At 57.6% G+C, this 54,968-nt stretch carries 59 protein-coding genes and 1 pseudogene (2 of these 60 only partly in view); 34 read left to right on the top strand and 26 right to left on the bottom strand.

Annotated features, from left to right (window positions below; all coding sequences use genetic code 11):
• The 4 genes in view from livH to LOY56_RS05690 are tightly spaced (each overlapping or abutting the next) and all read left to right on the top strand, a layout consistent with a single transcriptional unit that may run on beyond the window.
• Positions 1–467, top strand: the 3' portion of a protein-coding gene (gene livH / locus LOY56_RS05705) for a high-affinity branched-chain amino acid ABC transporter permease LivH (protein WP_217856670.1). 457 nt of this gene lie to the left of the window's left edge; 467 of the gene's 924 nt are visible here — the last part of the coding sequence; the start codon falls outside the window, past its left edge; the stop codon is at positions 465–467.
• Complete coding sequence (locus LOY56_RS05700) at positions 464–1,720, top strand: high-affinity branched-chain amino acid ABC transporter permease LivM (protein WP_258620439.1); 1,257 nt, start codon at positions 464–466, stop codon at positions 1,718–1,720. The genes livH and LOY56_RS05700 overlap by 4 nt, the downstream gene beginning before the upstream one ends.
• The gene (gene livG, locus LOY56_RS05695) at positions 1,717–2,484 is read left to right on the top strand and encodes a high-affinity branched-chain amino acid ABC transporter ATP-binding protein LivG (protein WP_258620438.1); all 768 of its coding nucleotides are present in this window, start codon (positions 1,717–1,719) and stop codon (positions 2,482–2,484) included. The genes LOY56_RS05700 and livG overlap by 4 nt, the downstream gene beginning before the upstream one ends.
• Positions 2,485–3,186 carry an ABC transporter ATP-binding protein gene (locus LOY56_RS05690; RefSeq protein ID WP_007906649.1) on the top strand — a complete coding sequence of 234 codons (702 nt, stop codon included), beginning with the start codon at positions 2,485–2,487 and terminating at the stop codon, positions 3,184–3,186. It abuts the gene before it with no gap.
• 49 nt (positions 3,187–3,235) lie between these two features.
• Here the strand turns inward: LOY56_RS05690 and LOY56_RS05685 are convergent, their stop codons facing one another.
• Positions 3,236–4,441, bottom strand: coding sequence for an ISL3 family transposase (locus tag LOY56_RS05685; RefSeq protein WP_258614918.1), 1,206 nt, complete (start codon positions 4,439–4,441; stop codon positions 3,236–3,238).
• A 233-nt stretch (positions 4,442–4,674) separates the two neighbouring features.
• Here LOY56_RS05685 and LOY56_RS05680 point away from each other — a divergent pair, with 233 nt between their 5' ends.
• Positions 4,675–5,079, top strand: a complete 405-nt coding sequence (locus LOY56_RS05680; protein WP_258620437.1) for an antitoxin Xre-like helix-turn-helix domain-containing protein — start codon at positions 4,675–4,677, stop codon at positions 5,077–5,079.
• Entirely contained in the window at positions 5,073–5,765 is a 693-nt protein-coding gene (locus LOY56_RS05675) for an RES family NAD+ phosphorylase (RefSeq protein ID WP_258620436.1), read from the top strand. Before LOY56_RS05680 ends, LOY56_RS05675 begins: the two co-directional genes overlap by 7 nt.
• A gap of 128 nt (positions 5,766–5,893) precedes the next feature.
• Here the strand turns inward: LOY56_RS05675 and LOY56_RS05670 are convergent, their stop codons facing one another.
• Positions 5,894–6,808, bottom strand: a complete 915-nt coding sequence (locus LOY56_RS05670; protein ID WP_258620434.1) for a LysR family transcriptional regulator — start codon at positions 6,806–6,808, stop codon at positions 5,894–5,896.
• Positions 6,809–6,914: 106 nt separating this feature from the next.
• On the opposite strand from LOY56_RS05670, the gene LOY56_RS05665 reads away from it, so the two are divergent.
• The 3 genes from LOY56_RS05665 to LOY56_RS05655 all read left to right on the top strand — a co-directional run bounded on the left by LOY56_RS05665 (position 6,915) and on the right by LOY56_RS05655 (position 9,983).
• The gene (locus LOY56_RS05665; RefSeq protein ID WP_258620433.1) at positions 6,915–7,532 is read left to right on the top strand and encodes a short chain dehydrogenase; all 618 of its coding nucleotides are present in this window, start codon (positions 6,915–6,917) and stop codon (positions 7,530–7,532) included.
• A gap of 76 nt (positions 7,533–7,608) precedes the next feature.
• On the top strand, positions 7,609–8,274 hold the full coding sequence (locus tag LOY56_RS05660; protein WP_258620432.1) for a COG3650 family protein: 666 nt from the start codon (positions 7,609–7,611) through the stop codon (positions 8,272–8,274).
• 95 nt (positions 8,275–8,369) lie between these two features.
• A complete protein-coding gene (locus tag LOY56_RS05655; protein ID WP_258620431.1) occupies positions 8,370–9,983 on the top strand; it encodes an NAD(P)/FAD-dependent oxidoreductase in 1,614 nt (537 codons plus the stop codon).
• Between the two features lie 122 nt (positions 9,984–10,105).
• Here LOY56_RS05655 and LOY56_RS05650 read toward each other — a convergent pair whose 3' ends face one another.
• A complete protein-coding gene (locus tag LOY56_RS05650; protein WP_258622570.1) occupies positions 10,106–11,203 on the bottom strand; it encodes a PLP-dependent cysteine synthase family protein in 1,098 nt (365 codons plus the stop codon).
• Positions 11,204–11,451: 248 nt separating this feature from the next.
• Between LOY56_RS05650 and nhaA the strand changes: the two genes are divergently transcribed.
• The 5 genes from nhaA (at position 11,452) to LOY56_RS05625 (ending at position 15,386) form a co-directional block, all read left to right on the top strand.
• Positions 11,452–12,663: a Na+/H+ antiporter NhaA gene (gene nhaA / locus LOY56_RS05645; RefSeq protein ID WP_258620430.1), complete on the top strand. Its 1,212-nt coding sequence runs from the start codon at positions 11,452–11,454 to the stop codon at positions 12,661–12,663.
• 101 nt (positions 12,664–12,764) lie between these two features.
• On the top strand, positions 12,765–13,949 hold the full coding sequence (locus tag LOY56_RS05640) for a colicin E3/pyocin S6 family cytotoxin (RefSeq protein WP_258620429.1): 1,185 nt from the start codon (positions 12,765–12,767) through the stop codon (positions 13,947–13,949).
• A complete protein-coding gene (locus tag LOY56_RS05635) occupies positions 13,946–14,170 on the top strand; it encodes a hypothetical protein (protein WP_095632402.1) in 225 nt (74 codons plus the stop codon). Before LOY56_RS05640 ends, LOY56_RS05635 begins: the two co-directional genes overlap by 4 nt.
• A 640-nt stretch (positions 14,171–14,810) precedes the next feature.
• Positions 14,811–15,065, top strand: a complete 255-nt coding sequence (locus LOY56_RS05630; RefSeq protein ID WP_258620428.1) for a hypothetical protein — start codon at positions 14,811–14,813, stop codon at positions 15,063–15,065.
• A 3-nt stretch (positions 15,066–15,068) separates the two neighbouring features.
• Positions 15,069–15,386 carry a hypothetical protein gene (locus tag LOY56_RS05625; protein WP_258620427.1) on the top strand — a complete coding sequence of 106 codons (318 nt, stop codon included), beginning with the start codon at positions 15,069–15,071 and terminating at the stop codon, positions 15,384–15,386.
• Positions 15,387–15,442: 56 nt separating this feature from the next.
• Here LOY56_RS05625 and LOY56_RS05620 read toward each other — a convergent pair whose 3' ends face one another.
• Positions 15,443–15,658, bottom strand: coding sequence for a hypothetical protein (locus LOY56_RS05620; RefSeq protein ID WP_258620426.1), 216 nt, complete (start codon positions 15,656–15,658; stop codon positions 15,443–15,445).
• A gap of 513 nt (positions 15,659–16,171) precedes the next feature.
• Here LOY56_RS05620 and LOY56_RS05615 point away from each other — a divergent pair.
• On the top strand, positions 16,172–16,555 hold the full coding sequence (locus tag LOY56_RS05615; RefSeq protein ID WP_258620425.1) for a Rap1a/Tai family immunity protein: 384 nt from the start codon (positions 16,172–16,174) through the stop codon (positions 16,553–16,555).
• 348 nt (positions 16,556–16,903) lie between these two features.
• On the opposite strand, the gene LOY56_RS05610 is transcribed toward LOY56_RS05615, so the two are convergent.
• From LOY56_RS05610 to LOY56_RS05590, 5 genes are all read right to left on the bottom strand, one after another.
• Positions 16,904–17,122 (bottom strand): hypothetical protein, encoded by a 219-nt coding sequence (locus tag LOY56_RS05610; protein ID WP_258620424.1) that lies wholly within the window; start codon positions 17,120–17,122, stop codon positions 16,904–16,906.
• Positions 17,123–17,852: 730 nt separating this feature from the next.
• Positions 17,853–18,566: a recombinase family protein gene (locus tag LOY56_RS05605; RefSeq protein WP_258620423.1), complete on the bottom strand. Its 714-nt coding sequence runs from the start codon at positions 18,564–18,566 to the stop codon at positions 17,853–17,855.
• A 67-nt stretch (positions 18,567–18,633) separates the two neighbouring features.
• Complete coding sequence (locus tag LOY56_RS05600; RefSeq protein WP_258620422.1) at positions 18,634–18,849, bottom strand: hypothetical protein; 216 nt, start codon at positions 18,847–18,849, stop codon at positions 18,634–18,636.
• Positions 18,850–18,903: 54 nt separating this feature from the next.
• Positions 18,904–19,026: a hypothetical protein gene (locus tag LOY56_RS05595; protein ID WP_258620420.1), complete on the bottom strand. Its 123-nt coding sequence runs from the start codon at positions 19,024–19,026 to the stop codon at positions 18,904–18,906.
• A gap of 111 nt (positions 19,027–19,137) precedes the next feature.
• A complete protein-coding gene (locus LOY56_RS05590) occupies positions 19,138–19,386 on the bottom strand; it encodes a helix-turn-helix transcriptional regulator (protein ID WP_258620419.1) in 249 nt (82 codons plus the stop codon).
• Positions 19,387–19,885: 499 nt separating this feature from the next.
• On the opposite strand from LOY56_RS05590, the gene LOY56_RS05585 reads away from it, so the two are divergent.
• A complete protein-coding gene (locus LOY56_RS05585; RefSeq protein ID WP_258620417.1) occupies positions 19,886–20,305 on the top strand; it encodes a hypothetical protein in 420 nt (139 codons plus the stop codon).
• A gap of 501 nt (positions 20,306–20,806) precedes the next feature.
• On the opposite strand, the gene LOY56_RS05580 is transcribed toward LOY56_RS05585, so the two are convergent.
• The 4 genes from LOY56_RS05580 to LOY56_RS05565 all read right to left on the bottom strand — a co-directional run bounded on the left by LOY56_RS05580 (position 20,807) and on the right by LOY56_RS05565 (position 25,343).
• Complete coding sequence (locus LOY56_RS05580) at positions 20,807–21,616, bottom strand: hypothetical protein (RefSeq protein ID WP_258620415.1); 810 nt, start codon at positions 21,614–21,616, stop codon at positions 20,807–20,809.
• A gap of 646 nt (positions 21,617–22,262) precedes the next feature.
• Positions 22,263–22,586, bottom strand: coding sequence for a hypothetical protein (locus LOY56_RS05575; protein ID WP_258620413.1), 324 nt, complete (start codon positions 22,584–22,586; stop codon positions 22,263–22,265).
• A 626-nt stretch (positions 22,587–23,212) separates the two neighbouring features.
• Complete coding sequence (locus tag LOY56_RS05570) at positions 23,213–24,787, bottom strand: recombinase family protein (RefSeq protein WP_258620412.1); 1,575 nt, start codon at positions 24,785–24,787, stop codon at positions 23,213–23,215.
• A 91-nt stretch (positions 24,788–24,878) separates the two neighbouring features.
• A complete protein-coding gene (locus tag LOY56_RS05565; RefSeq protein ID WP_123719780.1) occupies positions 24,879–25,343 on the bottom strand; it encodes a glycine zipper 2TM domain-containing protein in 465 nt (154 codons plus the stop codon).
• Positions 25,344–25,512: 169 nt separating this feature from the next.
• On the opposite strand from LOY56_RS05565, the gene LOY56_RS05560 reads away from it, so the two are divergent.
• Entirely contained in the window at positions 25,513–25,749 is a 237-nt protein-coding gene (locus LOY56_RS05560) for a hypothetical protein (protein WP_258620411.1), read from the top strand.
• 5 nt (positions 25,750–25,754) lie between these two features.
• Here the strand turns inward: LOY56_RS05560 and pdxH are convergent, their stop codons facing one another.
• The 5 genes from pdxH to dinG form a co-directional block, all read right to left on the bottom strand.
• Entirely contained in the window at positions 25,755–26,402 is a 648-nt protein-coding gene (pdxH, locus tag LOY56_RS05555; protein WP_258620410.1) for a pyridoxamine 5'-phosphate oxidase, read from the bottom strand.
• A 24-nt stretch (positions 26,403–26,426) separates the two neighbouring features.
• Positions 26,427–27,524: an OmpA family protein gene (locus tag LOY56_RS05550; RefSeq protein ID WP_258620409.1), complete on the bottom strand. Its 1,098-nt coding sequence runs from the start codon at positions 27,522–27,524 to the stop codon at positions 26,427–26,429.
• Positions 27,525–27,636: 112 nt separating this feature from the next.
• Complete coding sequence (locus tag LOY56_RS05545) at positions 27,637–28,782, bottom strand: serine hydrolase domain-containing protein (RefSeq protein WP_258620408.1); 1,146 nt, start codon at positions 28,780–28,782, stop codon at positions 27,637–27,639.
• A gap of 226 nt (positions 28,783–29,008) precedes the next feature.
• Positions 29,009–31,438 (bottom strand): beta-galactosidase, encoded by a 2,430-nt coding sequence (locus tag LOY56_RS05540; RefSeq protein WP_258620407.1) that lies wholly within the window; start codon positions 31,436–31,438, stop codon positions 29,009–29,011.
• 96 nt (positions 31,439–31,534) lie between these two features.
• Entirely contained in the window at positions 31,535–33,679 is a 2,145-nt protein-coding gene (gene dinG / locus LOY56_RS05535; RefSeq protein ID WP_258620405.1) for an ATP-dependent DNA helicase DinG, read from the bottom strand.
• A gap of 99 nt (positions 33,680–33,778) precedes the next feature.
• On the opposite strand from dinG, the gene LOY56_RS05530 reads away from it, so the two are divergent.
• Positions 33,779–34,237 carry a CopD family protein gene (locus LOY56_RS05530; protein ID WP_258620403.1) on the top strand — a complete coding sequence of 153 codons (459 nt, stop codon included), beginning with the start codon at positions 33,779–33,781 and terminating at the stop codon, positions 34,235–34,237.
• Positions 34,238–34,276: 39 nt separating this feature from the next.
• Here the strand turns inward: LOY56_RS05530 and LOY56_RS05525 are convergent, their stop codons facing one another.
• From LOY56_RS05525 to LOY56_RS05510, 4 genes are all read right to left on the bottom strand, one after another.
• Positions 34,277–35,035 (bottom strand): collagen-like protein, encoded by a 759-nt coding sequence (locus LOY56_RS05525; RefSeq protein WP_258620401.1) that lies wholly within the window; start codon positions 35,033–35,035, stop codon positions 34,277–34,279.
• Positions 35,028–35,306 (bottom strand): DUF1145 domain-containing protein, encoded by a 279-nt coding sequence (locus tag LOY56_RS05520; RefSeq protein ID WP_258620399.1) that lies wholly within the window; start codon positions 35,304–35,306, stop codon positions 35,028–35,030. The genes LOY56_RS05525 and LOY56_RS05520 overlap by 8 nt, the downstream gene beginning before the upstream one ends.
• 149 nt (positions 35,307–35,455) lie before the next feature.
• Positions 35,456–36,169: an OmpA family protein gene (locus LOY56_RS05515; RefSeq protein ID WP_258620398.1), complete on the bottom strand. Its 714-nt coding sequence runs from the start codon at positions 36,167–36,169 to the stop codon at positions 35,456–35,458.
• A gap of 90 nt (positions 36,170–36,259) precedes the next feature.
• The gene (locus tag LOY56_RS05510) at positions 36,260–36,955 is read right to left on the bottom strand and encodes an OmpA family protein (RefSeq protein WP_258620397.1); all 696 of its coding nucleotides are present in this window, start codon (positions 36,953–36,955) and stop codon (positions 36,260–36,262) included.
• Positions 36,956–37,156: 201 nt separating this feature from the next.
• Between LOY56_RS05510 and LOY56_RS05505 the strand changes: the two genes are divergently transcribed.
• The 4 genes from LOY56_RS05505 to LOY56_RS05490 are packed head-to-tail and all read left to right on the top strand — an operon-like array spanning position 37,157 to position 38,869.
• A complete protein-coding gene (locus tag LOY56_RS05505) occupies positions 37,157–37,654 on the top strand; it encodes a DUF6231 family protein (protein WP_258620396.1) in 498 nt (165 codons plus the stop codon).
• Between the two features lie 4 nt (positions 37,655–37,658).
• Positions 37,659–38,135 (top strand): YchJ family protein, encoded by a 477-nt coding sequence (locus tag LOY56_RS05500; protein WP_030131297.1) that lies wholly within the window; start codon positions 37,659–37,661, stop codon positions 38,133–38,135.
• A 33-nt stretch (positions 38,136–38,168) separates the two neighbouring features.
• On the top strand, positions 38,169–38,660 hold the full coding sequence (locus tag LOY56_RS05495) for an LEA type 2 family protein (RefSeq protein WP_258620395.1): 492 nt from the start codon (positions 38,169–38,171) through the stop codon (positions 38,658–38,660).
• Positions 38,661–38,665: 5 nt separating this feature from the next.
• Positions 38,666–38,869, top strand: a complete 204-nt coding sequence (locus tag LOY56_RS05490; RefSeq protein ID WP_038979222.1) for an SEC-C metal-binding domain-containing protein — start codon at positions 38,666–38,668, stop codon at positions 38,867–38,869.
• Positions 38,870–39,003: 134 nt separating this feature from the next.
• Here LOY56_RS05490 and LOY56_RS05485 read toward each other — a convergent pair whose 3' ends face one another.
• A complete protein-coding gene (locus LOY56_RS05485; protein ID WP_258620394.1) occupies positions 39,004–39,552 on the bottom strand; it encodes a cysteine hydrolase family protein in 549 nt (182 codons plus the stop codon).
• Between the two features lie 380 nt (positions 39,553–39,932).
• Between LOY56_RS05485 and LOY56_RS05480 the strand changes: the two genes are divergently transcribed.
• The 8 genes from LOY56_RS05480 (at position 39,933) to LOY56_RS05445 (ending at position 49,684) form a co-directional block, all read left to right on the top strand.
• Positions 39,933–42,383: a penicillin acylase family protein gene (locus LOY56_RS05480; RefSeq protein ID WP_258620393.1), complete on the top strand. Its 2,451-nt coding sequence runs from the start codon at positions 39,933–39,935 to the stop codon at positions 42,381–42,383.
• 166 nt (positions 42,384–42,549) lie between these two features.
• The gene (locus tag LOY56_RS05475) at positions 42,550–43,581 is read left to right on the top strand and encodes a ligase-associated DNA damage response exonuclease (protein ID WP_258620392.1); all 1,032 of its coding nucleotides are present in this window, start codon (positions 42,550–42,552) and stop codon (positions 43,579–43,581) included.
• On the top strand, positions 43,578–45,266 hold the full coding sequence (locus LOY56_RS05470; protein ID WP_258620391.1) for an ATP-dependent DNA ligase: 1,689 nt from the start codon (positions 43,578–43,580) through the stop codon (positions 45,264–45,266). The genes LOY56_RS05475 and LOY56_RS05470 overlap by 4 nt, the downstream gene beginning before the upstream one ends.
• Positions 45,267–45,500: 234 nt before the next feature.
• On the top strand, positions 45,501–46,283 hold the full coding sequence (locus LOY56_RS05465) for a transporter substrate-binding domain-containing protein (RefSeq protein ID WP_258620390.1): 783 nt from the start codon (positions 45,501–45,503) through the stop codon (positions 46,281–46,283).
• Between the two features lie 56 nt (positions 46,284–46,339).
• Entirely contained in the window at positions 46,340–47,068 is a 729-nt protein-coding gene (locus LOY56_RS05460) for an ABC transporter permease (RefSeq protein WP_258620389.1), read from the top strand.
• Positions 47,065–47,775, top strand: a complete 711-nt coding sequence (locus LOY56_RS05455) for an ABC transporter permease (RefSeq protein WP_258620388.1) — start codon at positions 47,065–47,067, stop codon at positions 47,773–47,775. Before LOY56_RS05460 ends, LOY56_RS05455 begins: the two co-directional genes overlap by 4 nt.
• Before the next feature lie 12 nt (positions 47,776–47,787).
• Positions 47,788–48,906 carry a succinylglutamate desuccinylase/aspartoacylase family protein gene (locus tag LOY56_RS05450; RefSeq protein WP_258620387.1) on the top strand — a complete coding sequence of 373 codons (1,119 nt, stop codon included), beginning with the start codon at positions 47,788–47,790 and terminating at the stop codon, positions 48,904–48,906.
• 13 nt (positions 48,907–48,919) lie between these two features.
• Positions 48,920–49,684, top strand: a complete 765-nt coding sequence (locus tag LOY56_RS05445; RefSeq protein WP_258620386.1) for an ABC transporter ATP-binding protein — start codon at positions 48,920–48,922, stop codon at positions 49,682–49,684.
• 159 nt (positions 49,685–49,843) lie between these two features.
• Here LOY56_RS05445 and LOY56_RS05440 read toward each other — a convergent pair whose 3' ends face one another.
• Positions 49,844–50,053 (bottom strand): hypothetical protein, encoded by a 210-nt coding sequence (locus tag LOY56_RS05440; RefSeq protein ID WP_008060697.1) that lies wholly within the window; start codon positions 50,051–50,053, stop codon positions 49,844–49,846.
• 107 nt (positions 50,054–50,160) lie between these two features.
• Positions 50,161–50,729, bottom strand: a pseudogene (dcd, locus tag LOY56_RS05435) (dCTP deaminase).
• A gap of 356 nt (positions 50,730–51,085) precedes the next feature.
• Here dcd and LOY56_RS05430 point away from each other — a divergent pair.
• Entirely contained in the window at positions 51,086–51,295 is a 210-nt protein-coding gene (locus LOY56_RS05430; RefSeq protein ID WP_002554837.1) for a cold-shock protein, read from the top strand.
• A gap of 133 nt (positions 51,296–51,428) precedes the next feature.
• Here LOY56_RS05430 and LOY56_RS05425 read toward each other — a convergent pair whose 3' ends face one another.
• Positions 51,429–52,436, bottom strand: coding sequence for a DUF481 domain-containing protein (locus LOY56_RS05425; RefSeq protein WP_258620384.1), 1,008 nt, complete (start codon positions 52,434–52,436; stop codon positions 51,429–51,431).
• A 168-nt stretch (positions 52,437–52,604) separates the two neighbouring features.
• Here LOY56_RS05425 and LOY56_RS05420 point away from each other — a divergent pair, with 168 nt between their 5' ends.
• The 3 genes from LOY56_RS05420 to LOY56_RS05410 all read left to right on the top strand — a co-directional run.
• A complete protein-coding gene (locus LOY56_RS05420; protein ID WP_258620383.1) occupies positions 52,605–52,958 on the top strand; it encodes an MGMT family protein in 354 nt (117 codons plus the stop codon).
• Positions 52,959–53,002: 44 nt separating this feature from the next.
• The gene (locus LOY56_RS05415; protein WP_217856699.1) at positions 53,003–54,562 is read left to right on the top strand and encodes an AmpG family muropeptide MFS transporter; all 1,560 of its coding nucleotides are present in this window, start codon (positions 53,003–53,005) and stop codon (positions 54,560–54,562) included.
• Between the two features lie 142 nt (positions 54,563–54,704).
• Positions 54,705–54,968: the start of a proline--tRNA ligase gene (locus tag LOY56_RS05410; protein ID WP_258620380.1), read on the top strand. The gene runs 1,452 nt beyond the window's last position; the window shows 264 of its 1,716 coding nt (coding positions 1–264); the start codon lies at positions 54,705–54,707; the stop codon falls past the right edge of the window.

The raw sequence follows: 54,968 nt of genomic DNA, 5'->3' as shown, positions 1-54,968 counted from the left end.
CCTACATGCAAATCGTGGTGTTCGTGGTGACCCTGGTCGCCATGCTCGGCCTGACGCTGTTCATCTCCCGTTCTCGTCTGGGTCGCGCCTGCCGCGCCTGTGCCGAAGACATCAAGATGGCCAACCTCTTGGGTATCAATACCAACAACATCATCGCCCTGACCTTCGTCATCGGTGCGGCACTGGCGGCCATCGCGGCCGTGCTGCTGAGCATGCAATACGGCGTGATCAACCCTAACGCCGGTTTCCTGGTCGGCCTCAAGGCCTTCACCGCCGCCGTATTGGGCGGTATCGGCAGCATCCCCGGCGCGATGCTCGGCGGGCTGGTGCTGGGGGTGGCGGAAGCCTTTGGTGCCGATATCTTCGGCGACCAGTACAAGGACGTCGTGGCGTTCGGTCTATTGGTTCTGGTGTTGTTGTTCCGGCCAACCGGCCTGTTGGGCCGTCCGGAGGTTGAAAAAGTATGACTAGGAATCTTAAACAGGCGTTGTTCAGCGCCTTGCTGGTGTGGGCTGTTGCCTACCCGGTACTGGGTCTGAAACTGACCATTGTCGGCATCAACCTCGAAGTCCATGGCACCAGCACTGCAACGCTGATCACCATCGCCGTGTGCTCGGTGCTGATGTTCCTGCGGGTGCTGTTCGACCAGCAAATCAGCTCGGCCTGGAAAGCCTCGCCCAACCTGCCGGTGATGCCGGCCAAGGCCAGTACCTTCCTGAACCTGCCGACCACCCAGCGCTGGATCATCATCGCGTTGATCATCGGTTCGCTGGTCTGGCCGTTCTTCGGCTCCCGCGGGGCGGTGGACATCGCCACCCTGGTGCTGATCTACGTGATGCTCGGTCTGGGCCTGAACATCGTGGTCGGCCTGGCCGGCCTGCTCGACCTCGGTTACGTCGGCTTCTACGCCGTGGGCGCCTACAGCTACGCGCTGCTGTCGCACTACTATGGCCTGAGCTTCTGGATCTGCCTGCCGATCGCCGGGATGATGGCGGCCACGTTTGGCTTCCTGCTCGGTTTCCCGGTACTGCGTTTGCGCGGCGACTACCTGGCCATCGTGACCCTGGGCTTCGGTGAAATCATCCGTCTGTTCCTCCGTAACCTGACCGACCTCACCGGCGGCCCGAACGGCATCAGCAACATTCCCAAGCCAACGCTTTTCGGACTGACCTTCGATAGAACTGCCGCAGACGGACTGCAGACCTTCCACGAGTACTTCGGCCTGACCTACAACCCGGTAAACAAGGTGATCTTCCTTTACCTGATCGCGGTGTTGTTGTCGCTGTTCGCCCTGTTCGTCATCAACCGTCTGCTGCGCATGCCCCTGGGCCGTGCGTGGGAAGCGCTGCGTGAAGACGAAATTGCCTGCCGTGCGCTGGGTCTCAATCCTACGGTCATCAAGCTGTCGGCCTTCACCCTCGGTGCTGCGTTCGCCGGTTTCGCCGGTAGCTTCTTCGCCGCGCGCCAAGGCCTGGTGACACCGGAGTCCTTCACCTTCATCGAATCGGCGACCATCCTCGCCATCGTGGTGCTGGGCGGCATGGGCTCGCAACTGGGCGTTGTGCTCGCCGCTACGGTGATGATCCTGTTACCGGAAATGATGCGTGAGTTCAGTGAATACCGCATGTTGATGTTCGGCGCCTTGATGGTGCTGATGATGATCTGGCGTCCTCAAGGTCTGCTGCCAATGCAACGCCCTCACATGGAGCTGCGCAAATGAGCCGCGAGATCCTGAAAGTAACGGACCTGAGCATGCGCTTCGGCGGCCTGTTGGCGGTCAACAGCGTGGCCCTGACCGTCAAAGAGAAACAAGTGGTATCGATGATCGGCCCCAACGGTGCCGGCAAGACCACTGTGTTCAACTGCCTGACCGGTTTCTACCAGCCAACCGCCGGCAGCATCGTGCTGAACGGCGAGCCGATCCAGGGCCTGCCGGGCCACAAGATTGCTCTCAAAGGCGTGGTGCGGACGTTCCAGAACGTGCGCCTGTTCAAGGAAATGACAGCGGTCGAGAACCTCTTGATCGCGCAACACCGTCACCTGAACACCAATTTCCTGGCCGGCCTGTTCAAGACCCCCGCGTTCCGCAGAAGCGAACGCGAGGCCATGGAATACGCCGAGTACTGGCTGGAAAAGGTCAACCTCAAGGAGTTCGCCAACCGTCCGGCCGGCACCCTGGCCTACGGTCAGCAACGTCGTCTGGAAATCGCTCGCTGCATGATGACCCGTCCGCGGATCCTTATGCTCGACGAACCGGCCGCCGGCCTCAACCCGCGGGAAACCGAAGACCTCAAGGCACTGATCGGCACCTTGCGCGAAGAGCATGATGTGACCGTGCTGCTGATCGAACACGACATGAAACTGGTCATGAGCATCTCCGACCACATCTTCGTGATCAATCAGGGCACACCGCTGGCCAACGGCACGCCGGAGCAGATCCGCGACAATCCTGAAGTGATCAAAGCCTATCTGGGGGAAGCGTAAATGCTGCAGTTCGAAAACGTTTCCACCTTCTACGGCAAGATCCAGGCGCTGCACAGCGTCAACGTCGAAGTCCGCCAGGGCGAGATCGTGACCCTGATCGGCGCCAACGGTGCCGGCAAGTCGACCCTGCTGATGACCCTCTGCGGTTCGCCGCAAGCCCACAGCGGCAGCATCCGCTACATGGGCGAAGAGCTCGTCGGCCAGGACTCGTCGCACATCATGCGTAAAAGCATCGCGGTAGTGCCGGAAGGTCGTCGGGTGTTTGCCCGTCTGACCGTGGAAGAGAACCTCGCCATGGGCGGATTCTTCACCGACAAGGGCGATTATCAGGAACAGATGGACAAGGTCCTCGGACTTTTCCCACGCCTGAAAGAACGCTTCGCCCAACGCGGCGGCACCATGTCAGGCGGCGAACAGCAAATGCTCGCCATCGGCCGTGCGCTGATGAGCAAGCCCAAGCTGTTGCTGCTCGACGAGCCATCGCTGGGCCTGGCACCGATCATCATCCAGCAGATCTTCGACATCATCGAACAACTGCGCAAGGATGGCGTGACGGTGTTTCTGGTTGAGCAGAACGCCAACCAGGCACTGAAAATTGCCGACCGTGCCTACGTGCTGGAAAACGGCCGGGTGGTGATGACTGGGACAGGTGAAGCGCTGTTGACCGACCCGAAAGTGCGTGAAGCGTACCTCGGTGGTTGAGCGATTGCGGTAAACAAAAAACGGCCTTCGGGCCGTTTTTTATGGTTCTTCACGGATTACCGGGAAAGACGCTCTTGATCTTCATGAAAAAGAATTCGCTGTCCCGGTAACCGTACGCCATCCGCTTAATGACCTTTATTCGATTGTTTATGCCTTCCAGCTGACCCGTGTGCATCGGCCAGCGAACCCGGCTGACGATGCCCCGCCAGTAACCCTTTAGTCGCTTTGCAAACTGGATCAGAGCCGGTATTTCACTTTCTTGAGCATGGCGCAGCCATTGCTTCCAGGCTGATCGCCAGCCCCAAGCGGTGCTCGGCGTCCAAAGCGTTTTGAGTTCAGCCTTCATCAAGTAGACCGTCATCAACGCTTGGTTGGCCGCCAGCAGATCCTCCAAACGGACCTGTTGCTCCGGCGTTTTCAGGTTCTGCGGATTACGCAGAAGCAGCCATCGCGCTTGCTTGATGACCTTGCGCGCAGGCTTGTCGTGACGTAGCCGATTAGCTTCGTCGACGCGGACTCGATCAATGACCTCTCGGCCATATTTGGCCACCACATGAAAGAGGTCGTAGATCACTCGCGCGTTCGGACATTGCTGGCGAACCTCCAGGTCAAACGCGGTGTTCATGTCCATCGCCACCGCTTCTATGCGAGCGCAACCCTGCGGTCCGAGCTCTTCGAAAAATGGCCTGACCGCCGCTCGGCTGCGGCCTTCGCCGATCCACAGCACTCGTCGTGTATCCGCATCCAGCACAACGCTGGCGTAGCGATGACCTTTGAACAGGGCGAATTCGTCCATCACCAGGCGCCGTGGCTGCGCCTTCGGCAAAACACTCAGCGCCGCTTGCAAGGCCCGACGCTCCAGCAACCGCACGGTGTCCCAATGCAGCCCAAACATCTGAGCCACGTGCAGCGTGGGCAGACGCTCGCAGGCTTGAATGACGGCCTCAGACAGGCGGCGCGTCATGCGGGCATAGCGATCCAGCCAACTGACGGCTTCCATGCGTTTGCCGCAATCACGGCAGCCAACACGTCTGAGCAACACGCTGAGACGCACCGCACGGCCGAGGATGGGCAAATCACGAACGGTTCGCTCGCAATACTCATGAGTGGTTGAACAGGGCTTTTGGCACCCGCCACAAGATGGGAACCGGGTGGCGTGAGGGGTTAGATCGATTTGTAGGGTATCGCCATCAGGCTTGATGGTGACAACAGAAAAGCCCTCCCAAAAAGGAAGGAAAGTATTAATATCGCGCATAAGAACGCCGGTTTGTTAGATGTGTTTGCTCGCACGAACATCATCAATCAAATCGGCGTTCTTGTTTCTGTGTTTCCCGGGATTCCGTGAAGAACCTTTTTTATGCCTGGCACAAACTTCACAACAACAAAGATCCCCCGTAGGAGCTGTGTATTTTTCCAGCATAAACGAGCTTGCCCCCTAGATACATTACTCATATATTTGTATCTACAGACCAATCTCAAGTGATCATCATGACAGCTCTCCCCCTGGCACAAGCATTCACCAAAGACCAGTGCGTGACTGGCCTGCGAGCCGCTGTAGGCATACTCGAAAAGTGGCAGGCGTCGGGCGATCAGGCCTGTCGGATCCTGCGTATTTCCCGCAGTACGTACTCCCGGGCAAAGCAGCGCGATCCCGATTGGTCCGTCAGTCTGGATTCAGACCAGATGCAGCGCATCAGTTTTATTCTCAACATCCACGCCACGCTGCGCCTTGTCTTTGATAACCCTGAAAACGTCTATGGTTTTCCGGCGATGGCGAACGAAAACGAGTTCTTCAACGGGCGTACCCCGCTCGAAATCATGTCTCAGGGGGATATGATTTCCCTGTACGAGACGTTTCGGCGAATCGACGTGCTGCGAGGCGCACAATGGTGATGGTGAGCCAGTTGGCGGCATTGCCCGGTGAGCAATTGCAGGCCTATCGATTGGTCAATTCAAAGTTCCCCCCCATTGCGTTGTTTGACGACGTGGCGGACGCGGACGAATTTGATGTGTTGTATCAGATACAAGCCCTCACCAATCCGAGACTGCAAAATGAGCTAGGTCGGCTTGAGCTGATACTGCGTGCGCAGATTCCCTTTGGCATCCCTGGATGCTCTTACGCAACAGCGCCTTTCACCCACATCAACCCAGCGGGTTCGCGTTTCAGCGATGGCAGTTTCGGCGTGTTGTATTTGGCGGCCTCGATGGAAACCGCGCTGGCTGAAGTGCAGCATCACCAGAATCAGTATTGGTCGAAAGTTCAGGGCCTCAATTACGAGAGGTTCGTTTTCCGGGGTTTATCCTGCACGTTCGTTGACGAAGCCATGAGGGATGCCGTCTCCATTCCGATGAACGATCCGATCTACGATCCCGTCGATTACACGCACTCCCATCGCTTGGGAAAGGCAATCAAGGAGGCTGGATGGCGGGGTCTGCGGTACAACTCCGTGCGTATGCCTGGCAACTACTGCTGGGCGCTGATGACTCCGAAACCCGTCTGCTCAGTCATTCAAGCAGCCCACTACGAGATGATCTGGAATGGCCAGATCACCAGCGTCAATAAAGTCAGCGTAGCCTGACCGACTTACGGGTGCGGTAGATCCCAGTTGGTAATACGCCCCTCGTAGGAGCTGCCGATCGTCATGAGTCGATCCAATTGTATCCATCGCCGTTACCGCTACGGCCGATCCAATTACACAAGTTCCAGTCACCGCCGAAGCCGATCCAACGCCTCGCCGCTGCGCTTGAACCAACCGATCAAATAATCCGCCAGCACGTGGGTGCGTTTCGGCAAACCGCCCTGATACGGGTGCACCAGGTACATCGGCATACTGCGAGTCTGATAATCGCGCAGGAGCCAGCGCAAACGCCCGTCAGCCAATTCCTCTTGCAGCAGGTACGACGGCAAACGCGCAATGCCCGCATCCGCCAGCGCGGCCTTCTTCAAGAGGTTGTAGTGGTTGCTGGCAAACGGTCCCGACACTCGCACCCGCAGCAACTCGTGCTGTTGGTGATAAAGCCATTCTTCGCGACCGCTGTAATGGCTGTTGAGCAGGCAGCGATGTTCCGCCAGGGCCTGAGGCGTCAGCGGTTCACCGAATCGCTCAAGGTACGCGGGGCTGGCGCAGGTCATCTCGTGCCAGGCCAGTAGCGGTCGGGCGACCAAGCGTTCATCGTTGGCCACTTCCGAACGGATCGCCAGGTCGAACCCGTCCCGGGACAGGTCGCGGTAGTTATTGTTGAGCTCCAGCTCGATCTGCACCTCGGGATACTGCCGGGAAAACTCCAGCAGTGCTCCGTCGAAGAACGTTTCCCCCAGTGAGACCGGAACCGTCATCCGCACCGGGCCGGCCATGTCATCTTTCAACCGCGCCAAAGCCTGACGCGCACGCTCCACCTGCACCACCAGCGCCTGAGCTTGCGGCAACAGCGCCGCGCCCGCCGCCGTCAGGCTCAAGCGGCGTGTGGTGCGTTGCAGCAACACCACGCAAAACCGTGTTTCCAGCAGGCTGATGCGCTTGGAGAGTTGTCCCTTGCTGCAACCCAGCTGTTGAGCGGCCAGGGTGAAACTGCCCGCCTCGATCAACACCGCGAATGCCGCCAGGTCATCCATTTCGCTCATGGGATTGTTTCCATTTGAAAACCAAAGGTTGCCTATTAGCCCGCTTATCAATGGAAAAAACCACTCTAAACTTAAATTTAAATCCAACCCATTCAGGTACAGAACGATGAAAATTCTTTTGATTGGCGCCTCTGGCACCGTCGGTTCGGCCATTGATCATGAACTGTCCCAACGCCACGAAATCATCCGTATCGGCCGTAAAAGCGGTGAGTTTCAGGTCGACATCAGTGACAGCGCCTCGATCCGCAAATTGTTCCAACAAACCGGCAACTTCGATGCGCTGATCTGCGCCGCCGGCAGCGTCAACTTCGTGCCGCTGGCCACCATGACCGAACAAGACTTCGAGCTCGGCTTGCGGGACAAGCTGATGGGCCAGGTCAACCTGCTGCTGATCGGCCGGGAATTCGCCAATGACGGTGCATCATTCACCTTCACCACCGGCATCCTCAGCCACGATCCGATTCGTACCGGCAGCTCGGCCTCGCTGGTCAATGGCGCTCTGGACAGCTTCGTCCGTGCAGCGGCGATCGAACTGCCGCGCGGTTTGCGCATCAACTCGGTCAGCCCGAACGTGCTGGTCGAAGCCATGGGCAGCTACGCCCCGTACTTCCGCGGTTTCAAACCGGTTCCCGCCGCCGAAGTAGCGCTGGCCTACGCCAAAAGCGTGGAAGGCTTACAGACCGGCCAGACTTACCGCGTCGGCGAAACCAAACGCGACCCGTAGAAAAGCGAGGACATTGCAGGGTTGTGATGAGCGGTCAGGCTAAGTAACGTGGCGGCACTTGTCAGGAGACTCAAAGATGCGTGTTGCCCGTTCCTTAGTGCTTGTTGCCCTGCTTCCGCTGTTCGCTGCCTGCCAGTTGCTTGATGGCCCGCGCGAAAGTGCTTCCCATGTGGGCCAGACCCGCATGCAGGGCCAGTTGACGGCGGTCGACGGCAAGTTGCTGTTCCAGCCATGCAATGAGCAGCGCAGTTATGTGGTCAACGACACCGGCGGCACCAGTGTCCTGCAAGAGGCCGCAACCCTGGCCGATGATCAGGGCAAGTTGTTTGCTGACGTGCGAGGCCGGATCGTTGCCAATGGTGCCGATAGCCGGCTCGATCTGGAACAGCTCTACCGCGTCGAGCGCTCAGGTACGGCGTGCGACGATCCCAATTTCAAACTGCTGATCCTGCGCGCCGCCGGCCATGGCCCTGAATGGAACGTCAAAGTCAGCGGCAAAGGCATGGTCATCGACCGCGCCGGTCAGCCCCCCCTGGCCCTGCCGTATGTTGAAGAGCAGCTGGGCGATGGCCGCTTCAACCTCAGCACCGAAGCCAATAATCAGCGCATCGAGCTCTGGGTCGCGCCGCAACGTTGCGTCGACAGCAGCACCGGCAGCGTGCAGCACATGAGCGCCGAGCTGCGCATCGATGGCCAGGTGCAACGCGGCTGTGGGTATTTCGGCGGATCGCGTAACGACTGATCGTTTTTGCCTCACGGGAATCATCCTTTGAGGCTTATAATCGCCGGCTTCAAACGCCTTGGCGCAGTTGTGCGCCCCGCGAACCGGATCCCGTCATGTTACGAATCACTGAACTCAAGCTGCCGATCGACCATCCCGAAGAAGACCTGCGCCCTGCCATCGTGCAGCGCCTGGGCATCGCCAGTGATGACCTGCTCGATTTCACCTTGTTCAAGCGCAGCTACGATGCGCGCAAAAAGTCCTCCGAACTGTGCTTCATCTACACCATCGACCTCAATGTTCGCGATGAGGCGTCGGTGCTGCACACATTCGCCGATGACCGTAACGTCAACGTGGCGCCGGATGTCAGCTACAAAGTGGTCGGCCAGGCGCCAGCCGATCTTGAGCAACGTCCTGTCGTGGTGGGTTTCGGCCCGTGCGGAATCTTCGCCGGGCTGCTGCTGGCGCAAATGGGCTTCAAGCCGATCATTCTCGAACGTGGCACTGAAGTGCGTCAGCGCACCAAAGACACTTGGGGCCTGTGGCGCAAAAGCGTGCTCAACCCCGAGTCCAACGTGCAATTCGGTGAAGGCGGCGCGGGTACGTTCTCCGACGGCAAGCTCTACAGCCAGATCAAGGACCCGAAATTCATCGGTCGCAAAGTCTTGCACGAGTTCGTCAAGGCCGGCGCGCCGGAAGAAATCCTCTACGTCAGCAAACCGCACATCGGTACGTTCCGTCTGACCGGTGTAGTGGAAAACATGCGTGAGCAGATTCGCGCCATGGGCGGCGAAGTGCGCTTCCAGCAGCGCGTCACCGATGTGTTGATCGAGGACGGCCAATTGGTCGGCGTCGAGCTCAATGGCGGTGAGCAGATTCATTCGAAACACGTGATTCTGGCTCTCGGCCACAGTGCCCGAGACACCTTCCGCATGCTTCACGGCCGTGGCGTATACATGGAAGCCAAGCCGTTCTCGGTGGGTTTCCGTATCGAGCACCCACAATCGCTGATCGACCGCGCGCGCCTGGGCAAATACGCCGGGCACCCGAAACTCGGTGCCGCCGACTACAAACTGGTGCACCACGCCAAGAACGGTCGTTCGGTCTACAGCTTCTGCATGTGCCCGGGCGGCACCGTGGTGGCGGCGACTTCCGAGCCGAACCGCGTGGTCACCAACGGCATGAGCCAGTACTCGCGTAACGAACGCAACGCCAACTCCGGGATCGTCGTCGGGATTACTCCGGAAGTCGATTACCCGGGCGGCCCGCTGGCCGGCATCGAGTTGCAGGAACGCCTGGAATCCCACGCCTTTGTGCTGGGCGGCAGCAATTACGAAGCGCCAGCACAATTGGTTGGCGACTTCATCGCAGGCAAGCCATCCACTGAATTGGGCAGTGTTGAGCCGTCCTACAAGCCGGGCGTTGCCTTGGGCGATTTGGCCCTGGCTTTGCCGGCGTTCGCCATCGAAGCGATTCGCGAAGCCTTGCCGGCGTTCGAGAAGCAGATTCGTGGCTACTCGTTGCATGACGCGGTGTTGACCGGGATCGAGACGCGCACGTCATCGCCACTGCGGATTACCCGTAACGAGTCGATGCAGAGCCTGAACGTGAAGGGCTTGTTCCCCGCCGGTGAAGGCGCGGGTTATGCGGGCGGGATTCTGTCGGCGGGCGTTGACGGGATTCGGATTGCTGAAGCGGTGGCCCGAGACATTCTTGGCCTCGAGGCCTGAAACCGAGATGATCATTCCCACGCGCAGCAAAGGAATGCAGCCAGGGACGCTCCGCGTCCCAAAAGCGGACGCAGAGCGTCCGGTGAGGCATTCCCACGCAGAGTGTAGGAACGATCATCACGTCAGATATTGGCGCGCAACACGCTGGCCGGCAGCGGCTCGCCGCGCTCGACACTCGCCGCCACGGCATCCAGCAAACCACTCAACTCATACCCCTGGACCTTGAGCCAGGCCTGATCGTAATAGGTGGTGGCATAGCGCTCGCCGCCATCGCACAGAATCGCCACGATCGACCCCGATTCCCCCGCCGCCACCATCTGCTGGGCGGCCATCAAAGCGCCGATCAGGTTGGTCCCGCTCGATCCGCCGACCCGTCGCCCCAAACGCTGCGCCAGGTAATGCATGGCCGCCAGCGACAACGCATCCGGCACTTTGACCATCGCATCGATCACCTTGGGCAGGAACGACGCTTCCACCCGTGGCCGACCAATGCCTTCAATCCGTGACCCGCAATCCAGACGCAGGCTGGCATCACCGGTCTGGTAATAATCGAAGAACACCGAACGCTCGGCATCAGCGCACAGCACGCGGGTGCAATGCTGGCGATAGCGCACGTAACGGCCCAGCGTCGCGGTAGTGCCGCCGGTGCCGGAGCTGGAAATCAGCCAGCTCGGCTCCGGGTGCTGCTCGAAGCGCATCTGCTGGAAGATCGATTCGGCGATGTTGTTGTTCGCCCGCCAGTCGGTGGCGCGCTCGGCGTAAGTGAACTGATCGATGAAGTGCCCGTCGTGTTCGCGAGCCAGGCGTTCGGACTCGGCGTATATCTGCGTCGGATCGTCCACCAGATGGCTCTTGCCACCGTAGAAAGCGATCTGCGCGATCTTTTCCTTGGACGTGGTCGCGGGCATCACCGCAATGAACGGCAATCCCAGCAACCGGGCGAAGTACGCCTCGGAAATCGCCGTCGAGCCGCTGGAGGCTTCGATCACCGGCGCACCGGGTTTGAGCCAGCCGTTACACAGGGCGTAGAGGAACAACGAGCGCGCCAGCCGATGTTTCAGGCTACCGGTGGGATGGCTCGACTCATCCTTGAAGTACAACTCGATGCCCGGCAACCCCGGCAGCGGCAAGGGGATCAGGTGGGTATCGGCGCTGCGCTGGAAGTCGGCTTCGATGATCCGGATGGCTTCGCGGGCCCACTGTCGGTTGTCGCTCATGATGGTTTTCTCGTTGAATCAGGCAAAGAGTCGGCCTTGTCGCAAGGCTCAGCCCACAAGCTTAGGAAAGAACCTACATCATGCACAGATACAGCTGAGGTCCAATACGTCCGGCAACTGCTAGGCTCAGGCCTTTGCTGACCGTCCGCGTTGTAACGGCATATAACAAAAAAGAATATAACTTTTGTTTTAACAACTAACGGTACGGGTTAGGGTGTGCCACCTTTTGAATTCATCGATGGAGAGCGACCTTGCCTCTGCGTAGCACGTTCACGCGTTTCTTTCAGTTGGAAGCTGCCAGCGGTCTGTTATTGATCGCCGCGGCTGCCCTCGCCCTGATCATCAACAACTCATCGCTGTCGTGGCTCTATAGCGGGCTGCTGGACACCCCGGTGGTGGCTCAGATCGGCGCGCTGAAAATCGCCAAGCCGCTGCTGCTGTGGATCAACGATGGCCTGATGGCCCTGTTCTTCCTGCTGATCGGGCTGGAAGTGAAGCGCGAAGTCCTCGACGGCCAACTGTCGAAACCGTCGCAGATCGTCCTGCCCGGCGCGGCGGCGATTGGCGGCATGGTGGTGCCGGCGCTGATCTACTGGTTCCTCAATCGAGATAACCCGCCAGCCTTGAGTGGCTGGGCCATCCCGACCGCCACCGACATCGCCTTCGCCCTCGGCGTACTGGCCCTGTTGGGTAAACGCGTGCCGGTGTCGCTGAAACTGTTCCTCATGACTCTCGCGATCATCGACGACCTGGGCGCGATCATCATCATCATCGCGATCTTCTATTCCGGCGCACTGTCGACCTTGTCCCTGGCGTTGGCTGCGGCCTGCATCGCGGCCTTGATCGGGATGAATCGACTCGGCGTGGTGAAGCTCGGGCCATACATGATCATCGGGCTGATCCTCTGGGTCTGCGTACTCAAGAGCGGTGTGCACGCCACGCTGGCCGGCGTGACGCTGGCCTTCTGCATTCCACTGCGCACGAAAAACGCTGAGCCTTCGCCGCTGCTGACCCTGGAACATGCCCTGCACCCGTGGGTGGCCTACGGCATCCTGCCGCTGTTTGCCTTCGCCAACGCCGGCCTGTCACTGAGTGGCGTGACCGTCGAAAGCTTCACCCACGACGTGCCGATGGGCATCGCCGTCGGCCTGCTACTGGGCAAGACCGTCGGTGTCTTCGGCCTGACCTGGCTGGCGGTAAAAATCGGCATCGCTGCCCTGCCCCAAGGCGCCAACTGGGGTCAGGTGCTGGGCGTGGCGATCCTCTGCGGCATCGGTTTCACCATGAGCCTGTTCGTCGGCTCCCTGGCCTTCGTGCCCGGCAGCAGTGAATACGCCGGGATGGATCGAATGGGGATTCTGACCGGCTCGATACTGGCGGCATTGATCGGTTATGCGGTGACGGCGGCGGCGAGTCGCAAGAGCTCTGCACCTGTTTTCCTGAGCGAAAAAGAACACTCTTAACGACATTCAGGATTCGTCCTACAGCCACGATTAACCACGTTCGTTAACGTCGCGCAGCCCCTCTTTCCGGGGTTGCCGATGGACGAGCGAAAGGACAATCAGTGGCTGGCAACAAGGACATTCCCCGGGTTCAAAACCCACCGTCAGGCGACGGGCATCACATCACCCACCGCTACATGACGGCCACCGAACTGGCGGAGCGGGACGCCAGGCAAAACGCCTACGACGCCATGCTGGCGAGGCAGCAGGCCTTCGAAGACAGCCTTCAGGTCACGGCAAAAAAGGACGACGTTGTCCGCGCCGGATGCGTGTTCGCCAAGTCCTGCAAGCTGCCCGACGCCATCATCGACTACACGAATCCCTCCGGCGTTGTTCCGACTGACAGCCTGAAAGATTACGGCGAACTGGTTCTGCTTGGTGCTCGTGAGGCCGATGAAAGCGGTGTCGTGCCGCTCAAGAAAATCAGTAGCACTGCGATTCCAGCAGGTTTCGGCAGCTTTGCTTTGACCGGCTCAGCGTTCGCCGCACTGCCCGCAGTCGCCGCCAGCACCGCTGCGGCCACCTTGGCAGGCTTGGTGGCCCTGATCATACCGTCGAGCCTTGGCGACAGCTCGCTCTACACCGAAGATCAACTGCGCGCCCTTAAACAGGCCCGTACTCGCGTTCGCCTGCAAGTCGAACAACAGGCTGACGGCAGTCTCAAGGGATACGGGTTCTACACCGGCAAAAACCGTGACTGGGAGATGGTCGATGTCGCGCAATTCACCTTGCGTGGCAGTCAGCAAGTGGCTGAGCTTGGGGATGGTATCGAGCTGATCTGGACACCGGCCGAGGACGGTTCAAACATCCTTGGCATCCCAGCTTTGGAAGCCGCACCGCAAGCACCGCACATCTGGGTTTATCCGCCGACGAAGGCGGCTGACAGCATCATCGTGAACCCGGTGTATCCGCCTGAGTACAAGGATTTCATTCTTGTGTTTCCGGCGGATTCGGGGGTGTTGCCGGTTTATATTGTGGTGAGCAGGCCTCAGCTTAACTACCATCAAAAACCTGACTCTCTCCCAGCTTTTCCAGGCGCTAAATGGGCTACCCCAAAAACCCCAATCAAAGGTGGCGGAGGGTTGCGCCCACGCTGGAAGGATAGAAGCGGAACGATTTACGAGTGGGACTTCCAGCATGGAGCCGTTGAAAAGTACAACAAGCGTGGAAAACACTTGGGCGAGTTCAACCATGAAACTGGCACTCAGAACAAACCAGCAGATCCAACAAGGAAGGTAGAACCATGAAGCATTTAATTATGGGGGTTCCGAAAGGCGAGGATTTTCCTTCATTTGAGAAGCAGATCCCTATTTCCACCATCGAACTCAAACTGATTATGGGGTGGGAGAAAGACGAAGACTCATTACATGACTATCGCCTTACCGAACAACAAATCATCGGTATAGAAAAAGCATGCTCACTCGATCTGCCTAAAAATCTCGAATTATTTCTGACATCACACGACTAACGAGTTATCGAAAACGACTTGCATACGACGTCTGTCAGTACCCGCGCCATCTATAACAATCCCCAAAAACAAAAACCCCGACCAGTCAGCAAGAATCTGCATAATTATGATGAAAATGTAAATTTGACTCCGACCCACTAGACACCTCAGCAGCCCAACCCGAATCGACGTCTGGTGCTCGAATCTTGTGATGGGGTTCGCGCCCTTAAAAATCCAAATGACTGTTTTCAATCGTTGAAAATCGATGAAAAACGGTGCGCTCCAGATAGGTCGCGGCCTACACGCTCGTTCCACGTTTCACACACAATTTGCGCACAGGTTTATCCACAAGTAGTACGTTGCAACACCCTTTAAAACGCATTATCTTGTATCTCGGCGGCGAAAAAACCCTACATGTTGGGGTTTGCCGTTAGCTTCTGACCTCGAACGAGGTACTTAGAAAAGTCTGCGAGTAGTCGTGTTTTGGTCTGGACAACTTAGATCACAACCACCCGCACCAACTAAAGCTAAACAGTAGCGATTACGTTAGCCCTAGGGGGAGTGCATTGAGCCAAACATTGACGGGCTCGTCAACGGTTCTCTGCTGGCCGGTAATCCCTAGGTCTGACAAAACTATCCCTAGCTACAAAGGTGAATTGTCATGCCTAGCAATAAAAAGCAGTCCTCATCGAAATCGGCCAAACTGGCATCTGAAACCCTCCGCGATCCCCGCGCCTCCGCAATAGCCAAAAGCCTCGCAGCCTCAACGTTGGCTCAAGCCAACACCGGAAAGCAAACGAGTGCTGAGATGGAAGCGAAAGCAGGTCGGGTGCTTCAGAGTGAGAAGTACAGCGAAGAGACAAAAACTCTTGCTGGTTCGGTCGTCTCTCAAGCCAACAAAGCACGGGGGGAGTGAATCATGACTATTTATGCGATTCTCACCGTTGATTTGAACGGATATGTTCCGGAAGAAGCGAGAAAGACGTTCGAGCGAGTGCTTGCTGAGCGCCATTATGTCAAACGCAAGCTGACCACTGTCTGGATGGTTCAATTCACTCCGGGCACGACCGCAGCCAATGCGGAGAGGATCATGCGAGAGCATGTTGCGCTTGCTGCTAGTACCGCAGGGATTCGAAACTACGAGGCACTGGTGATGGTGGGTGAGCAGCCGCCCATTGAGTGGAAGAAAAGCGCGAAGAACCCACTGTTAGAGGGGCTGTTGGGGCTCCAGAAGTAAAAAGCAATAGGCCCCACCTCGGTGGGGTTTTTCACATCTGGCCATCTGGTTTTTTGCTACTGATAATTTTGACGCAGCTTCTCTATAGCAGTGGTGAACGCGTCTGCATTCAAATCTAACGTTCCCAACGCGGTGGTGATGTTGTAGTGCGTATCGACAGAGCCGCGAGCCTCAATCCACAGCGCCACTTCCTCAAGTCCGGCTGCGATAGCATGTTGGTTGAGAAGAAGTAGTTCCAATGCGTCGGCCATCGTTTCGTTGCTGTCGCTCATTGGGTCATCCTTGGTTGAGTTGAAAGAGGATCGTAGCTCGATCGAGATTGTTGGGCGAGTCTGTTCGTGCTCATGGAGAACCAACTACAATCTGCGGATTAACTCACGTCGAGCGCCAAGGAAGTCCGAATGAAACTGAGCCTTATTGTCTTGAGCTGTGCTGTCGCGGTGGTTCTTAGTGGCTGTGCATCGTCATCCAAAACCTACACCCCTGATGGGCGTGAGGGCTTCAGCATTGATTGCTCTGGGACTGCACTGAGCTGGGGAAAGTGCTACGAAAAGGCTGGGGATTTATGCGGGGCTCGCGGTTATGACTTGCTCGAAAAGGCGGGCGATCAAGGAAGTACAGTCACAGCAAATCAGTATGGGCTCTACGGTGGGTCAGTCATGAGCAGAAGCATGGTAATTGCGTGCAAGTAGCGCCTAAGATGCTGGCGGCCCATTTCCCCTGTTGACTGGCTTCATGCTCAAGAGCCCGATAACATTGGGCCATCACACCCCAAGAGAATCATCATGAAGGCATGGATAGCGGCAGGGATTGCGTTGGTTGGGGCACTGGTAAGTAGTGGTGCTATGGCTGATGGAAATGAACTCGCTGACCAGTGCCGGGTGTACACGGGTTTAATGAATGGCGAAAAACTACGTGATCCAATGAAAGACAATCCCTTGAAGGCTGGATTGTGCCTAGGTGAAGTTCAAGGAGCTGTAGAGCTAATGGGCTACCTAGGAAGTGGAGTGAGCAAGGATATGAAATGGTGCTCCCCTGAAACGGCAAGCAATGATGATGCTGTTAGAGCCACTATTGAGTATATGAGCAAGAATCCTGATGTCATGAGCAAGCGTAAGATCGATGTCATCTGGCTTGCAATGCGAGACAAATGGCCTTGTAACGAATAATAGTATTGAAACATGGCCCACTCTAATGGCGGGCTTTTCTATATCTGTGTATTTTTTGCACGATAACAAGCGTATGAGCGTGCTCAGTCGGCAATGACTCTACAGTAGTATGTCCATTTTTTCTGTGGCTTGCCATCCTGATCTATCACATCTTTCTTTCTGTTGAAGTTTTCAAGATTGTATCTGTGAGCCATGTCCATGCATTCTTCCTGAGTCGAGTATTTCACAGCAGCTTTATAATTCTCTGTGTGACAATTCGCGTCAAATGCCATGGAGCTACAAATTACAGATGCCAGTAAGAAACTCATTTACTCAACCCATTTTAGTGATGATGTGAAATCGTAGCAATTAAGCCTTAGCTTCTTTGCATGCGTATTTGTTCTTAGAGCCGGGTGCATCGAATGAGAGTGCGTAGGGATCAGTCTCAAGGTGCTTTTTGGCTTTCTCGCAATCTTCAAGCTTGAAGTAAGTGGTTGGCATTCGAGAAGGAGAAGAGCAGTGCATCTCTGTTTTGCCGTTGTAATCAATAGGGTTACACACAGTGAGCCATAGTGCAAAAATCGACATTTCATAACTCCATTTCAATAAGCGTTCTGGCTCAATTTCCCAGCCCCGCGATTTTCAGACTTCACACTTTGATGGTGCTTGCAGCACGCCAGCCAGAAAATAACGACTGAAGCCGTTAAGGTTGCCGGGCTTCTTTGTGTCTGGAATCTAGCTCCCGCTCTGAGCGGGAGCTAACATCCTACCAACGACTCACATAGGTGGTGCTTTGGCAGTTGGGGCAGATAAAGCTGTACACCGTATCGCCACCACCGCCGTAGTCCCTGTGAAACTCTTCCTTGATGTCTGGGGTTTCTAGGGCACGGACATCGGCGTGTCCTAACTCTTACAGCCAATGAGGCTTTACAGTCCATTTCCCAGCCGCCGGATTTTCAGACTTCACACTTTGATAATCGCTACGCTCAGCCAGCTAGAAAATAATCACTACGTTCATCCGGCAAGCCGGTAATGCTGAGTGCATTCCTACACGAAAACCCAATCGCCCAATTTTTTTTATGAGCACTTTTATGAAGAGGGGGTGGGGTCATTCTGGAAAACGGTCGGCGTATCCTATGTGCTTAGTGCTGTGCTCCTAGCTCAAATAGAAAGCTGAGCAATTTCATAATAACCTGTGGCCGCTGGAGGCTCTCACAGCCTCAGAACGAGACGTTGAGAGCGATCATCAGGCGACGTACTGCTGTTGGTGTGAACTCGCTGTCACGAGCGGTATGCAAGCTCCTGAACTGGCTCAGGCTCATACAAGAGACAGGTTCAATCGTTCCATCAGACGCTTCACTGTCATGGGTTGGAATGCGCTCCCGCGTTCGGTGGTTATACCTTTAGCGTTCAAGCATTTGGCGATGGCGGCGAATGTTGGTTGACCATCGTACAGGCAGGCTTTCAGTTCAGCTTCCAATGCCTTTGCACGGTTATTGGCGTTGACAGCCTTAGCCTGTACAGCAGCACCATTCCCCACAGCCCATGCAGCCCTACGGCCAGCATCCCGATTGGCAATCTTCTGGCGAGCCTCAGCACCCTCCTTGGTATCAAGAAGAGCCAGCACTTTCAATTCTGCTAATCCAGTCTTTGTACGTTGGCGAATCTTCATCAATTCTTCTTCGGCCAGCAGACTCTTGATGTTGCGCACCAGACCACTGCCATGTACGTCTTCAGCTTCGATGAACTTGAATTTCTTTTGCAAGGTGACGAAGTGAGCGTGGTCACGGCCAAGACGGTCGAGGCGGTGAACGATGACCGGGCAACCCATACCTTTCGCCATGGCTAAGGCAAGTCTGCACTGTGGACGCTCTAGGGGGTCGATGCTGCCTGAGACGCCTTGATCAGTGAACTCAGCAACAATCTCCCACCCGTTGGCCTCTGCTGCGATCTTGATAGCGGCGAACTGACCAGCTACGGAAAGTGACTGATCGTCTGTACTAACCCGTGCGTAAGCCACTACCTGTTTCATTGTTCGCCCCTGTCATTGTTGGTGATGGGGCTATCTTAACATATTGCAGACGGTCGACAACGATATGTTAAGAGCATTCTTGACGAAGAATCTTGATAGCACTGTCAATACCTTCTGCGTTTGTGTCTAGGGTTTGCAAGGCTGTCAGGACACTGGTGTGTATGTCCTTGCTACCACGCTCAAGAACCCATTTGGCGAGTTCTTCGATCCCGGCACGTAGCGCGATTTGGTTGAGTGCTATCAGCTCCAGTACGTCAGCAATGGTTTCGTTTTGGGTGGTCATGGGTGTTCATCTTTGATGGGTGTGAGGGAGTCTAGCGACACCCTCACGGTGATGCTATTTACCCTTTTTGGTTGGCTTCGGGATAGTTTCTACCGTTGTCGTCTTTGGGTTTTTCTTCGCTTTCTCAATAGGAATGAACTGACCATTCCCTGAGTCTCGACCACGTTTGTTAGCCATGTGCTGCTCCTTGATGGCTTATCGCCACGCTGGCGACACCATCAACGCTAGCTCAGGCCAGTATTTCCGCAAGGGTTCTAGCCCGGAACCGGGATGTGAACTATCGCCCTGTCAGTCCTCTGACAATGACTTCTCAAACTCTACTATCAGGTCTGTAAGGCCAATCCCCAGGACTTTGCACAAGTCGCGAAGCTGCACGATATCCAAGCGACGAGTTCCGCTTTCAACATCACTCATGAAGGACTGTGGGCGCTCCAGAGCCTTTGAACACTGGACTTGAGTTAGGCCAGCTGCTTTCCTGTGCTTCTTCAGCAGAGACAAAAGCACTGCATGTTCGGGCCTATAGATCGTCTTGGGCATGAGGGGTTGGCTACGGGTGGGCAGCCTCCCAACCTATATCCGGTTTTCAGATATCTGAATTTGGGATAAATTACCCAATCAGAAATCAGTCCAAGCTGCTGCCTGATCAACACCAAGCCGTTCATGCGGTATCAGCACCCGATATTCCAGAGAGCACCATCCACATCACGTTGTCTCTTCTGCAAACCACCAAGGGAACCTTCTTGTGTCCGCTAACGCATCTTTTCTTCTGTTAATTGCCCTTTGCTGTGCTGTTGTTGGCTACTTGTACAAGCTGGGTGAGCAGCCTCGCACTAAAGCCACGTGGTACGGTTGGGGAACACTTTTTTTGGTGCTGGGTGTAGCAGTAGAGATATTGGCTTTGCTGGAAGCATACGCAACGGAGGGGTGATCCTTCCGAATAGCATGTGCTTACCGTTCCGCTTGCTGTTCGCACCGGAACCCCGGAAATGCTGGCTAGAGATGACAACACCATTAACCGAAGCATAGGATGCGTAATATGCAGTCAATAAAAGCATTAATTTTCTCTACAGTAGTTATCTTTGGAGTTGCTGGAGCTTCAGTTGCTCAGGCTCAGACTACTGTTGGCTACTACCGAACGTGTGCAAATTACAATCCAGACTACCAAGAGGTGTATGACAACTCACAAGCTCTTCCATTTGCTGAGCGTCGCAGTGATGATTTAACTAAGTATCTTCGAGACAGCGGATGTCGAAAACAGGTTATTAGAGCTGTAGACATCATCAGGGATCAGAACAAGAAGTGTATAATTCCTCGCCATCCTGATTATGATACCTATCAACGTACCCTGATTGACTATCTAAAAAGGAATGAATTCCAGATCAATGACGCACTAATGAATACTTCGATTGAAATGGTCGCTCCGGAAATCATGAAGCATGTACTAAATTGCTCATAAGCTCCGTTGAATTGTTCACACCAAAAGCGGCCGCGATCATGAGCTAGCACAGAGAATGGCTACGCCATAGGTTTAGCACGATACAGCGACAAGCTGTAATCCTGGCTCGTCCTTTCATGGATTCCCTACTGAAATTTTAAAACAGGAATTAATGAACGTTAGTGAATCCTGTATTTGGAATGGTTATCTTCAGACTTCGTCTGTCCTGTGCTAATCGTGAACGTGCGTTCACAATAGTGGTTAGCACCGAAGGCTAGCCTTTGAGTATCACTCTTTTTTTTGGGCCATTCATTTCATTCATTAATATGGCCCTTACTATTTTATTGGGATCAACTTCCTACTGTGCGTAACATATGGCTTCCAGCCATGCTGAGGTTTGAATCAAGAAGTTCCTTCTTCGGTGCTCAGGCTGAAAGCTCACGCTTTGCCCGGCATACTGTCTCGCCTGTCCGGCTCTATAGTATGGTGGTCGCGGGCCGGACAAATGAAACTAATTCTCATCTATATGAATCTGCCCTCAACCTCTTTCAGCCAGCCTTGAGATGCAACGAAGTCTAGGAACGGGTCAGTGCGTGACGGCTCCGGGTAATACTTCAGTGTGTCTGTATCAGGCTCGCCATCACCACCGGACCTATTTGCACGTGACTGGGGGATAGGTGCGTCAAGTGTCCCCTCAAGCGCGTCGGTGATAGCCACGGAGCGCTCCAACAACACATCTAATGGTTCCTTGCCATAGTCTTTGACTGCCAGTTTCAGCAGGTGGCGCTTCGCCGCATACAGTTGCTTGCGTTGGGCTTGGTCGGCCTCCTCACTGTCTTCTCTCCAGCGTGTGGCATGGTGCTCCATGAACTCGTTTACGTAACCTTCAATACGGCTCATCAGGTCGGCAGCAGAAGCTTCCAGAAACTCTCTACCCGCAGTCGGTGCGTCCTCATCGACCCAATCCATCGTGAACAGGGCGTTGCAATCTTCCAGTGCTGCACGGAGTCTCACCTTCTCTCGGACGCGCTTGATGACGTTGCTGTCGTAGTTGCTGACATACTGGCCTGTGGTGGTGTCCCAAGTACTGCCATACTCCTGGTGCAAGATGTCGCGTAGTTCGTAGTCACGAATGCCATGCGGTCTTACAGCCAGCGTGAACACGCGCTCCACTGCCTTGGCAAATGGTGTATCGATCCGCTTAACCTTGGTGACTCCCTTGGTCAGCGCCTTGACTTTACGTTCTGGCAGTCCGGTAGCCTTCATGATGTTGGCGTAGGACATTCCTTCTTGGCGTAGCTCGACAGCTTGTTGTTCGATTGCGTTACTCATTGTTCACTCTCCTGTTCAAGTTCATTTCATAGGCGTTACCTCGGTATTGCCGATTTATTTATCTCAATATTTTGTTGAGGGTGTGCTTTGCCTGATTCCGGTAATTACTCCCCCGTATCCACTGACTGAAACCCATGTAAAAACACCCAGCCTGTAGGGTAGTTAGGGGTAGGCTTTTTTACATGGATTTAGACCAGTAAATAGTGGCTCTAGCTTCGAGCCTGTAACAGTTCAAAAAACGCAGGGCTCACGTTTGCTAGCTCTCCGGCGTCTACCAGTGTACCGTTTCTGGACTTCAGCCTGGCCCGCTTATCGTATTTGGCCAAAATGGCTTCGGATACTCGTATTGCTCGATACTTTGTGCTCGGTCCCGGCTGAGTGCTTGAGGCGATCACCTTGACGATCAGGTTTGATTCTTTATCTATTATGATGTAGTTCGACATTTTTATATTTCCCCTATGTTGTTTTTGGTTGGCGTTCACCTCTAAGTATTGGTTGTGCCGTTGGCGTTATTGCCGGGGTAAGAAGAATCACGCCCAGCGGAATGCTCGCTAGGCTGATCTGCGTTCTAAGGTTTTAATACTTCAAACGTGCCTGTACGACTCAATAACTATAACTAAAGCCGATAAGCTTTTTCTGGGAATTGCTAGCGGTCAGCCAGTTGTTCCAAGGCGTCGTATGCCAGAGCATAAAGAGCTCGGATAACGGCATCTGAGCGTTCTGGCGTGACTTGATCAGGATGGCTCTTTAACACGACCATATGTTGGCGGATGAAAGCCAGCTCATTTTCCATCTCGGAGATGGAAGGGCGCTCATCTGAGTAGTGATAATCTTGGGCGGAGCGAAGCTCCAATGAGCCACTTTGAATGAGGAGATTATCGGCGATATCGTGATCGCCATCAGCACGGAAATGGTCGATCAGTTCAGCGGTGGTATTCACTTCAGGTGTAGCGACATTAAATACTTGCATGTTATTTCTCCTTGCTCAGTTCGTAAGTAGGCGTTACCTCTCGGGTTGTGCCTGATTGGTTTGGTAAATCTGAGGCATAAAAAAACCGACTCAAGGTCGGCATCGTCGTCATCGTTCTATCTTCAAAGAAGTAGTGAACTCTGTTAGCGTCGGTGCTTGGCCTCTTTTTTGAGTTGGATCATTTGTGGCTGATTCATCATTAGTCTCTCGGTGTTGCTTTGACCGTCAGTGGTGGTTAGCCAATATATAGACAGCACAATACCGATCATCTGGCACTGTATGGGTGCGGGACGTGTTCGGCATGTTTGTCTGATGTGGTCATTCTACGCAGTTTGACACTTTCTGTCAAGGACTAGTTGACGCTGGGTGATAACTCTGAAACGCACTGTGGCATCTAAGCACTCCCATCCCACACACCTCCAATAGCTTCAATAAGCACAAAACCGGTTTCCAGCGAGGGAGAACGCCTCCTGCTTAGTCCAGACAGCCATGTAACCCCGTAAACACTGGACAGAGCGAAAGTTGGCACGTGGAACAAGACGAAACTGAAGTAGGTTTTGCTGGGGTTTATCGAGAGTTTCCGACGTCGGTTACACGACGTCAGATGCCCAATCTTTCCCAGCTTCTCAGTCACACTCGTCAACAAACTCGGTGCCATTCCAGCGTAGGTGCTGAGTGATTGGAGTTGCTTCAAAGTCCGCTATAGCGGCAGCCACTCGCTTGGAATTTGGCATATCAAGGTGATGTTCAGTGTGATTGTTCTCAGTCACCCTGTACGTCTCCGTGGAGCGCTGTGAACCCACATACTCGTATACCTGACGATCACCCTCGGTCTGAAGATGTGGCTCGTCTACGGTGATTGTGGTGCCGTCACATACGATGACGTAACCCACTCCTTGTAGCAGAGCGTTCAACCGCATCTGATCGTCATCCAGCAAAGTATGTTGTAGATCGATCATGGCATCCACGGTCACTGGTGCCGGTGAAACCTTGAGCAACGCCCTCTCCTGTTCAAGCTGTTGGACTTGCTCCGTTAGCCTGTCGAGGACTGTGGTAATCGCAGGAACCATTCCATACTTTGCCAACCCTTCCGCAGCGTTATCCGACTGACGACGTAGCTCGCTCAACTCACCTTCGATCTCAATCAACCGCTTCTCGCCTGACGTGAGGTTCCGACTCTGAGCTGCACGCTGCATAGCTCCATACATTGTCTGACTACGGACAAAATCGAGTACGTGCATAGGTATCGAACTTCCATTTGAACACCCCTCAGCACCCTGACGATGGCGTCGATAACAACGCATGACAGCAGGAGAGCGTTTCGTGTCCACGACACAGTAATTGGTGCCACACCGCCCGCATCGAACCAAGCCAGACAGCAGATATTTGGAAGGAGCGGATCGCGGTACATACCCTTCCTCCAAACGCTTTTGTACTCGGTACCAAAGTTCTTTACTGACGACAGGTGGGTAGACATCCTCGATGTCGTTCCAACGTCCAATCGCGGTTGGATTCCGCAACCAACGCTTCAACGTCGTCGGATTTGTAGCTTCAACAGATGGGTGCTTTCCACGAATGCGGGAGAGGATTCGACGCTCGCCAAGTCCGTCTGCGTAGTCCTCGAACACCTGGACAATGATCGGTGCAAGACCTTCGACAAGTTTGCCTTCGGAAGTGAGCCAGATTGGTGTGTGACGTTTGACGCCATCACCCGCAGCAGCTTTTTCCCTTTTTCGGGTGTATGCGTCCTTGATCCTTCGACTCAACGCATCACTGTACTGGTGTGCCTGCTGCACCTTGGCGACTAGGAGAAAAAGGTTGTTCGAATTGTTGGGGTCGTTGCTGTACGTGATTCCATCGTCCAGCGTGATCAACTTTACTCCCGCGTTCACAATACCTGTAAGCAGGTGGAGCATCACTGAAGGTTCGAGTCTCCCTGCCCTGTCGATGGCTTCGATCAGAACAACATCAGTGGATTTAATAACACCACTTTCGACAGCAGCGAGAAGCTTGCCGAATCCATTTTCGAGATGCTTGCCGGAGTAACCACTGATGCCAAGGTCTTGGAAACTTGCGCCACTCAGATCGTATTCGGGATGAGACAGCAACCACTTGGCGACGTACTCTTGCTGGCGCGTGAGGCTATCGCCATGAGCCTGTTCTGCACTGCTAAAACGAATATACGAAAATGCAACAGGCATGAAAAACCCCGACTGGGTGGACGAAACTAGCGATCATAACATCGCCGACTTCTTCCACCTGATCGGGGTTTTCTTTTACCCGTATTCCCGCTTAGTGCGTAACGCGGCTAGTCCCATCAACAGTAGCAATCCGCACACGCTCACCAACACGGAACACTTCGTTTTCCTGAACCTGTTGTACGTAGGCACGCATGCTGCCATCGTCTTCGCGCACGGTGATTTCAACACCTTGAGTGCGCGTCAGGCCTTCTTCGGCAGCCGAACCCACCAGACCGCCGGCGACAGCGCCGATGACTGCTGCGACGATGCTGCCGCGACCGCCGCCGATGGCGCTACCGCCGACACCGCCCACGACTGCACCGGCGGCGCTGCCGATCGGGGTTTTGGTGCCTTCGATTTTCACCGGACGCAGGGCTTCGATGGTACCCATGCGAATCGTCTGCACGCGACGCGCTTCGTCACGGGAGTAGGAGTCACCGGTCAAGCTCGATTGGCAGCCAGTGAGCAACATCGCCATCGTGGAAAAGGAAGCAACCAGCAGAACAGACTTACGCATAGCATCAAACTCCATAGGACAGGTATCCATTAAACTCCGCAGCTTGACGCCTGTCACGGCATTGCCCGGATAAAATTGGTTTCATTCAGGCCCGATACAGGCGCTTTTTCGAACTCAGCACACAGTAGCGTCAAATTACAAAATCTGCGCCGCTGACCCAAGGATTTTCATGGATTACTTCATCATTGTCGTCACGACCGTCGCCGGCTTGTACTTCCATTGGTGGTTGTACGTGCGGATCAAACGCTGGATGGACCGTGATCTGGCGTTGTCACTGGCGGGTAAAGACGATCAGAAAAGAGCCTTCATGCTTCAGCAACTGACGAACGCTCAAGCGCAGAAGATCAAGCGGCGGGACCTGCCTCAGTGGCTTGAGGCCGCAGCGGCAGGGTATCCCGATCGGTAGATTGTTTACGGCGCCAGGCGTTCACGAACCCAGTCGGTGCCTTGCAAGCGGTAGTTGAGGCGATCGTGCAGACGGCTCGGACGGCCCTGCCAGAATTCGATGCGCTCGGGTAGCAAGCGATAACCGCCCCAGTGCTCGGGGCAGTGAGGCTGGGTGTCGCTGAAACGTTGCTCGGTGTTCTTGAGCAGCGCTTCCAGTTCGGCGCGATCGGCGATCACCCGGCTCTGGGGCGAGGCCCAGGCACCGAGACGGCTGCCCAGAGGACGAACCTGATAATAAGCGTCGGACTCTTCAGGCGTGACCTTCACCACCCGCCCTTCGATGCGCACCTGGCGCTCCAGGGCTGGCCAGAAGAACGTCATGGCCGCAAATGGATTGGCGGCCAGTTGCTGACCCTTGTCGCTTTCGTAATTGGTGAAGAAGGTGAAACCCTGCTCATCCAGGCCCTTGAGCAGCAGGATGCGGCAATGCGGCCGACCGTCCTGATCGACGGTGGCCAGCGTCATGGCATTCGCCTCCACCGGCACCTGCTCGGTTTTCACCGCATCGGCAAACCACTGATGGAACAGCGCGAACGGCTCGGCCGGGGCTTGCGCCTCGGTCAAGCCATCTCGAGTGTAGTCGCGACGCATATCTGCCAAGGGCCGGGTCATGGCGCATTCCTTTTGGTTAACGAATCACTTCTTTGTGTCATCGGCGACAGCGACTTTCTTGGTGTCGGCAGCAGCTTTGGCCGGCGCAGTCTTTTTCACCACTGCTTTTTTGGCTGGAGCCTTGGCGGCCGCTTTCTTGGCCGGTGCCTTTTTCGTCGCCGGCACAGCCGCTTTCTTCGCAGCAGGTGCCGGGGTCACAGGCTTGGCCACTGGCTTGATGTCTTGCGCAGCGACCATAGTTTTCATCGGTGCAGGAGCCGGCATGTTGTACTTGCTCAGCAACGCGACCATGGTGTTTGCCGGTGTCACCAACAGCTCGACGCGACGGTTCAAGGCACGACCTTCGGAACTGTCGTTGGCGGCACGCGGAGCCTCACCACCCATGCCGCGCAGCATCAGGCGATCACGCTGCAGACCGCTGAGACGGAAGATAGCCGCCACTGCCTGGGCGCGCTCCTGGCTCAGCTTCACGTTGGCCGGTGCGGCGCCCGACGTATCACTGTGACCGAGTACCAACACAGCGGTCTTTGGATCGACTTCGAGGATTTTCGCGACACGGGTGAACGGGCCGAGTGTTACCGGCAGTAGCATGGCCGGACGATCAGGGTTGAACGAGCCTTCTACCGGCGCCGTGACAACCAGCACGTTTTCACGGCGCTCGAGTTTCAGGTTGCTGTCCTTGATCGCCTCGCGCAGACGCGGTTCGTAGTCGTCGAGCCAGGCCTGGGTGACTTTCGGATCGGGCATCGGCACGGCTTTAGCGGTGCTCTGCTCCTTGCCGCCGAACGGCCACCACCAATTGCCACCGGCATCGGCTTCAGCCTTGGCCACAGCGACCGGTTTGGCTTCAGGTTTAACCTCAGGCTTCACGTCGGGCTTGGCGACCTTGCCGGCGCCATCATCGGAACCGAACGGCCAGTACCAAGGGGATGCACTGTCAGCCTTGGCAACAGGGGCTGTTGCAGCAGGTTTCAGCGGGGCCGGGGCCGGCTCTTTGGTCGCAACCTTGTCGGAAGAGCCGAACGGCCACCAGCTGCCGCCGTCTGCATCATTTTGTGGGGTTTGTGCGCAACCGGTGATAGCGAAGCACAGGGCCAGGGCGAGAGTTTTATTGGATGACATTGGATATCCACAAAATGAAGTAATGAAGAATCAGACCGGGTTAGCCCGGATAAACAGCGCTTTGAAACCACAAAGGCTTTCGGGTTCCGGCCCTGGCCCCCTTAAGCGTGATTTACAGACAAGTGGCCAGTACTCGCACAAGCTGTTGCGCTCGTGGATCCATCAAGACGTACGGCCCCAGGGTATTTGTCACAAAGCCGAAGGCCACATCGTATTCTGGGTCAGCAAAACCGATGGAGCCGCCGGCGCCGGGGTGACCGAACGCCCGTGGGCCGAGGCCGTAGGTGGCGTTGGGTACGTCCGGTTGATCGAGCATGCAACCCAGGCCGAAGCGGGTCCGGGTCAATAAAGTCTTGTCTTCGCCGATGCTGTGTTCGCGGGTCAGCTCGTCGAGCATTTCGCTTTCCAGCAAGCTGCCGTCGAGCAGACCGGCGTAGAACCCGGCCAGGCTGCGGGCATTGCCATGACCATTGGCGGCCGGTTGCTGCATGCGCCGCCATTCCGGTTTGTTGGTACTGGTCATTATAGACGGCGGGTTGGTGAAGGCCCGGGTGCTCATGGCCGTCGGTTCGCGCATGGTCACTTGCAGCAAGCGCTGGGCCGCGGCATCGCCGAGGTTGCCCTTGCCACGGGCAATGTGCGCTACGCGATGGAACTCTTTGTCGGCGAGGCCGACGTGGAAGTCCAGCCCCAAAGGCTTCGCGACCCGCGCCACGATGGATTCGCCCGGCCCACGACCGTCGATGCGACGCAGTAACTCACCGACCAGCCAGCCATAGGTGATCGCCGCATAACCGTGACCTTCACCCGGCGTCCACCATGGCGCTTCGGCGGCCAGGGCATCGACCATGGTCTGCCAGTCGTAAAGTGCTTCAGGGGCCAGCAACTCGCGCAGCGCAGGCAGGCCGGCCTGATGGCAGAGCAAGTGGCGCAGGGTCACGGTTTCTTTGCCAGCGGCAGCGAACTCGGGCCAGTAGCGGGCGACCGGAGCATCCAGTTGCAGTTTGCCTTCTGCCACCAGTTGCAGCGCGGTCACGGCGGTGAAGGTCTTGGTGCAGGAAAACAGGTTGGCAATGGTGTCGCTGTGCCAGGCTTCGGTGCCGTCCTTGTCAGCGGTACCGCCCCAGAGGTCGAGAACGGTTTCCCCGCCAATGCGGATGCACAACGCCGCGCCACGCTCCTGAGGATCGTCGAACAGCGCCGCAAAAGCTTCGCGCACCGCTTCGAACTTAAGCTCGTAATGACCCTGAATCTGCACCCAAAACTCTCCCGGATAAACGCTCTACAAAGTGGCCCGCATTCTTCCAGCCCTTGAGGGTTTTGGGAACAGGGTCGGGCCGGGCGGTGTACCCGCCCATAGAATTAATCAGAAACCCATGTGGCGAGGGAGCTTGCTCCCGTTGGGCTGCGGCAGCGGCCCCAAAAAAGGGACTGCTACGCAGTCCAACGGGAGCAAGCTCCCTCGCCACAGGGGATATCAGTGCTTAATGACCATTGCCCGAATGCCCACCCGCATGACCAGCGCCTTGCCCCGCACTTTTGCCGACATCGCCTTGCTTGCCACCTTCGTGACTGTCGGCTTTTTCCGCCTCGGCCGCAGCCTTCTCGGCCTCTTTACCGAGTTGATCGACAGTCTGCACATTGCTTTTGCGCACGCTGTCCACGAAACCCTGGAACGGCAGGTCAGTAATGCCCACCAGACCGAAGTGCCCGTTCTCGCCATCCAGTAGGCGACCCGTCACCGGTTGATCGAGGTACTGGAACCAATGCACCCCGACAATCGATGGTTCGCTCATTGCCTGTTTGAGGAAGTTGGCGTAGGCCGGGCTGCGGTCTTCTTCTTTCGCCAGTTGTGTTACGCCGCCCCAGAACGGGCCTCGATCCGCCGAGCCGAAGTTGAACTCCGTGATCAGCACCGGTTTGTCCAGGCTGCGCAGTTTGGCAAAGTCGTAACCGTCCTGAGGTTGCAGGGTGTACATATTGAAGCTCAGCACATCGCAGTATTGCGCGCAGGATTCGACGGCTTCAGGGGTGCTGACGGCAAAGCGGCCGCCCAGTAACAACTGGTTCGGCGCATGCCATTTGAGCGAATCGGAGACGGTTTTGAAGTAGGTGTCGGCGAACACTTTCTGGAAGTATTTGAAGTCGGCTTCGATTTCCGGGTATTCGGCGCTCGGCTGCGGCGGCACGAAGCCCGGGTCTTCCATCAATTCCCAAGCCGGCAGATCAATGCCCCAGGCTTTGGAAAGGCCCGCCTGGTTGCGGTACTTATCACGCAGCTGTTTGAGGAAGGCACGTTTGGCCGGCACATCGGTGGTCATTTTCAAGGTGCCGTAGGCCAGCGCGTAACGGGCCTTCGGGTCATCGCCTGGACCGGCCCAGGCCAGTTCATTGTCGGCGAAGTAACCGATCAACCACGGATCGTCGCGATGGTCGCGGGCGGCGATGGCCACGGCGCGTTCGGTGGCCATGGCGAAACGCGGATCGAACGGGTCGGGCATGCCGCCCCACCAATCGGTGCCGGTGCTGATGCTGGCGTAATCGCCGACGATCGACAGCGGCAAGGTGTACGGCACTCGGTCAGTGTTGCCCAACACCGGTGCGCTCCAATTGCCAATGGTATTGAAACCCCAGGCTTGCAGGCGATCGAGGGTATGACTGGCCCAGCGTTGTTCATCGAAAACCACTTTGCAGGGTTCGGCGGTCGTTTGCTCGGCCGCTTTTTCGACTGACGCTTCAACGGCGCCGGCCTTGGCCGCTTCGGCGACACCGGCCTTGGTGTCGCTGCCCGGCACGCAAGGCTCGCCATAAAGACGCTGCAGGTTGGCGCCATAGAAATCGTACCAGCGACCGGCGTTGTAGGCTCGGCCCTGATCGGCGCCATTGCCGCCACGGTTGTCGCCTTCGCCATAATAGCTGGCAAGGGGCTCGTCGGGTTTGGGCAGGGACTCGAACATCCACTCGCGACCGGCGACGTAGGTCTGATTGACGCTCGGAGTTACGCTGTTGACGCCAAGGGAATAGAACGGATGCCCTTCCGGCGTCACCAGGTACCAGCGGCCATCACGCTTTTCAGTACGGAAAAAGCCGCTGGCCTTGAAGGCCGGACCTTTGGTCCAGCCGCCGAATTTGTCCAGCGAGGTTTTCTCGCGCTCAGCCAGCCAGGTTTTCAGTTGTTGCTGTTCTTTGGCCGCCGCGGATTTCAGTTGCTCGTCGCTGCTGACCTTCTCCGGCCACTTGGCCCGGGTCGATTGGCCGTAGGCGTCCACCAGACCGCCATAAGCGGCTTTGGTGACAGCCTCGCCGTCCTGCACGCCGAAGCGTTCCAGCAGGATGCTTTGGGCGACTTTCGGCTGATCCATCGACAAGGTCACCGACACCACCTGGCTGCGATCCAGCTCACCGGCGCTGCTGGCCAGCAATACACGCTGGCCTTCGAAGTTGATCGGCATCGGCGGGCCGGCTTTCATGCCCTGGCTCAAAGGTGAACTTGGCTGCAGTGGCACCAGCAGGGTTTGCGCAGGGCCGGCCGGCAGATCGACACGGCTGACCAGGGTCTTGCCGTCATTGCTCTGGATTTTCACGTACAGGGTCACGGCCCAGTTCATCGCGCTCTGGATCCGCAGGCTCATGACGCCCGACTGCGACCAGTCCCAGGCACCGGTTTGCGGCGTCAGGCGCAAGGTTGGCTGGGCGACCGGGTTGAAGGTCACACGGCGCAGCACTTCGCCTTCGGCCGTTTGCTCCGCGTTGGACTGCGGCAGGCTGGCGTCCTGGGTCGCCACCTGAACCACGTCGGCGGGACGCACAAAGTTGAACAGCGCTTGCTGGCCGGCAGGGGCCGCCAGCAAAGGGGCTGCGAACATCAAGGCAAAAACGGCAGGTAACGACCGGCGCAGCGAACGGCGAATCATAAGAACGTGGATCTCCCAAGCGACCATCAATGGGCCAGTGGAAAAGCGGTGGCAGTGAGGTAGACAACGCGGTGGGCCTATTTGCCCACCGGTGCATCAGGAAATTTCACGACGGAATGGCGGCAATGCATTGAGAATAGCTTTGCCGTAGCGTTGCGTGACCAGACGACGGTCGAGCAAGGTGATGGTGCCGCGGTCTTCTTCGGTCCGCAGCAAGCGACCGCAGGCCTGGACCAGCTTCAGCGAGGCGTCGGGCACGGAGATTTCCATGAACGGATTGCCGCCGCGAGCCTCGATCCATTCCGCCAGCGCCGCTTCGACCGGATCGTCGGGCACCGAGAACGGAATCTTGGCGATCACCACGTGCTCGCAGTACGCACCGGGCAAATCCACGCCTTCGGCGAAACTCGCCAGGCCGAACAGCACGCTCGAATCCCCGCCATCAACCCGCGCCTTGTGCTTGTTCAGGGTTTCCTGTTTCGACAGGTTGCCTTGAATGAACACTTGCTTGCGCCAGTCGCGGTCCAGACCGTCGAACACGTCCTGCATCTGCTTGCGTGAAGAGAACAGCACCAGGGTGCCTCGTGAACCTTCTACCAGTTGCGGCAAGTCGCGGATGATTGCCGCCGTGTGAGCCGGCGCATCACGCGGATCGGCTTTCAGGTCCGGCACCCGCAGCACGCCGGCGTCGGCGTGATGGAACGGGCTAGGCACCACCGCGGTCACAGCTGCTTTGGGCAGGCCGGCGCGCATGCGGAAGCGGTCGAAAGTGCCGAGAGCGGTCAGGGTCGCCGATGTCACCAGCGCCCCGTAAGCCACGTTCCACAAATTGCGCCGGAGCATGTCCGCCGCGAGGATCGGGCTGGCATTGACCTCGATGTCGAACAGCGAACCGCTTTCAGCCAGGGTCAGCCAACGGGCCATGGGCGGGTTGTCTTCCGGGTCTTCGACGGTGAAGGCGGTCCACAACTCCCAATTGCCCGAAGAACGTGACAACAGACTGCCAAACAGCGGATACCACTCTTCGGCCTGGTTGCTGGCGATGCCGATATTGACCTCGCCGTCCATGCCTTCCTTGAGCAGTTCGGTGAGCCGGGTGAACAGGTCGGTCAGGCGAGCAAAGCCCTTCTTCAGCTCGATGCCCATTTCACGCATGTGCTCGGGAATCACCCCGCCGACGAAACGGTGACGTGGCCGCTCGCGGCCTTCGACGTCTTCGCCGGGCTTGAAGTCGGCGGCTTGCTCGCAGGCGCTGAACATGAACTGCTGCTGGGTTTTGATCTCCCTGGCCAGCTCCGGCACCTGTTCGATCAACTTGCCCAGATCGCCCGGCAGGGGGTGCTGGGCCAGCAGTTTGGTGAGGTTCTTGGCGGTGGTTTCCAGCCAGTCGGCGGTGGAACGCAGACGCGTGTAATGAGCGAAGTGACCGATGGCCTTGTCCGGCAGGTGATGGCCTTCGTCGAACACGTAGATGGTGTCTCGCGGGTCCGGCAGAACCGCGCCGCCGCCCAAGGCCAGGTCGGCCAGGACCATGTCGTGGTTGGTGACGATCACGTCGACCTTGCCCATGCCTTCGCGAGCCTTGTAGAAGGCGCACTGGCCGAAGTTCGGGCAATGACGGTTGGTGCACTGGCTGTGATCGGTAGTCAGCCGCGCCCAGTCGGCGTCTTCCAGCGCCGTCGACCAACTGTCGCGGTCGCCGTCCCACTTATTGCCGGCGAGCTTCTCGATCATGCTGGTGAACAGTTTCTGGCTGGCCTCATCGACCTCGATCTTGAAGCCTTCTTCTTCGAAAAGCTGCGCGGTGGCAGTCTGCGCGTGACCTTCCTGGAGCAACATGTCGAGCTTGGACAGGCACATGTAGCGCCCGCGCCCCTTGGCCAGGGCGAAGCTGAAATTCAGCCCGCTGTTGCGCATCAGGTCGGGCAAATCCTTGTAGACGATCTGCTCTTGCAGGGCCACGGTGGCCGTCGCAATCACCAGACGCTTGCCGGCGGCCTTCGCGGTCGGGATGGCCGCCAGACTGTAGGCCACGGTTTTGCCGGTACCGGTGCCGGCTTCCACCGCGACAATCGCGGGATCGCCACTGCGCCGGCCTTCGTCGTCGGTGTCGATATCCCCGAGGACCTTGGCAATTTCGGCAATCATCAGGCGTTGACCGTAGCGCGGCTTGAGGCTCTTGGCTTCAAGAAAACGCGAATAGGCGCCCTGGATCGTGGTTTTGAGTTCGGTGCTGATCATGGATTGTCGGGCGCAAAAAAGGCTGGATAAATTTTCAGTGGTTCGGATCGGCCGCTATCATACCCCGCTAATCAATCCCGCGCAGAACGGAGTACCTCAATGACACCTTTTGGCATCGTTTATACCCTGCATGTCCTGGCCGCCCTGGTATGGGTCGGCGGCATGTTTTTCGCCTGGATGGTCCTGCGCCCCGCGGCGATGAAGGCGCTGGAAGGCCCTGCCCGATTGAAGCTGTGGGTGGAAGTGTTTCAAGGCTTTTTCCGCTGGGTCTGGATCGCGGTGGTGCTTTTGCCGATCAGCGGCGTGGGCATGATTCATCTGCAGTTCGCCGGATTTGAAGCGGCGCCGCGGTATGTGCAGGTGATGATGGGATTGTATGTGGTGATGACGGCGCTGTTTATCCGGATTCAGGCGTTGCTGCTGCCGGAACTGCGCACGGCGGTGACGGCTCAGGATTGGCCGGCGGGCGCGGCGGTGCTGGGCAGGATTCGTCGGTTGGTGGGGATTAACCTGATGGTCGGGTTGGTGCTGGTGGCGATTGCGGCGGCTCGGCCGTGATCGTTCCCACGCTCTGCGTGGGAACGATCGCTTGAGGGCTTACAACCGCTGAATCGTCACCGAACCCGCCACTCCCGCAGGCCCTGGCTGACCATCGGCACCGGGGTGGCCGCTCTTGCCGCCGTCGGCTTTATAAACAAAGCAGCCCTTGGATTTGCCGCCCGCTCCCGGCTTTCCACCAGGCCCTGCCGTGCCACCCACCCCGCCGGCAATCTCGACCTTGATCCGCTGCGCCGGGTAATCACGTGGCACTTCCAGTCGAACCAGCGCCCCTGGCGCACCCGGCTGGCCGTCGCTGCCATTACTGCCATCGGCGCCGCGACCGGCCTGGCCCCAAGTACAACCTGGCGCTTGACCGTTGGCCCCGTCGAGGCCGATAAAACCCGGAGCGCCCGCGCCACCGCGAGCGTCTACCGACAATTGCGGCGCGTTCAACGCGTTGATCTGCAGATCCAGATTGCGCCCGGAGCGGGCCGCCTTGAGGTAAGTCCCTGGCGCCCCCCGTGCTGTGATCTGGCTGCCCTCAGCCAATTCGGCACGGCTGATCTTCAACGCCAGCGCTTGTTCACTCGGCACAATGGCGATCCGCGCGTCACGTCCCAGGTGCAGCTCGCCGACGGTCAGTTCGGTCACGTTCGAGGGAATCAGCAAGGTGCCGTAATCGGCGACTTCCAGCCGTTCCAGTTGCAAGGAACTGGCGGTGTTGGGCAAGCGCATCAGCGAGTTGGTTTCGACGCTCACTACCTGCGCGCAGGCCAATGGGCTGATAAGTGCAGCGAGCAGACAAAGTTTACGCATGGGAGGCCTTCGAAGCGGCCGGGGCCGGAATGGTTTGCAGGTGGAAAACGCCGAAAAAGACAATTTTCAGGCGATCACGCCAAGGGTGGGCTCGACCTTTGAGGCTGCGGTTGCAGAACACCAGCTCCAGAAGATGGAGCCCTGCCAGCACGCTGCCCGCCAGATTGACCAACAGGTGCAGCGGATGAACAAACGGTATGAGCAGATTGACCAGCACTACTAGCCAGAACAGCAGGGTCAACCACTTCCCCAGGCCCCAAAATACCTTCATACGCGCCCCCCGTTGAGAATTATTCTTTGCGCGCACAGTAACGGCTTACCTGCGGGATAAGCCAGAGGGCAACAAAAAATTCTTCCCGAAGGTCGCGGATTGGCCGCCGGACAAGCCTGAATCGTCATCCAACGGCTCTATCTCATGGCTCAGCGATTGATATGCAACTCCACGCGACGGTTTTGCGCCCGCCCTTCTTCCGTGTCGTTATCGGCTATCGGTTGGCTTTCGCCCCGGCCTTCGCTGGTGAGTTTGTTCGGCGCCAGCCCCTGGCTCAACAGGTAGGCCGCCACGCTGCTGGCACGCCGTTCCGAGAGTTTCTGGTTATAGGTGTCCGAACCCTGGCTGTCGGTATGACCGACGACTTTGACGCTCACTACGTCGGCGTTCTGCAATTTGGCCATCAGCGAATCCAGCTGACTCCGAGCTTCGGGCATCAGGTCAGATTGGTTGTAGGCGAACAGCACGTTACCGTTCAAGGTGATGACTTCAGAGACCGGTGCCTCAACAGGTTTCACGCTGGCCGGGTATTGCGGCAGCGGGCAACCGTGATGTTCAACGGGTGTATTGGCAGGTGTATCGGGGCAGCGATCACGTCGATCGAAGACGCCATCATCGTCTTCATCGCCATCCTGGGCGTAGCAGATCAGGCCACCGGTCAAGATCCCGAGCGCCGCGCCACCCGCTGCCCAGCCACTGCTTTCAATGGCACCCAAACCGCCACCGACCAGCCCACCTATGACACTGCAGATCGGCCACGTACGTTGATTGAGAGGGGCGGTGCCATCGCTGTGAGTCGCACAACCGGTCAGAAGACTGCCAAGCAGCACAGCCGGCAAGACGGTCCTTGTGAGAACGCTCATTGTGAATGCTCCTGTGTCACCGGCCCATACCGGTCACACAGGAGTAAAGACCCGCATCCGCGACTGTACAAGCCGCGGAATACAAGGGGCTTAGCGGTTGATTTTGATTTCCGTGCGGCGGTTCATCGCGCGGCCGTCAGCGGTTTTGTTATCGGCCACCGGCTGGCTTTCACCGGCACCGGTCACAGACACGAAACTGCTGCGTGGTATGCCTTGGGAAATCAGGTATTCCACCACCGAATGGGCACGTCTATCCGACAGTTTCTGGTTGTAGGCATCGCTGCCGACGCTGTCGGTATGACCGGTGACGGTCAGTTGGGCGCTGGAGGATTCCTGTTTCAGGCGCGTGGCTATGGTGTCGAGTACGTCTTTATCGGCAGGGGTGAGCTTGGCCGAGTCGAACTGGAAGTGCACATCGCGGATAACAATGACTTCTTCCTTGACCACCGCCGTCTCCTCGACCACCGGCGCAGGCGCGGGTGGAGGGCAGCCGTCGGCATCGACCCGCACGCCTTTAGGCGTACCCGGGCACTTGTCGCGGCTGTCCAGTACGCCATCGCCGTCTTCGTCGCCATCGCCGTGCACCCAGCAATAGGCCGCTGCCGTGCCGCCGATCAGCAGCGCGCCATACCCTGCCCATGCCGAACTCTCGGTCGCGCCGAGCCCTGCACCGACGATACCACCGACCGCCGCACAGGTCGGCCAGTCGGTTTTCTGTAAACCTGCGCAACCAGTCAACACACTGGTTAGCAGAACCAAGGGTAATGCTGTCCGAATTATGCTCATCTAGTTCTTCTCCTGAGGGATCGGCTTAAAACCGATTCTAGGGAGTAAAGACCCGACTTTTAATCTCCGCCAGCAATAGGCCATTGCTGTTTTGCCCCCTGTTCACGGAAGATCGGTCCTTTTGGGCTGAACCCGCGAAACAGGACACTAGGCCCGGACGTTGGGGCAGGCTAGTCTTGGCGTTCTGATTGAGGATCTTTGATGATTGCAGGTATCTCTTCGCGCACGCCCCAACAGGCGTTGGCCGCTTTGCTTGATCGTTACGCCCCGGCGCGTCTGTTGCTGATTGGCGCCAGCGAATTCCCCGCGCTCGAAGCGTTCAAAACCGCGCACCCGGATAGCAACGTCGCCTTTGCGGCGCCCGGGCCATTGCCGGCCGAACTGGCGGCGCAACGGTTTGATCTGGCGCTGGTGGTCGATTGCCTCGAACACTTGCCCAAGCGCAACGGCCTCAATCTGCTCGGTGGCATACGCAATCTCAATACCAGTCGCATTGCGGTGCTGGCCGACTTGCCGGCGTGCGGTTGGCAAGAGACAGACTTTTTCTCCCTGGCCCTGCAAGCCAGCGAACGCTTCCAGCGCGACGATCAAGTACTGACCCTGTTTACCTACGATCTGCTTGACTACAAGCAGGTGCCCGACTGGCTCAACTCACGCTTCTGGGCCAATCCGGAAAACTTCGGGAAATATTGGTGGTAACGCAATGAGTACATCCATTTGCCCTTGCGGTAGCGGCACGCTGCTCGATGCCTGCTGCGGCCATTACCACGCTGGCCACCCCGCCCCAAGCGCCGAAGTCTTGATGCGTTCGCGCTACAGCGCCTATGTACTGGGGCTGATCGACTATCTGGTGGCGACCACTCTGCCTGCGCAACAGCCCGGCCTGGATCGCCAGTCGATCAGCGACTGGAGCGCCCAAAGCACCTGGCTCGGCCTGGAAGTGGAAAGCGCCGAGGTTTTCGGCGGTCAGCCGGAGCACGCTTTCGTCACCTTCACCGCTCGCTGGCACGATAGCAGCGGCGAACACAGCCACCGCGAACGTTCGTCATTCGTGCAGAACGCCGGCCACTGGTATTTCATCGATCCCACCGTGCCGCTCAAGGCCGGGCGCAACGATGCGTGCCCTTGCGCCAGCGGGCAGAAGTTCAAGAAGTGTTGCGCGAGTTATTTCGGCGCTTGAGGCTAGACTGGGGGCCAAGGGAGAAACACGACCATGACCACCCGGCGACTTGCGCTCTATATGTTCACCTTGCTCCTGTTTTCAGGACTCGGCGGTTGTACGTCGTGGTTCGACTTTGGCGACAATCTGCCGGATCCGCAGGTGCATCTGGTCAAGGTCGAGGTGGTCCGGGCCAAGCTGCTGGAGCAGAAATTCCTGCTGCATTTTCGCGTCGACAATCCCAACGACCAAGACCTGACGGTGCGTGCCCTGGAATATCGCATTCACTTGGGGGACATGTTGCTGACTGAAGGCGAGCACGAACACTGGTTCACGATCGGCCCCAAACGCAGTGCCTATTTCAAGGTACCGGTCCGCACCAACCTGTGGCCCAGGGTTCGAGACTTGGTGAAACTGCTGAAAAAACCCGACCAACCCATTCCCTATCGTCTGGAAGGTGAACTGGAAACCGGTATATTCATCGCGCACTACGTGCACCTAGCGCGCAATGGCGTGATAATCGCCGCCGATTTAATTCCGGAGTGACCCCGATGACCCAGCAACCTCATGTCCATGGCCCTGACTGCAACCACGATCATGACCATCATGACCATCACGACCATGGCCATGTCCACGGCCCGAACTGCGGCCACGCCCACCAGGAACCGGTGCGCAACGCCCTGAAAGATGTCGGCCGCAACGACCCTTGCCCTTGCGGCAACGGCAAGAAATTCAAGAAGTGCCACGGCGCATAACACGCTGACGCACCGCTCTGTAGGAGCGAGCGGTGCGGCGATCCGACTTGCCCGCGAAGAACGATGACGCGGTTTGTCTGAATGACCGCGGTGCCCCTTTTCGCGGGCAAGTCGGATCGCCGCATCGCTCGCTCCTACAAAATCTGCGCAGTGTTCACAACCGTCGCATATTCGCCATGCAAATTACCCAGCGACATCGCATGTACTTCCTCGGCTGGATGGGCGTTACCGAAGAAATCCGCCTTGTCAAAGGTGAAACACGCATCCTGCGCAACCCACGCTTCAAAACCCAGATTCCCGGCCGTTCGCGCCGTGGACTCCACTGAGTTGTGGGTCGCCACGCCAACGATGATCAACTGATCGATCCCCGCCTCGCGCAAACGCGCCTCCAGCCCCGTCGAGCAAAAGGCATCCGGCACCTGTTTCTGAATCAGCCACTCACCCATCGATGGTTGAAAACGCTCCTGAAACTCCACCCCCGATTGCTGTGGCCAAAACACTGAATCCGCTGAACGGGACAGATGCTGCACATGAACCACCAGCCGCCCGGTTCGGCGCCAATGCCCCAGCAATTCCAGGATGCGCTCTTCGGCCTGAGGGTTGTTTCGACGGCCCAACTTGGGATGCAGGATGCCTTTTTGTTGATCGATGATGATCAGCGCCGCGTTTGTCTTGAGCTGCATGCCGACTTTTCTCCTGCCGGGGCATTGAATTTCCCACACTTCAGCATCACCTCTTCCTACTGGCAAGCCATCAAACGCAAACAGGACGACCTGATGCTCGCGGTCGCTGTCCGTACCTGACGATATCTCTTGAGCACTTCATTAATCCGCCTAAACCCTGAGGCCCTGCACTCTGATCGTTCCCATGCTCCGCGTGGGAATGCTTCAACGGACGCTCCGCGTTCGGCTCTGGATGTGACGCAGAGCGTCACGGGCTGCACTCCCACACAGAGCGTGGGAACGATCAATAAAGAAATAACCCCGCCGCCGCTTGCGCGGCCACCTCCTGCTCACTAACGTAGCGCCTTTATTGCGCCACCACCCCCCGCAGGAGCTTTGCCATGGCCTCGCCAGCCCTTTCACATTTTCTTCCCCGGTTCGGCGTTGCCGCAGCAGTGGCCGGTGTTTTAAGCCTGACCGGTTGTCAGACCTGGAACACTCAAGACACCCTCCCTCCGACCTCCGGCGTGCAACCGCTCAAAGGTCTGGCACAGAACGTTTCGATTCGACGCAACGCCTTGGGCATGCCGCTGATCGAGAGCAACAGCTTCCATGATGCGCTGTTCACTCTCGGCTACGTGCACGCCAGCGACCGCATCAACCAGATGGTCACTCTGCGTTTACTCGCGCAGGGCCGTCTGGCCGAGATGTCCGGTTCGGACCTGCTCGACGCCGACCGCTACATGCGTGCAGTTAATCTGAAGAAAAGCGCGGGTGAGCTGTACAAGGCCTCTTCGCCGCGCCTCAAGCGTTTCTTCGAAGTCTATGCCCGCGGGGTCAACGCCTACCTGTTCCGCTACCGCGACAAATTGCCTGCGGACCTCGCAGCCACTGGCTACAAGCCTGAATACTGGAAACCGGAAGATTCGGCGCTGATTTTCTGCCTGCTGAATTTCAGTCAATCGGCGAACCTGCCGGAAGAAATTTCCTCGCTGATGCTGGCCCAAACGGTCAGTACCGACAAACTGGCATGGCTTGCGCCGTCCGCACCGGACGAAAAACTGCCGGTCGCTGAAGCCGAAAAACTTCAGGGCATCAAACTCAACGGGCAAATCCCGGGGCTGAGCGAAATCAACAAGGCCACCGCTCACCTATCGGATCTGAACCTGCTGGGCGCCACCTCTTCGAACAACTGGGCGATCGGCCCGCAACGCAGCCGCAGCGGCAAAAGCTTGCTGGCCAGCGACAGCCACGGGCCGCTGGGCGTGCCGTCGCTATTCAGTTACGTGCAGATTCGCGCGCCGAAATACCAGGCCTCCGGCGTGACCATTGCCGGGTTACCCATGGTACTCGGTGGTTTCAACGGCAAAGTGGCGTGGAGCATGACCACGGTCATGGGCGACAACCAGGACCTGTTCCTGGAAAAAATCAAACGTCAGGGCAATGGCCTTTCCTACGAAGTCAGCGGCAAATGGCAGCCGGCGATCGTGCGTAACGAAACCTACTTCGTCAAAGGCCAGAAGCCGATTCGCGAAGCCGTGTACGAAACCCGCCACGGGCCGTTGCTCAACAGCGCCCAAGGCACCGCGCTGGCGAATGGTTTCGGCCTGGCCTTGCAGACGCCGAACTTCACCGACGACAAAACCCTGGACGCCTTTTTCGACCTGTCCCGAGCGCAAAGCGTCGAGAACGCCTCGGACGCCAGCCGCGAAATACGTGCCATCGCCCTGAATCTGGTGTTTGCCGATGCCAACAATATCGGCTGGCAAGTTACCGGTCGCTACCCGAACCGTCGCGAAGGCGAAGGCTTGCTGCCGTCGCCGGGCTGGGAAGGTCGCTACGACTGGGACGGTTACGCCGACCCGATGCTCCATCCGTATGACCAGGACCCGGCTCAAGGCTGGCTCGGCACCGCCAACCAGCGGGTCATTCCCCATGGCTACGGCATGCAGCTGTCCAATTCCTGGTCAGCGCCGGAGCGCGGCGAGCGCATGGCCGAACTGGCGGGCGTGGGCAAGCACGACACACGTAGCCTGATCGCCATGCAATACGACCAGACCACCACCTTCGCCGCCAAGCTGAAGAAGGTGTTTGAAGCGCCGGGCATGGCTCAGCCACTCAAACAGGCCATCGAAGCGCTGCCAGTTGCCGATCGCGGCAAGGCTCGTGAGGCTTATACGCGCTTGATGGCTTTCGACGGCAAACTCAGCACGACCTCCGCCGACGCGGCGATCTACGAGCTGTTCCTGCAGGAAAGCACTAAGCAGATTTTCCTCGATGATCTGGGCCCGGAAAGCACTCCGGCGTGGAAAGCCTTTATCGCCAACGGCAAGTTGTCTTACGCGGCTCAGGCCGATCATCTGCTGGGGCGTGAGGACAGTCCGTTCTGGGACGATCTGCGCACCCCGCAGAAAGAAGACAAACCGGCGATCCTCGCCCGTAGCCTGGCGGCCGCGATCAGCGCGGGTGACAGCCAGTTGGGCGGTGATCACAAAGCCTGGCAGTGGGGCAAACTGCATCGCTACGAGTGGAAGAACGCCAGTGGCCAGACCGTACGCGGTCCACTGGCGGCCGGTGGCGACCACACCACACTCAACACCGCTGCGTTCACCTGGGGTCAGGACTTCAACACCACGCTGGCGCCGGCCATGCGCTTTATCGTCGATTTCGGCCAAGCCGAACCGCTGATGGGCCAGAACGGTACCGGTCAATCCGGCAACCCGGCCAGCCCGCACTATCTCGACAGCGTCGATCCATGGCTCAAGGGGCAATACATGAGCCTGCCGATGCAGCCGCAGAACTTTGACAAGGTGTATGGCAAGACGCGGTTGACGCTGACGCCAGGTAAATAAGATCAATAGATCGCAGCCTGCGGCAGCTCCTACAGATGAACTCGATTCCCCTGTAAGAGCTGCCGCAGGCTGCGATCTTTTGATTTTTACCACCAATGAAAATAAATAGAACTTCTCGTCTCGCGCAAACCTCCTAGCTAACAGGCCTCTCCATTTGGGTAACAATATGGACCTTGTTATCGCTCGTCCTGAAGGTTTGTACTGCCCACCCGGCGATTTTTACATCGACCCGTGGCGCCCGGTCGACCGTTCGGTCATTACCCATGCCCACAGCGACCATGCTCGCCGTGGCAATCAACATTATCTGGCGGCGGCACCGGGTGCAGGCATTCTGCGCGCGCGTCTGGGCCAAGACATCAACCTGCAAACGCTATCCTATGGCGAGCCATTGCTGCACCGCGGCGTAAAACTGAGCTTTCATCCCGCGGGCCATGTGCTCGGCTCGGCTCAGGTGCGGCTGGAATACGGCGGAGAAGTCTGGGTCGCCTCGGGGGATTACAAGACCGAGCCCGACTACACCTGTGCGCCGTTCGAACCGGTGCGTTGCCATACATTCATCACGGAATCGACGTTCGGTCTGCCAATTTACCGCTGGCAACCGCAGAGGCAGATCTTTGCCGAAATCAATCAGTGGTGGCAGACCAACGCTACAGCCGACAAGACCAGCGTGCTGTTCTGCTATGCCTTCGGCAAGGCTCAGCGGATTCTCCACGGCATCGATGCCAGCCTTGGTCCCATTCTGGTCCATGGCGCGGTGGAACCCATCAATCGGATTTATCGCGAAAGCGGTATTTATTTACCGCCCACGATCTATACCGGCGAAGTAAAAAAGCACGACCCGATGATGCGCAAGGCCTTGGTCATCGCGCCACCTTCGGCGGGCGCCAGCCCCTGGGTACGGCGTTTCGGTGACTACAGCGATGGCTTCGCCAGCGGCTGGATGCGCTTGCGCGGGACACGGCGGCGGCGTGGCGTGGACCGCGGTTTCGTGCTGTCAGATCATGCTGACTGGCCCGGCCTGCTGTGGGCCATCGAACAAACCGGAGCCGAACGCGTGATCGTCACCCATGGTTCGATTGGAGTACTGGTACGCCATCTGCGCGAACTAGGCCTCAATGCCATGAGTTTCAGCACCGAATACGGCGATGATGAAGACACCGCAGCCCTCGAATCCGAGAGCGCCGAGGTGCTGGCATGAAAGCTTTCGCCGACTTGTATGCCGAACTCGATGCCACCACCTCAAGCAACGCCAAACTGACGGCGATGCAGAACTATTTCGCCCAGGCCGCGCCCGAAGATGCCGCCTGGGCGGTGTACTTTCTGTCCGGCGGACGACCTCGGCAATGGGTGCCGGTACGAATGCTGCGGGAAATGGCAACCGCGTTTTCCGGGCTCTCGCCCTGGTTGTTCGAAGAAAGTTACCAGGCCGTCGGTGATCTGGCGGAAACCATCTCGCTGGTGCTGCCCGAAACGCTCCACACCTCTACCGACGGGCTGGCGGTGTGGATTGAAAACAAACTGCTGCCGCTGCGTAATGCGCCCCCGCGAACCCTCGCCGAATGCTTGCCCGCCCTGTGGGTGCAACTGGATCGCCAGAGCCTGATGCTGTGCATCAAATTGATCACTGGCAGTTTCCGTGTCGGCGTCTCCAAATTGCTGGTCACCCGCGCGCTGGCGGCCATGGCCGGCCTGGACAGCAAACGCGTGGCCCAGCGGCTGGTGGGTTACACCGATTTGTCTAACCGCCCGAGCGCCGCCAGTTACCTGAAGCTGATCGCCCCCGAATCACCCCATGAGCATGCCCAACGAGGCGGCCAGCCCTACCCGTTTTTCCTCGCTCACGCGTTGTCGCACCCGGTCGAGCAGTTCGAAGCCCTGCTCGGCCCGGCCAGTCAGTGGCAAGTGGAATGGAAGTGGGATGGCATCCGCGCCCAAGTGGTCAAACGTGATGGGCGCTTGTGGGTCTGGTCGCGAGGTGAAGAGCTGGTGAGCGAACGCTTTCCCGAACTCGACAGCCTGGCCCACGATTTACCCGATGGCACGGTGATCGACGGTGAAATCGTCGCCTGGAAAGCCGCACAACCGGGCACCGCGGACGCCTTCAATCCGCACTCGCCGTCCTCACCCGCCGTGCAACCCTTCGCCCTGTTGCAACAACGGATCGGCCGCAGAACACTGAACAAGAAGATCCTCGATGAAGTGCCTGTCGTCATCCTGGCCTATGACCTGCTGGAATGGCAGGGCGAGGATTGGCGCAACCAGCCTCAAGCCATACGCCGAACCCAGGTGGAGCAACTCATTGCCACCTGCACCAACCCGGTGTTACTGAGCTCGCCCGTGCTGACCGGCGAAGACTGGTTCGACCTTGCCCGCCAACGAGAAGCCTCGCGCAGACTGGGCGTCGAAGGCATGATGCTCAAGGCCCGCGATGCGCTATATGGCGTCGGGCGGACCAAGGACATGGGGGTCTGGTGGAAATGGAAAGTCGACCCGTTCAGCGTCGATGCGGTGCTGATCTATGCCCAGCAGGGTCATGGCCGCCGGGCCAGCCTCTACACCGATTACACCTTCGCTGTGTGGGATGGCCCACCCTCTGCCCGCGAACGAACGCTGGTGCCTTTCGCCAAAGCCTACTCCGGGTTGACTGACGAAGAGATACGGCAGGTCGACAGCATCGTACGCAAAACCACGGTGGAAAAATCCGGACCGGTGAGTAGTGTGAAGCCGACCCTGGTGTTTGAGCTGGGGTTCGAGGGCATTGCCTTGTCAAAGCGGCACAAGAGCGGGATTGCGGTAAGGTTCCCCAGGATGTTGCGTTGGCGGCAGGACAAGTCGGTAGAGGAAGCTGACAGCCTGGCGACGTTGCAGGATTTGTTGAGTTAACCCACCTCTGGGGCCCTCGCCACAGGTTCGCGCCAATCCGAACCGAATCGGTGCATCAAATAATGCGCGCCCATTTTCGTGCACAGATCGCGCTTTACCACTTCTTTGTATTACCTTTTAAAACGCTTGTTCGGCACTCTGGTTCGGAAATTGCTACTTTCAATAGGTCTTACGCTTTCCAGTAACAGTACTTCTGCGCCACAAGCGCTCATATTGGTTCTTAGGGATTGAATAATGAAAAAAGCATTGCTGACCCTTTCTGCACTGGCGTTGTGCATGGCTGCTGGCTCCGCGCTGGCCAAGGAATACAAAGAATTGCGTTTTGGCGTTGACCCTTCCTACGCACCGTTCGAGTCCAAAGCAGCCGACGGTAGCCTGGTAGGCTTCGACATCGACCTGGGCAATGCGATCTGCGCCGAGCTGAAGGTCAAGTGCAAATGGGTCGAAAGCGATTTCGACGGCATGATTCCAGGCCTCAAGGCCAATAAATTCGACGGTGTGATCTCTTCGATGACCGTCACCCCGGCTCGCGAAAAAGCCATCGACTTCTCCGACGAGCTATTCTCCGGCCCAACTGCTTACGTGTTCAAGAAAGGTTCCGGCCTGAGCGAAGATGTCGCTTCGCTGAAAGGCAAAACCGTCGGCTACGAGCAAGGCACCATCCAGGAAGCCTACGCCAAGGCCGTGCTGGACAAGGCGGGCGTGAAAACCCAGGCCTATCAGAACCAGGATCAGGTGTATTCCGACCTGACTTCCGGCCGTCTCGACGCGGCGATCCAGGACATGCTGCAAGCCGAACTGGGCTTCTTGAAGTCGCCAAAAGGTGAAGGGTACGAAGTCAGCAAGCCGGTCGACAGCGAATTGCTGCCGTCGAAAACAGCTATCGGTATCTCTAAAGGTAACAAAGACCTCAAAGAACTTTTGAATAAAGGTATCAAAGCGTTACACGACGACGGCACCTACGCCACCATTCAGAAGAAACACTTTGGCGATCTGAATCTGTACAGCGGCAAATAATGCCCGGCGCCCATCTCGCGATGGGCGCTTTTTTCACCCGATCAGGTTGCTGATTTATGTTCGAAAACCTATTACAAAACCTGGGGCTCTCAGCCTTCAGCCTCCAGGGCTTCGGTCCGTTGCTGATGGAAGGCACCTGGATGACCATCAAATTATCGGTGTTGTCGCTGTTGGTGGCCGTTTTGCTCGGCTTGCTGGGCGCCAGTGCCAAGCTGTCAAAAGTCAAACTGGTACGTGTTCCGGCCCAACTCTACACCACGCTGATTCGTGGGGTACCCGACCTGGTGCTGATGCTGCTGATTTTCTACAGCCTGCAAACCTGGTTGACCTCGTTTACCGACTTCATGGAATGGGAATACATCGAGATCAACCCGTTCAGCGCCGGGGTCATCACCCTGGGCTTCATTTATGGCGCGTACTTCACCGAAACGTTCCGCGGGGCGATCCTCGCCGTACCGCGGGGTCAGGTCGAAGCCGCCACCGCCTACGGCCTCAAACGCGGTCAGCGTTTTCGTTTCGTGGTGTTCCCACAAATGATGCGCTTCGCCCTTCCGGGTATCGGCAACAACTGGATGGTGATGCTCAAGGCCACCGCGCTGGTCTCGATCATCGGCCTCGCCGACCTGGTCAAGGCCGCGCAGGACGCCGGTAAAAGCACCTATCAACTGTTCTACTTCCTGGTACTGGCCGCACTGATTTACCTGGTGATCACCAGCGCCTCCAACATCGTTCTGCGCTGGCTCGAACGCCGCTACGCCGCCGGTTCCCGGGAGGCCGTACGATGATCGAACTCTTGCAGGAATACTGGAAACCCTTCCTTTATACCGACGGTTACAACATCACCGGCCTGGCCATGACCATGTGGCTGCTCAGTGCTTCGATCTTCATCGGTTTTCTGGTGTCGATCCCGCTGTCCATCGCCAGGGTTTCGCCCAAGGTCTACGTCCGCTGGCCAGTGCAGTTTTACGTCTACCTGTTCCGGGGTACGCCGCTGTATATCCAGCTGCTGATTTGCTACACCGGCATCTACAGCCTGGCGGCCGTGCGCGCCCAGCCAGTCCTCGATGCGTTCTTTCGCGATGCGATGAACTGCACGATCCTGGCCTTCGCCCTGAACACCTGCGCCTACACCACGGAGATCTTCGCCGGGGCGATTCGCAGCCTGCCTCACGGAGAAATCGAAGCGGCCAAGGCCTACGGTCTGTCAGGCTGGAAGCTCTATGCCTACATCATCATGCCGTCAGCCCTGCGTCGCTCGTTGCCTTATTACAGCAACGAAGTGATTCTGATGCTGCACTCGACCACCGTGGCATTCACCGCGACCATCCCGGATGTTCTGAAAGTCGCTCGCGACGCGAACTCTGCGACCTTCCTGACATTCCAGTCGTTCGGCATCGCCGCGCTGATCTACCTGACCGTTACCTTTGCGCTGGTCGGCCTGTTTCGCTTGGCCGAACGCCGATGGCTGGCCTTCCTCGGGCCGACTCACTAGGACAACTCGTAAATGCGCCATCAGATTCATGACCTGCTGGCCCCGCTGCCGGGGACCGCGCGACAGATTCACAGCTTCCACTTCGGCCCGTCGTCGGCCAAAGGCAAGATTTACATCCAGTCCTCCCTGCATGCCGACGAACTGCCTGGCATGCTGGTGGCCTGGCACCTCAAGCAACGTCTGGCGGAGCTGGAAGCCGCCGGTCGGCTGCGCAGCGAAATCGTGTTGGTCCCCGTGGCTAACCCGGCGGGCCTGGAACAAGTGTTGATGGACGTTCCACTGGGCCGCTACGAGCTGGAAAGCGGGCAGAACTTCAATCGCTGGTTCGTCGACTTGAGTGAAGAAGTCGGCAACGAGATCGAAGGCCGGCTCGGCGACGATCCGCAACGCAACCTCGAATTGATCCGCGACAGCCTGCGCAAGGCTTTGGCACGGCAAACCGCAGGCACGCAACTGCAATCCCAACGCCTGACCCTGCAACGGCTGGCCTGCGATGCGGACATGGTGCTGGACCTGCATTGCGATTTCGAAGCCGTCGCGCACCTTTACACCACGCCCGAGGCCTGGCCTCAGGTCGAGCCACTGGCGCGGTACATCGGTGCCGAAGCCAGCCTGCTGGCCACCGACTCGGGTGGCCAGTCGTTCGATGAATGCTTCACCCTGCTCTGGTGGCAGTTGAAGGAGCGCTTCGGCGAACACTTCGATATTCCGCTGGGCAGTTTCTCGGTCACCGTCGAATTACGCGGCCAGGGCGACGTCAATCACCCGCTGGCCAGCCTCGATTGCCAGGCGCTGATCGATTATCTGATTCATTTCGGCGCGATTGCCGGTGAACCGGCGCCATTACCGGCACTGCCCTACCCGGCCACCCCGCTGGCTGGCGTCGAACCGGTGGCGACGCCGGTGGGCGGATTGCTGGTGTTCACGGCCCTGCCCGGGGAATACCTGGAAGCCGGGCAACTGATCGCCGAAGTCATCGACCCGATCAATGATCGCATCACCCCTGTTCATTGCTCCGCAGCCGGGCTGATGTACGCCCGTTCGCTGCGGCGCATGGCCACTGCCGGCATGGTGATCGCCCACGTTGCGGGCGCCGAAGCTTATCGCAGCGGCTACCTACTTTCGCCTTGAGGATGCATGCCCCATGTACAAATTGACCATTGAAGGCCTGCATAAAAGCTATGGCGATCATCAGGTGCTCAAGGGCGTTTCGCTTAAGGCCAAAACCGGCGACGTCATCAGCCTGATCGGCGCCAGCGGCTCGGGCAAAAGCACCTTTTTACGTTGCATCAACTTTCTCGAACAACCCGACGACGGCACCATGAGCCTGGACGGCCAGAACATCCGCATGGTCAAGGATCGCCATGGCATCCACGTGGCCGACGCCGATGAGCTGCAACGGCTGCGCACTCGCCTGGCCATGGTGTTCCAGCACTTCAACCTGTGGAGCCACATGACGGTGCTGGAAAACATCACCATGGCCCCTCGCCGAGTGCTCGGTTGCAGCAAGAAAGAGGCCGAAGACCGTGCCCGACGTTACCTCGACAAGGTTGGCCTGGCGGCACGCGTGGCGGATCAATACCCGGCGTTCCTTTCAGGCGGTCAGCAACAACGGGTAGCCATTGCCCGCGCGCTGGCCATGGAACCGGAAGTCATGCTGTTCGACGAACCGACCTCAGCGCTCGACCCGGAACTGGTGGGCGAAGTGCTCAAGGTGATCCAGGGCTTGGCCGAAGAAGGCCGGACCATGATCATGGTCACCCACGAAATGAGCTTTGCGCGCAAAGTGTCGAGCCAGGTGCTGTTCCTGCATCAGGGGTTAGTGGAGGAAGAAGGTGCGCCGGAAGAGGTGTTGGGCAATCCGAAGAGTGAGCGGTTGAAACAGTTCCTCAGCGGCAACCTGAAATAAACACAGGTTTAGCCCACTGTTACGGATCACCGTAGGCGCTGGCGAAACCTGCGATCTTTTGATCTGGCTTTTCGGTCGTGAAAATCTCGCCACCCACAAAAGATCGTCCGAACGCGGCCGGAGCCTTGCAGCTACAGGAGCGGATTTCAGCAACAGATCTCAAGCCACAGGCGCAGGAGGCGGCTCATCCGGCAAGGTGGGCTCGCCAGGCTCTGTCGGTTGTTCATTGGGGGTATCGGGATCAGGCTGGCCGGGGATGCCCCCTGCCATGCTGACGGGCGGATGTGCCAACAAGGACCAGGCCAGCACGCCAACCTGATTGGGCTCAAGCCTTGCCAATTCGGCACTTATTCGTGGATCGATCTTCATGAAGCACTCCTGAGCGATGGCCCGATCCGCCTTGCGCGAATCGGAGCAGTACATTCCATAGAGTGTACGCCCGCTCAGGAATTCCAACGGTTTGTCAGACGGCTGACTCAGGTACGCGGCAGGGTCACGCCACGCTGGCCCTGGTACTTGCCGCCACGGTCCTTGTAGGAGACTTCGCACTCTTCGTCCGACTCAAGGAACAACATCTGCGCCACGCCTTCGTTCGCGTAGATTTTCGCCGGCAGATTGGTGGTGTTGGAGAACTCCAGGGTCACGTGACCTTCCCACTCAGGCTCGAGCGGCGTGACGTTGACGATGATGCCGCAACGCGCGTAGGTGCTTTTACCCAGGCAAATGGTCAATACGTTTACGCGGGATGCGGAAGTATTCGACGGTGCTGGCCAGAGCGAAGGAGTTCGGCGGAATGATGCACACGTCGCTGTGGATATCGACGAAGCTGCCAGCATCGAAGTTTTTTCGGGTCGACGATCGCCGAATTGATGTTGGTAAACACCTTGAAGTGATTGGTGCAACGCACATCGTAGCCGTAGCTGGACACGCCGTAGGAGATCACACGGCTATCGTCGCTACCGCGTACCTGACGCTCGACGAAAGGCTCGATCATGCCGTGTTCCTGCGCCATGCGGCGAATCCACTTGTCCGATTTGATGCTCATGGCGGGTGTCCTGAATAGCGAGGTGGAAAAAATTCTGTCCGGCATCTTACCGGGCAGGCGCTCCGGGTTCAAAGTCCGGGAGACAATTCTCGCTGCCCCCCCCGTGAATTCCGGGCCTTCGCCGCCATTCGATGCACCGTCAGTCATGAAAACAGAGAAACCTTCGCAAGAACCATTGGCACGTTCCGGAAAAAGGGTTAAGGTGGCGCCACTGTGCTGCTTGTGTCACTGAGAATCTCTACACGATATGTTGAATTTCGATCCAACCATCTACAAGAATTTTTCCTGCTCTTTGCACTCAGTCTCGGCCAGGGTTCTTCCTGCGTCGCAGTTATCTTTGTTCAAGGAGTTACACCATGTCTAATCGCCAAACCGGTACCGTTAAGTGGTTCAACGATGAAAAAGGCTTCGGCTTCATCACTCCACAATCCGGTGACGACCTGTTCGTTCACTTCAAAGCTATCCAATCCGACGGCTTCAAAAGCCTGAAAGAAGGCCAACAGGTTTCTTTCATCGCTACCCGCGGTCAGAAAGGCATGCAAGCTGAAGAAGTTCAAGTTATCTAACTTGTAACTGCTTTAGTAAAAAGCCCCGCCCTTAAAAGCGGGGCTTTTTTGTGGGCAGGTGTTTTTGCCTCGCAAAAAAAGATCGTCCGAAGGCTCGGGCCGCGTTCGGACGATCTTTTGATCTTCGCGCGGTTTACCAGGCCACGCCAAACCCTGCGGTGTATCGGGTCTTGCTCAGGTCAGCCTCATCGCTAGCACTGATGATGTCTCTCTCGGCCTTCAGGTTCAGCGACGCCCAATCGGTGACTTTGTAGCGCAGGCCGGCCTCGGCATCGAGGGCGTAATCCGCCACGCCCGACAACGGCTTTCCAACTTCGCCACTGGTGAAGAATTCGACCTTTTTGCCAATCAGGTAACGGCTGTAATCCCACTTCATTGCCACGGAATAGAAGTTTTCCTTTTTGCCGCTGGAGTATTCATAGTCCGTGTTGTTCAGGAGCGAGCCCAGGGAGAAGGCGCCCAGCTCGTTGTCCCAGAATTGATAACCGGGGCCGGTACCGATGGTGCGTTGCCGGGAAAGCTCTTCGACCTTGTCACGCTTGTAATTCAAACGCCCTTGCCAGAACCACTTCTCGGTGAGGAATCGGTCGAGGGCATATTCCGCACGCCAGTTATCCGTGGTGACGACGTCATCCTGGAACTCGCGGTTGTACTCACCTTGCGCCGTATGACGCCATCTCCCATGACGCGCGCTGGTTTTGAAGCCGACATCATAATCATCGGTATCTTTTTCGGCCCGTCGATAATCCAGTGCCATGTCGACATTACCTTTCCACACCAGATCCTCAACCACCGGCTTGGGCTTGAGCATCTGCTGGATACTGGCAAGCTCCACGGTCTTGGGACCGTCGCCGTTGGCCAAGGTGACCTTGCCCTCTTCTGCCGCGTGCAGCGACTTGGCCTTCTCGCCGGTGTAGGCATCCTGCTTGACCAGCAGTTGCTGATCGCTTTCCAGTGTTTTGACCTCTTTCCAGTCAATGGGAACCGCCCCGGCATACGAGGTCTGGATCAACAGTTTGCCACCGTCGAAGAGCGTGATTTTGCCACTCAACTTGTCACCGTTCTTCAACCAGACCGTATCGGCAAACAAGGGAGTGGAAGCACTGATGACAGCGAGGCACAGCAAGGTTCTGGACAACATAAGCGAATCAGAGGCTCAACATTGCGAAAAAAAGTCGGCCTTATTCTGGCGAATAAGGCCCAGACAAGGACTGACCCGACTTTTTCTATTGAGTTCATTTCTCAATAGGCGATCCAGGATTTACTCTACAGACGGTCAATACGCACTTTTTTTCAGGAAGCCGGGAACGTGACCGATTCAACCTCTGAAACCGAAAGCGCGGCGCAAATCCGACGCACGGCACTCTATTTGACCTTGGCGCAAGTACCCGAGGGCAAAGTCGTGAGTTACGGTCAGCTCGCCGATCTGGCCGGACTGGGTCGTGCCGCCCGCTGGGTCGGGCGAACATTGAGCCAACTGCCCGGCGATACCAAATTGCCCTGGCACCGCGTACTGGGTGCCGGTGGTCGGATCAGCCTGCCTGTGGGCAGCCCTTCGGGGGATGAACAACGGGCGCGATTGCGCATGGAAGGCATCAGTGTCCTGAACAATCGTGTTGATATTCAACGCCATGGCTGGCGCCCGGTAGAGCACAGCGGTTAGAGTGCGCGCTTTGTTTCCGTAATTCTTGAGGCAGACTCCAGCCCATGCCCCGTAAAACCTGGCGCGCCGCGCTCGCCGCCTATGCCAGCCCCTCGACGCTCGTGCTGTTGCTGCTTGGTTTCGCCGCCGGCTTGCCCTATATGCTGGTGTTTTCGACGCTTTCAGTCTGGCTGCGCGAGGCCGGTGTCGCCCGCGAAACCATCGGCTATGCAAGCCTGATCGGCCTGGCCTACGCCTTTAAATGGGTTTGGTCCCCGCTGCTCGACCAATGGCGCCTGCCATTGCTCGGCAAGCTCGGTCGACGACGCTCCTGGCTGGTACTGGCCCAAGCACTGGTGATTCTAGGCCTGATCGGTATGGGATTCTGCGACCCGCAAAAGCACCTGTCCTGGCTGATCGCCATCGCCGTGGTCGTCGCCTTCGCCTCGGCGACGCAAGACATCGCCGTCGACGCCTATCGCCTGGAAATCGCCGACGAAAGCCGTCAGGCCGCGTTGGCAGCCAGCTACATGGCCGGTTATCGGGTCGCGGCCCTGCTGGCGACGGCCGGCGCACTGTTCTTCGCCGAAGGCTTCGGCTCCACCGGTTTCAACTATAAGCATGCGGCGTGGACCGGCACCTACGTGCTGTTCGGCGTCTTGATGGTCCCGGCACTACTGACCACCCTGTTCATGCGCGAACCGCCGGTGCCTCTGCGAACTCAATTGCAGGCCGGACGCTATAGCTTTGTGCACCAATTGGCATCGGTGTTCGTGCTGATCGTGCTGCTGGTGTCCGTACCGGCCATGTTCACCCAGCTCTACAACACTGACTTCGCCAGCGTACTGTTCGAAGGCGCCAGCGTGCTCGACCTGCTGCTCGAAGACCGCGCGTTCCTGCGGGCGATCCTCTATATCACGCTGACCGGCCTGTGCTTGTCGGCCATGGGCCGCCGTGGCCTGGCGCCGGTGCTGACGCCGGTCAACGACTTTATCCTGCGTTATCGCTGGCAAGCCCTGCTGCTGCTCGGGCTGATCGCCACCTATCGGATGTCTGACACGGTCATGGGCGTCATGGCTAACGTGTTTTACATCGACCAGGGATTCACCAAGGATCAGATTGCCAGCGTCAGCAAGATTTTCGGCTTGATCATGACGCTGGTCGGCGCCGGCATGGGCGGCCTGCTGATCGTGCGCTTCGGTATTCTGCCGATCCTGTTCATCGGCGGTGTGACATCGGCCGGCACTAACCTGCTGTTCTTGATGCTCACGGATATGGGGGCCAATCTGCAGATGCTGATTGTCACCATTTCACTGGATAACTTCAGTTCGGGCCTGGCGACTTCGGCATTTGTCGCTTACCTGTCGAGCCTGACCAATCTTAAGTTCTCCGCCACCCAGTACGCCCTGCTCAGCTCGATCATGCTCCTGCTGCCTCGTCTGATCGGCGGTTACTCAGGGGTCATGGTGGAGAAATTCGGTTATCACAACTTCTTCCTGATCACCGCCCTGCTGGGCGTTCCGACCTTGCTGTTGATCGCCTTGCACTGGTTCCAGGAGAACCGCCGCGCCGGTCCGACACCGACACCGGAACCGGTTCAGACCCAGGTCGCGGAAGAATCGTAGGCTTTTTAGGCAGGAAGCATCACAGAGGGCGGGCAGAATCTCGCCCTCTGCGACACAGCCGGCCGCACTCCTGTACGCCAGCAGATCTCGCCCGTACAATGTTCCGTCATTTCTCGTCATCAGCAACCGACAACGGCCAACCATGCGCACCAGTCAATTTTTGCTCGCCACACAGAAAGAAACGCCTTCCGATGCGGTCGTCATCAGCCATCAGCTGATGTTGCGCGCCGGCATGATCCGCAAACTCGCCTCGGGCCTGTACACCTGGCTGCCCATGGGCTTGCGAGTGATGCGCAAGGTCGAAGCCATCGTGCGTGAAGAAATGAACGCCGCCGGCTCTCTCGAAGTGTTGATGCCGAGCACCCAACCGGCTGAGCTGTGGCAGGAATCCGGTCGCTGGGAAGAA

Origin of the sequence: Pseudomonas sp. B21-048 (assembly GCF_024748615.1) — a bacterium.
GTDB lineage: Bacteria > Pseudomonadota > Gammaproteobacteria > Pseudomonadales > Pseudomonadaceae > Aquipseudomonas.
The sequence above is the reverse complement of the archived record's forward strand: the minus strand, read 5'-3'. Positions and strand labels throughout refer to the sequence as shown.

Excerpts from the sequence above, each read along its gene's own strand:
- LOY56_RS05700 (WP_258620439.1), top strand. The coding sequence starts at position 464 with ATGACTAGGAATCTTAAACAGGCGTTGTTCAGCGCCTTGCTGGTGTGG.
- livG (WP_258620438.1), top strand. The coding sequence starts at position 1,717 with ATGAGCCGCGAGATCCTGAAAGTAACGGACCTGAGCATGCGCTTCGGC.
- LOY56_RS05690 (WP_007906649.1), top strand. The coding sequence starts at position 2,485 with ATGCTGCAGTTCGAAAACGTTTCCACCTTCTACGGCAAGATCCAGGCG.
- LOY56_RS05685 (WP_258614918.1), bottom strand. The coding sequence starts at position 4,441 with ATGCGCGATATTAATACTTTCCTTCCTTTTTGGGAGGGCTTTTCTGTT.
- LOY56_RS05680 (WP_258620437.1), top strand. The coding sequence starts at position 4,675 with ATGACAGCTCTCCCCCTGGCACAAGCATTCACCAAAGACCAGTGCGTG.
- LOY56_RS05675 (WP_258620436.1), top strand. The coding sequence starts at position 5,073 with ATGGTGATGGTGAGCCAGTTGGCGGCATTGCCCGGTGAGCAATTGCAG.
- LOY56_RS05670 (WP_258620434.1), bottom strand. The coding sequence starts at position 6,808 with ATGAGCGAAATGGATGACCTGGCGGCATTCGCGGTGTTGATCGAGGCG.
- LOY56_RS05665 (WP_258620433.1), top strand. The coding sequence starts at position 6,915 with ATGAAAATTCTTTTGATTGGCGCCTCTGGCACCGTCGGTTCGGCCATT.
- LOY56_RS05660 (WP_258620432.1), top strand. The coding sequence starts at position 7,609 with ATGCGTGTTGCCCGTTCCTTAGTGCTTGTTGCCCTGCTTCCGCTGTTC.
- LOY56_RS05655 (WP_258620431.1), top strand. The coding sequence starts at position 8,370 with ATGTTACGAATCACTGAACTCAAGCTGCCGATCGACCATCCCGAAGAA.
- LOY56_RS05635 (WP_095632402.1), top strand. The coding sequence starts at position 13,946 with ATGAAGCATTTAATTATGGGGGTTCCGAAAGGCGAGGATTTTCCTTCA.
- LOY56_RS05630 (WP_258620428.1), top strand. The coding sequence starts at position 14,811 with ATGCCTAGCAATAAAAAGCAGTCCTCATCGAAATCGGCCAAACTGGCA.
- LOY56_RS05625 (WP_258620427.1), top strand. The coding sequence starts at position 15,069 with ATGACTATTTATGCGATTCTCACCGTTGATTTGAACGGATATGTTCCG.
- LOY56_RS05620 (WP_258620426.1), bottom strand. The coding sequence starts at position 15,658 with ATGAGCGACAGCAACGAAACGATGGCCGACGCATTGGAACTACTTCTT.
- LOY56_RS05615 (WP_258620425.1), top strand. The coding sequence starts at position 16,172 with ATGAAGGCATGGATAGCGGCAGGGATTGCGTTGGTTGGGGCACTGGTA.
- LOY56_RS05610 (WP_258620424.1), bottom strand. The coding sequence starts at position 17,122 with ATGTCGATTTTTGCACTATGGCTCACTGTGTGTAACCCTATTGATTAC.
- LOY56_RS05605 (WP_258620423.1), bottom strand. The coding sequence starts at position 18,566 with ATGAAACAGGTAGTGGCTTACGCACGGGTTAGTACAGACGATCAGTCA.
- LOY56_RS05600 (WP_258620422.1), bottom strand. The coding sequence starts at position 18,849 with ATGACCACCCAAAACGAAACCATTGCTGACGTACTGGAGCTGATAGCA.
- LOY56_RS05595 (WP_258620420.1), bottom strand. The coding sequence starts at position 19,026 with ATGGCTAACAAACGTGGTCGAGACTCAGGGAATGGTCAGTTCATTCCT.
- LOY56_RS05590 (WP_258620419.1), bottom strand. The coding sequence starts at position 19,386 with ATGCCCAAGACGATCTATAGGCCCGAACATGCAGTGCTTTTGTCTCTG.
- LOY56_RS05585 (WP_258620417.1), top strand. The coding sequence starts at position 19,886 with ATGCAGTCAATAAAAGCATTAATTTTCTCTACAGTAGTTATCTTTGGA.
- LOY56_RS05580 (WP_258620415.1), bottom strand. The coding sequence starts at position 21,616 with ATGAGTAACGCAATCGAACAACAAGCTGTCGAGCTACGCCAAGAAGGA.
- LOY56_RS05575 (WP_258620413.1), bottom strand. The coding sequence starts at position 22,586 with ATGCAAGTATTTAATGTCGCTACACCTGAAGTGAATACCACCGCTGAA.
- LOY56_RS05570 (WP_258620412.1), bottom strand. The coding sequence starts at position 24,787 with ATGCCTGTTGCATTTTCGTATATTCGTTTTAGCAGTGCAGAACAGGCT.
- LOY56_RS05565 (WP_123719780.1), bottom strand. The coding sequence starts at position 25,343 with ATGCGTAAGTCTGTTCTGCTGGTTGCTTCCTTTTCCACGATGGCGATG.
- LOY56_RS05560 (WP_258620411.1), top strand. The coding sequence starts at position 25,513 with ATGGATTACTTCATCATTGTCGTCACGACCGTCGCCGGCTTGTACTTC.
- pdxH (WP_258620410.1), bottom strand. The coding sequence starts at position 26,402 with ATGACCCGGCCCTTGGCAGATATGCGTCGCGACTACACTCGAGATGGC.
- LOY56_RS05550 (WP_258620409.1), bottom strand. The coding sequence starts at position 27,524 with ATGTCATCCAATAAAACTCTCGCCCTGGCCCTGTGCTTCGCTATCACC.
- LOY56_RS05540 (WP_258620407.1), bottom strand. The coding sequence starts at position 31,438 with ATGATTCGCCGTTCGCTGCGCCGGTCGTTACCTGCCGTTTTTGCCTTG.
- dinG (WP_258620405.1), bottom strand. The coding sequence starts at position 33,679 with ATGATCAGCACCGAACTCAAAACCACGATCCAGGGCGCCTATTCGCGT.
- LOY56_RS05530 (WP_258620403.1), top strand. The coding sequence starts at position 33,779 with ATGACACCTTTTGGCATCGTTTATACCCTGCATGTCCTGGCCGCCCTG.
- LOY56_RS05525 (WP_258620401.1), bottom strand. The coding sequence starts at position 35,035 with ATGCGTAAACTTTGTCTGCTCGCTGCACTTATCAGCCCATTGGCCTGC.
- LOY56_RS05520 (WP_258620399.1), bottom strand. The coding sequence starts at position 35,306 with ATGAAGGTATTTTGGGGCCTGGGGAAGTGGTTGACCCTGCTGTTCTGG.
- LOY56_RS05515 (WP_258620398.1), bottom strand. The coding sequence starts at position 36,169 with ATGAGCGTTCTCACAAGGACCGTCTTGCCGGCTGTGCTGCTTGGCAGT.
- LOY56_RS05510 (WP_258620397.1), bottom strand. The coding sequence starts at position 36,955 with ATGAGCATAATTCGGACAGCATTACCCTTGGTTCTGCTAACCAGTGTG.
- LOY56_RS05505 (WP_258620396.1), top strand. The coding sequence starts at position 37,157 with ATGATTGCAGGTATCTCTTCGCGCACGCCCCAACAGGCGTTGGCCGCT.
- LOY56_RS05500 (WP_030131297.1), top strand. The coding sequence starts at position 37,659 with ATGAGTACATCCATTTGCCCTTGCGGTAGCGGCACGCTGCTCGATGCC.
- LOY56_RS05495 (WP_258620395.1), top strand. The coding sequence starts at position 38,169 with ATGACCACCCGGCGACTTGCGCTCTATATGTTCACCTTGCTCCTGTTT.
- LOY56_RS05490 (WP_038979222.1), top strand. The coding sequence starts at position 38,666 with ATGACCCAGCAACCTCATGTCCATGGCCCTGACTGCAACCACGATCAT.
- LOY56_RS05485 (WP_258620394.1), bottom strand. The coding sequence starts at position 39,552 with ATGCAGCTCAAGACAAACGCGGCGCTGATCATCATCGATCAACAAAAA.
- LOY56_RS05480 (WP_258620393.1), top strand. The coding sequence starts at position 39,933 with ATGGCCTCGCCAGCCCTTTCACATTTTCTTCCCCGGTTCGGCGTTGCC.
- LOY56_RS05475 (WP_258620392.1), top strand. The coding sequence starts at position 42,550 with ATGGACCTTGTTATCGCTCGTCCTGAAGGTTTGTACTGCCCACCCGGC.
- LOY56_RS05470 (WP_258620391.1), top strand. The coding sequence starts at position 43,578 with ATGAAAGCTTTCGCCGACTTGTATGCCGAACTCGATGCCACCACCTCA.
- LOY56_RS05465 (WP_258620390.1), top strand. The coding sequence starts at position 45,501 with ATGAAAAAAGCATTGCTGACCCTTTCTGCACTGGCGTTGTGCATGGCT.
- LOY56_RS05460 (WP_258620389.1), top strand. The coding sequence starts at position 46,340 with ATGTTCGAAAACCTATTACAAAACCTGGGGCTCTCAGCCTTCAGCCTC.
- LOY56_RS05455 (WP_258620388.1), top strand. The coding sequence starts at position 47,065 with ATGATCGAACTCTTGCAGGAATACTGGAAACCCTTCCTTTATACCGAC.
- LOY56_RS05450 (WP_258620387.1), top strand. The coding sequence starts at position 47,788 with ATGCGCCATCAGATTCATGACCTGCTGGCCCCGCTGCCGGGGACCGCG.
- LOY56_RS05445 (WP_258620386.1), top strand. The coding sequence starts at position 48,920 with ATGTACAAATTGACCATTGAAGGCCTGCATAAAAGCTATGGCGATCAT.
- LOY56_RS05440 (WP_008060697.1), bottom strand. The coding sequence starts at position 50,053 with ATGAAGATCGATCCACGAATAAGTGCCGAATTGGCAAGGCTTGAGCCC.
- LOY56_RS05430 (WP_002554837.1), top strand. The coding sequence starts at position 51,086 with ATGTCTAATCGCCAAACCGGTACCGTTAAGTGGTTCAACGATGAAAAA.
- LOY56_RS05425 (WP_258620384.1), bottom strand. The coding sequence starts at position 52,436 with ATGTTGTCCAGAACCTTGCTGTGCCTCGCTGTCATCAGTGCTTCCACT.
- LOY56_RS05415 (WP_217856699.1), top strand. The coding sequence starts at position 53,003 with ATGCCCCGTAAAACCTGGCGCGCCGCGCTCGCCGCCTATGCCAGCCCC.